This is a genomic window from Veillonella parvula, assembly GCF_042850485.1.
Taxonomy (GTDB): Bacteria; Bacillota; Negativicutes; order Veillonellales; family Veillonellaceae; genus Veillonella; species Veillonella parvula_Q.
In genome coordinates this window covers 1-57,671 of the sequence record NZ_AP031417.1, presented here as the reverse complement: position 1 = coordinate 57,671, position 57,671 = coordinate 1, and the positions used below count along the sequence as shown (strand labels likewise).

39 protein-coding genes (1 of these 39 running past the window's edge) are annotated in these 57,671 nt (G+C 37.2%); 4 read left to right on the top strand and 35 right to left on the bottom strand.

The window, feature by feature from the left end:
- The 4 genes from ACGHIY_RS00195 to ACGHIY_RS00180 form a co-directional block, all read right to left on the bottom strand.
- Positions 1-21: the start of an ESPR-type extended signal peptide-containing protein gene (locus tag ACGHIY_RS00195; RefSeq protein WP_390525536.1), read on the bottom strand. The gene continues 5,301 nt to the left of window position 1, outside the view; the window shows 21 of its 5,322 coding nt (coding positions 1-21); the start codon lies at positions 19-21; its stop codon lies beyond the left edge, outside the window.
- Between the two features lie 262 nt (positions 22-283).
- Positions 284-928: a hypothetical protein gene (locus ACGHIY_RS00190; protein WP_390525535.1), complete on the bottom strand. Its 645-nt coding sequence runs from the start codon at positions 926-928 to the stop codon at positions 284-286.
- 75 nt (positions 929-1,003) lie between these two features.
- Positions 1,004-9,226, bottom strand: a complete 8,223-nt coding sequence (locus ACGHIY_RS00185) for an ESPR-type extended signal peptide-containing protein (RefSeq protein WP_390525534.1) — start codon at positions 9,224-9,226, stop codon at positions 1,004-1,006.
- A 662-nt stretch (positions 9,227-9,888) separates the two neighbouring features.
- A complete protein-coding gene (locus tag ACGHIY_RS00180) occupies positions 9,889-10,932 on the bottom strand; it encodes an inverse autotransporter beta domain-containing protein (RefSeq protein ID WP_390525533.1) in 1,044 nt (347 codons plus the stop codon).
- Between the two features lie 362 nt (positions 10,933-11,294).
- Here ACGHIY_RS00180 and ACGHIY_RS00175 point away from each other — a divergent pair, with 362 nt between their 5' ends.
- Entirely contained in the window at positions 11,295-11,552 is a 258-nt protein-coding gene (locus ACGHIY_RS00175) for a hypothetical protein (RefSeq protein WP_390525532.1), read from the top strand.
- A 676-nt stretch (positions 11,553-12,228) separates the two neighbouring features.
- Here ACGHIY_RS00175 and ACGHIY_RS00170 read toward each other — a convergent pair.
- The 22 genes from ACGHIY_RS00170 to ACGHIY_RS00065 form a co-directional block, all read right to left on the bottom strand.
- Positions 12,229-14,676: an autotransporter domain-containing protein gene (locus tag ACGHIY_RS00170; protein WP_390525531.1), complete on the bottom strand. Its 2,448-nt coding sequence runs from the start codon at positions 14,674-14,676 to the stop codon at positions 12,229-12,231.
- A 432-nt stretch (positions 14,677-15,108) separates the two neighbouring features.
- On the bottom strand, positions 15,109-15,435 hold the full coding sequence (locus ACGHIY_RS00165; RefSeq protein WP_004698031.1) for a hypothetical protein: 327 nt from the start codon (positions 15,433-15,435) through the stop codon (positions 15,109-15,111).
- A 66-nt stretch (positions 15,436-15,501) separates the two neighbouring features.
- The gene (locus tag ACGHIY_RS00160) at positions 15,502-16,578 is read right to left on the bottom strand and encodes an acyltransferase (protein ID WP_278451840.1); all 1,077 of its coding nucleotides are present in this window, start codon (positions 16,576-16,578) and stop codon (positions 15,502-15,504) included.
- A 314-nt stretch (positions 16,579-16,892) separates the two neighbouring features.
- Positions 16,893-18,410, bottom strand: coding sequence for a capsule assembly Wzi family protein (locus ACGHIY_RS00155; RefSeq protein WP_390525530.1), 1,518 nt, complete (start codon positions 18,408-18,410; stop codon positions 16,893-16,895).
- A 600-nt stretch (positions 18,411-19,010) separates the two neighbouring features.
- Complete coding sequence (locus ACGHIY_RS00150; RefSeq protein ID WP_021148821.1) at positions 19,011-20,063, bottom strand: acyltransferase; 1,053 nt, start codon at positions 20,061-20,063, stop codon at positions 19,011-19,013.
- Between the two features lie 144 nt (positions 20,064-20,207).
- The gene (locus tag ACGHIY_RS00145; protein ID WP_038150457.1) at positions 20,208-20,615 is read right to left on the bottom strand and encodes a hypothetical protein; all 408 of its coding nucleotides are present in this window, start codon (positions 20,613-20,615) and stop codon (positions 20,208-20,210) included.
- A 321-nt stretch (positions 20,616-20,936) separates the two neighbouring features.
- Positions 20,937-22,187, bottom strand: coding sequence for an oligosaccharide flippase family protein (locus tag ACGHIY_RS00140; protein WP_004698015.1), 1,251 nt, complete (start codon positions 22,185-22,187; stop codon positions 20,937-20,939).
- Positions 22,188-22,274: 87 nt separating this feature from the next.
- The gene (locus tag ACGHIY_RS00135; RefSeq protein WP_004698053.1) at positions 22,275-24,188 is read right to left on the bottom strand and encodes a hypothetical protein; all 1,914 of its coding nucleotides are present in this window, start codon (positions 24,186-24,188) and stop codon (positions 22,275-22,277) included.
- Positions 24,189-24,214: 26 nt separating this feature from the next.
- The gene (locus ACGHIY_RS00130) at positions 24,215-25,198 is read right to left on the bottom strand and encodes a glycosyltransferase family 2 protein (protein ID WP_278467340.1); all 984 of its coding nucleotides are present in this window, start codon (positions 25,196-25,198) and stop codon (positions 24,215-24,217) included.
- Complete coding sequence (locus ACGHIY_RS00125; protein ID WP_004698039.1) at positions 25,191-26,363, bottom strand: glycosyltransferase; 1,173 nt, start codon at positions 26,361-26,363, stop codon at positions 25,191-25,193. The genes ACGHIY_RS00130 and ACGHIY_RS00125 overlap by 8 nt, the downstream gene beginning before the upstream one ends.
- Positions 26,360-27,268, bottom strand: a complete 909-nt coding sequence (locus tag ACGHIY_RS00120; RefSeq protein WP_004698023.1) for a glycosyltransferase family 2 protein — start codon at positions 27,266-27,268, stop codon at positions 26,360-26,362. The genes ACGHIY_RS00125 and ACGHIY_RS00120 overlap by 4 nt, the downstream gene beginning before the upstream one ends.
- Positions 27,261-28,016, bottom strand: coding sequence for a DUF4422 domain-containing protein (locus tag ACGHIY_RS00115; RefSeq protein ID WP_004698019.1), 756 nt, complete (start codon positions 28,014-28,016; stop codon positions 27,261-27,263). Before ACGHIY_RS00115 ends, ACGHIY_RS00120 begins: the two co-directional genes overlap by 8 nt.
- A 57-nt stretch (positions 28,017-28,073) precedes the next feature.
- Entirely contained in the window at positions 28,074-29,171 is a 1,098-nt protein-coding gene (gene glf, locus ACGHIY_RS00110) for a UDP-galactopyranose mutase (protein ID WP_390525529.1), read from the bottom strand.
- Positions 29,171-30,610 carry an undecaprenyl-phosphate galactose phosphotransferase WbaP gene (gene wbaP, locus ACGHIY_RS00105; RefSeq protein ID WP_119563097.1) on the bottom strand — a complete coding sequence of 480 codons (1,440 nt, stop codon included), beginning with the start codon at positions 30,608-30,610 and terminating at the stop codon, positions 29,171-29,173. Before wbaP ends, glf begins: the two co-directional genes overlap by 1 nt.
- Before the next feature lie 249 nt (positions 30,611-30,859).
- On the bottom strand, positions 30,860-32,053 hold the full coding sequence (locus tag ACGHIY_RS00100; protein WP_008714512.1) for an O-antigen ligase: 1,194 nt from the start codon (positions 32,051-32,053) through the stop codon (positions 30,860-30,862).
- Positions 32,054-32,133: 80 nt separating this feature from the next.
- Entirely contained in the window at positions 32,134-33,072 is a 939-nt protein-coding gene (locus tag ACGHIY_RS00095) for a DUF535 family protein (RefSeq protein WP_101928922.1), read from the bottom strand.
- Positions 33,073-33,113: 41 nt separating this feature from the next.
- Positions 33,114-34,199, bottom strand: a complete 1,086-nt coding sequence (locus tag ACGHIY_RS00090; protein ID WP_101928921.1) for a glycosyltransferase family 4 protein — start codon at positions 34,197-34,199, stop codon at positions 33,114-33,116.
- 105 nt (positions 34,200-34,304) lie between these two features.
- Positions 34,305-36,326 (bottom strand): LTA synthase family protein, encoded by a 2,022-nt coding sequence (locus ACGHIY_RS00085; protein ID WP_101928920.1) that lies wholly within the window; start codon positions 36,324-36,326, stop codon positions 34,305-34,307.
- A gap of 67 nt (positions 36,327-36,393) precedes the next feature.
- Entirely contained in the window at positions 36,394-37,149 is a 756-nt protein-coding gene (locus tag ACGHIY_RS00080) for a glycosyltransferase family 2 protein (RefSeq protein ID WP_101928919.1), read from the bottom strand.
- A 57-nt stretch (positions 37,150-37,206) separates the two neighbouring features.
- Positions 37,207-39,240, bottom strand: a complete 2,034-nt coding sequence (locus ACGHIY_RS00075) for an LTA synthase family protein (RefSeq protein WP_390525528.1) — start codon at positions 39,238-39,240, stop codon at positions 37,207-37,209.
- Between the two features lie 237 nt (positions 39,241-39,477).
- On the bottom strand, positions 39,478-40,692 hold the full coding sequence (locus ACGHIY_RS00070; protein ID WP_390525527.1) for a transcriptional regulator: 1,215 nt from the start codon (positions 40,690-40,692) through the stop codon (positions 39,478-39,480).
- Between the two features lie 304 nt (positions 40,693-40,996).
- The gene (locus ACGHIY_RS00065; protein WP_390525526.1) at positions 40,997-41,596 is read right to left on the bottom strand and encodes a class I SAM-dependent methyltransferase; all 600 of its coding nucleotides are present in this window, start codon (positions 41,594-41,596) and stop codon (positions 40,997-40,999) included.
- A 301-nt stretch (positions 41,597-41,897) separates the two neighbouring features.
- On the opposite strand from ACGHIY_RS00065, the gene ACGHIY_RS00060 reads away from it, so the two are divergent.
- From ACGHIY_RS00060 to ACGHIY_RS00050, 3 genes are all read left to right on the top strand, one after another.
- The gene (locus tag ACGHIY_RS00060) at positions 41,898-43,253 is read left to right on the top strand and encodes a hemolysin family protein (protein WP_123138256.1); all 1,356 of its coding nucleotides are present in this window, start codon (positions 41,898-41,900) and stop codon (positions 43,251-43,253) included.
- Positions 43,254-43,682: 429 nt separating this feature from the next.
- Complete coding sequence (locus ACGHIY_RS00055; protein WP_123138255.1) at positions 43,683-44,747, top strand: efflux RND transporter periplasmic adaptor subunit; 1,065 nt, start codon at positions 43,683-43,685, stop codon at positions 44,745-44,747.
- Entirely contained in the window at positions 44,744-47,806 is a 3,063-nt protein-coding gene (locus ACGHIY_RS00050) for an efflux RND transporter permease subunit (RefSeq protein WP_390525525.1), read from the top strand. The genes ACGHIY_RS00055 and ACGHIY_RS00050 overlap by 4 nt, the downstream gene beginning before the upstream one ends.
- A gap of 171 nt (positions 47,807-47,977) precedes the next feature.
- Here ACGHIY_RS00050 and ACGHIY_RS00045 read toward each other — a convergent pair whose 3' ends face one another.
- The 9 genes from ACGHIY_RS00045 to dnaA all read right to left on the bottom strand — a co-directional run bounded on the left by ACGHIY_RS00045 (position 47,978) and on the right by dnaA (position 57,631).
- A complete protein-coding gene (locus ACGHIY_RS00045) occupies positions 47,978-48,295 on the bottom strand; it encodes a YbjQ family protein (RefSeq protein ID WP_004692937.1) in 318 nt (105 codons plus the stop codon).
- Positions 48,296-48,501: 206 nt separating this feature from the next.
- On the bottom strand, positions 48,502-49,983 hold the full coding sequence (locus ACGHIY_RS00040; protein ID WP_390525524.1) for an amino acid permease: 1,482 nt from the start codon (positions 49,981-49,983) through the stop codon (positions 48,502-48,504).
- A gap of 10 nt (positions 49,984-49,993) precedes the next feature.
- Positions 49,994-51,895 carry a DNA topoisomerase (ATP-hydrolyzing) subunit B gene (gene gyrB, locus ACGHIY_RS00035; protein WP_215676023.1) on the bottom strand — a complete coding sequence of 634 codons (1,902 nt, stop codon included), beginning with the start codon at positions 51,893-51,895 and terminating at the stop codon, positions 49,994-49,996.
- Between the two features lie 77 nt (positions 51,896-51,972).
- Positions 51,973-52,221 (bottom strand): DUF370 domain-containing protein, encoded by a 249-nt coding sequence (locus ACGHIY_RS00030; protein WP_004692940.1) that lies wholly within the window; start codon positions 52,219-52,221, stop codon positions 51,973-51,975.
- 13 nt (positions 52,222-52,234) lie between these two features.
- Positions 52,235-53,137, bottom strand: a complete 903-nt coding sequence (locus tag ACGHIY_RS00025; protein WP_316581164.1) for a DUF721 domain-containing protein — start codon at positions 53,135-53,137, stop codon at positions 52,235-52,237.
- A complete protein-coding gene (recF, locus tag ACGHIY_RS00020; protein WP_390525523.1) occupies positions 53,124-54,224 on the bottom strand; it encodes a DNA replication/repair protein RecF in 1,101 nt (366 codons plus the stop codon). Before recF ends, ACGHIY_RS00025 begins: the two co-directional genes overlap by 14 nt.
- Positions 54,225-54,227: 3 nt before the next feature.
- Entirely contained in the window at positions 54,228-54,461 is a 234-nt protein-coding gene (locus tag ACGHIY_RS00015; protein ID WP_004692943.1) for an RNA-binding S4 domain-containing protein, read from the bottom strand.
- 157 nt (positions 54,462-54,618) lie between these two features.
- A complete protein-coding gene (dnaN, locus tag ACGHIY_RS00010) occupies positions 54,619-55,731 on the bottom strand; it encodes a DNA polymerase III subunit beta (protein ID WP_314931977.1) in 1,113 nt (370 codons plus the stop codon).
- Between the two features lie 325 nt (positions 55,732-56,056).
- A complete protein-coding gene (gene dnaA, locus ACGHIY_RS00005) occupies positions 56,057-57,631 on the bottom strand; it encodes a chromosomal replication initiator protein DnaA (protein WP_316581166.1) in 1,575 nt (524 codons plus the stop codon).
- Positions 57,632-57,671 lie beyond the last annotated feature (40 nt).

Below are 57,671 nucleotides of genomic sequence, written 5' to 3'. Positions count from 1 at the left end.
CACTTTAAATACTCGATTCATTAATCTTTCTCCTTTAAAGCAAACTAACTATATCCACTTACATAAAAATCTTAGAAATAAATCGATAATCAATGAGAATATATCGATATTTTTAAAAATATACTACTAAAATACCACATATTTCTGGAAAAGTAAAATTTTTTTCATTTTATTTTCATGAAATTATACGTTTAGATTATCAATTATTTCGATATATAAAAAAATATCGAGGTACTACCACTAGGACAGTCCTCGATATTCTTATTCATTCTATTAAATTATTTTATTGGATTGTTGGTGCATTAATCGCTTTGCGAAGGTCTACTGTAGGAAGTTCATCCAAAGTAGGAGCCATTTTTTCGTCCACAGGTTTCACGCGATTATTGCCGTCTTTCATGGCTTCGTTCAAGCTGAAGATAACCATTTCGTTCATGTAGAAACGCAATTCATCATCATGTACATTGGCTGTATTGCGATCCAAGATATCGATGATTTGTTGCGCATAGTCCAATTTAGCGTCTTCAGATACAGTCGCATGTTCTGTAAAGAACTGTTTGTAATCGTTGTACAAACGGTCCAACGCTAAACGACCATAGCTATCATTTTTATAACGATGGCTCACGATGTACCAGCTGCGGCGAACGTTCATGTAGTACAACACATTGTTACGGTAACGCTCTTGACCAGTCATAATGCGGGAATCATCCATGATACGTTTGCCCTTTTGGTCCAATTGGAATTGTGTGAAAGCATTAACAACGTCGCGAACTTCTTCGCTAGGTACAGGAACCGCAACTTCCGCTTCAATCACGTTTAATGGTTCAGCCGGTTGTTCTGGCATCATCAATCGATCTTGATCCGCATCTGCTTGACCTACCGCACACACACAAGCCAGTGCCAATACAGGCATAAATGTTTTGAATTTCATACTTCCTCCTTATGATGAGCCGCCCTAGAAGGGGCGGCTTTCATATTCCTTACATAACAAGACAAAGAATTCTTTTTATTTAGAAAGACCTACTTGTTGCATCAACAATGCGATTTGAGCTTTCATTTCTTCATTATCGCGTTGTACTTGATCGTATTTAGCAGTTAACTCTAAGTCATGTTGTTTCATGCGTTCATTCTCAGCTTTTAACGCAGTCACTTCATCTTGCAATACATATGCAGAGCTGATAGGGCCTGCTTTATAGCGTGCTGGAATGGCTTTCTTAGCATCGGATGTACCAAATTTATAGGATACGCCCGCATTAATCATGTTGTCATGACCGCCAAGAGATACGCCCATATGGAACATTGTAGACTCATTAGTATAATGTGCTACGCCTACAGCAGCAGCTGTGCTGCCTTTGTAGTGACCTACAGCAGCCAATACTTGAGTTGGTTCCAATGGATCATATTGTAAAGGTTTGAGGCCGGAAATAGCTGCACTAGTAGCACCTACATCAGCGATCTTACCATCCACACTACGCATAACATTGCTCAATTGATTTACGTTAACCGCATCAGTGCCATCTACACCAGGGCCTACATTAGTAATTCTATTACCACCGTTATTGAGACCGTCTTTAGTAAGGCTTACAGCATTACCTTGAGCAGGTGTAATTGTCACGCCGCCACCGTTCATAACAGTCGTATTACCAGCAGCATCTGTAGTAGTTACGGACTCAAGACCTTTCAAGTCTTTCGCCAACTTGATGTTATAGCCATCACTAGCAGCGTTTTTCACAACACCAATATTGTTATCCGCTAAACGGTTCACATCCGCACCACCAGTAAGGTTCATAGTATCTCCCAATCCACGAACCACTTTACCGCTATCACCAGGTTGGTCACCTTGGAATACACGGCCTGTTCTTGCTTTATTATTGAAGTCATCATTAACAGCTTTCAATTGGTCTTCTGTTGCGGCACGACCAGGAACTGCTACAGGATTTTCAGGATCCCAAGTTTTGTTATCCAAACCTGTTACAAAGTTGCCTTCTTTACCGTCGGAAGTTTGTTTCCCTACGACTACATCGCCGGCTTTCACAGTATTTGCAGTTACGGAACCATCATTGCCGTCAATCTTAACTTGATTACCGCCATTGCCAGCTGTAATTGTACCTGCAGAACCATCGATGTTAACTTGTTTTGCTGGATCTTGGCCAAGAGTGATTTTATCATTCAAGGCCATTTTGATAGCGCCGTTGTCCACGGAAGTTTTGATATTACCGTCACCTTTTAGATCGATTGTTTCACCAAGAGGTTTCTTCACGGATTGACCGTCTTCCGCTTCAAGACCAAAGCCTTTAGTTTTAAGGCTTTCAACAGCATCATGCAATTGACCGCCGTTAACAGCGTCTTTGCTGTCTTTTGCAACATTACCATCTTGAACGTTTGTAACCTTCTTGCCTGCTGCATCGATGCCGTCCTTCGTCATAGATGGACCATCGGTAATCTTCACGCCGTCTTTTGTAACAGCTGTCAACGGATTACCAGCTGCATCTTTAATAGTCATACCTTCGCCGTTTACAACGGTTTTACCATTTGCACCATTAGCTCCATTGTTGAAAGTAATGGAATTCAAGTCTTTAAGGTCTTTTGCCAAACGAACATTGAGGATATTATTTTTGCTGATAACGCCAATATTATTTTCAGTCAAATCGTCTTCGTTTCTTAAGCCGCCCTTAATGTCCAATTGTTCATTAAGTTTTTTCTTAATCACATTACCGGAGTCACCACCGTATGCCATACCGTCATCTTTGGTTGCCACTTGATGTGTCTTACCGTCTTCATCAGTGTATTTAATACGAGTGATCTCCTTACCGTTGAGGTCCGGATCACCTTTTTCAACGGAAATATCAGCGCTGCGGCCATCTTTACCGTTGAGTCCGATATGACCTACACCGTCTTTACCAGAAATAGATACAGCTTCTTTGCCGTCCTTGCCAGTAACAGCTACCTTACCATCTGTACCGTTCGCTGCATCAGGACCTGTAATGGACACGCCATCCTTACCATCTTTGCCAACCTTCACGGATTCAGCTTTAAGATTTTTATTCATCTTCACATTGATAGTTGTATCACCAGATGTTGGATCTTGTGTGATGAAAGTTTTAAGGTTTTCACCGCTGTAATCATCGTCATCTGCAGTGCCTTCACCTTTAATAGTCACTTTGGAGCCAAGCTTGTTAGTTTTTTCGCCGCCTTGGTTAGCATCGAATTTCAAACCTTTATTAGTCAATGCATCCGCACTATCTTTGATTTTGTCATTCAAGTAGTCCACATTAACCGCTTCGCTACCATCGTTTCCTGTAGCATATGCTACATTCGTTACGTGAGTGCCACCTTGTTTGTTGTTATATGTAGGACCTTCGTAAGTTACCTTGGATTTATCAAGATTACCTGTAGGGTCCAAATCATACTTAACAGCACGGTCGTTCAATTTATCAAGTTTGGATTTAGAAGCAACGTCTTTAATTGTAACGGTTTCTGTTTGATCTGGATGATTCTTATCCTGTACAGTCAACGCTACATCGCCGTTCGCATCTACAGTGTAGTCTCCATTGGAGCCTGCCGCCTGATTCTTGATCAAACGATAATCAGTGGAGTTAGCACTTTGAGCATCCAACGCTTTTTTCAATTGATCTTCTGTTGCCGCACGACCAGATACAATCTTATTTGCATCCCAATCTTTATTATCAAGCCCTGTTACATAATTGCCTGTTTCGCTATCACCAGCTGTGTTGTTAACAGTTTGACCACCCATAGTAGCACCGCCTGCTTTCACAGTCTTAGCGGCTGTTACGGAATCAAGATTTTTAAGGTCTTTCGCCAATTGAAGTTCCAATTTGTCAGTGCCATCAGCTTTTACGTTGATGTTGCCGGATGCGCTCTTGAATGCAGCAGAATCAGCTTCAGTTACGCCTTCACCTTGTACTTTCACCAAGGAGTTCAATTTTTGTTTATTCACTGTGCCAATGTTGTTACCAGTGAATTGTAAACCGTCCTCCATAGTCGCAACTTGGTGTTCGCCGTTGCCGTCTTTGTAAACGATACGTGTAAGACCGTTTGTACCATCAACGCCTTTTTCGCCTTTAACGCCTGTCATAGGATCGTCGTAACCAGGTTTCACGGACAAGTCGATACCGTTAGTACCATTCACGCCGTTCGTTCCAGCAGGGCCTGTCAAGCCGATGTGGCCTACGCCGTCCTTACCGGAAATAGAAACTGCTTCTTTACCGTTTTTATCAGTCACAGCTACCTTGCCATCTGTACCGTTCGCTGTGTCAGGACCTGTAATAGATACGCCGTCCTTACCATTTTTGCCAACCTTCACAGATTCAGCTTTAAGGTTTTTGTTCATTTTCACGTCAATAGTCGTATTGCCTGTTGCCGCATCTTGATTGATGAAAGTTTTAAGATTTTCACCGCTATAATCAGCGTCAGCAGCAGTACCTTCACCTTGAATTGTAACAGTGGATCCTAACTTGTTAGTTTTTACGCCGCCTACATTGGCATCGAATTTAAGACCTGTGTTGATAAGATCTGTTTTCGCATTAGTAATATTATTATTTAATTCGTTTTTAGCATCGTGTAATTGACCGCCGTTTACAGCATCTTTGGAACCAGCCGCTACGTTACCGTCTTTCAAGTTAGTAATTTTTGTACCGTTAGGACCTTCCAATGTTACTGTGTCATGGCCTGTGTTACCGTCATATTTTACGGAACGATCTTTTACATTATCTAGTTCAGTTTTAGATGCAATATCCTTAATCGTTACAGTTTTAACGTCACTGGATTTTTCGTCTTTTACCTTCAAGTCTACTTGATTGTTTTCAACCTTATAGGAACCGTCTGCCGCGTTGTTCGGATTAGCAATTAAACGGTAATCTGTAGCACTTGCATTAGACGCTTTCAAAGCATCGCTAACCTTCTTAAGTTGGTCTTCTGTCGCTGCGCGTCCCTCTACATACGTAGGATCTGAAATGTCCCAAGTTCTATTATCTAAACCTGTTACAAAGTTACCAGTTTGGTTACCACCTTTTTTATCCGCTACAGTATGATTACCTACAGTGGCAGTGCCTGCTTTCACAGTGTCGGATGCCGTTACGGATTGCAAGCCAGTCAAGTTTTTCGCCAATTGCAATTGTAATTTTGCATTGCCATCAGCACCAACAGCCGCAGAAGTAACACCGATATTATTGCCTGTAGCAAGATCGGAAGCACTTGTTACACCACCTGTGATGTCCACTTGTTTGTTAAGCTTAACATTAGATGTAGCACCCATGTCGCCTTTGAATTTAAGGCCGTCGTTCAATGTCGCCACTTCTTCGTTAGAGCCATCAGGTTTTTGGTATGTAATACGAGTTGTAGTTGTGCTAGGAGCGCCGTCTACACCAGGTTGACCGTCACGAGTAACGGAAATGTTAGTTGTTACACCATCTTTACCGTTGATACCGATTTTACCGTCCTTACCGTTTGCACCAGTTGCAGTAATCGTTTCCACATTAAGGTTTTTACCAAGTTTCACATCAATTGTGCTATCGCCGTTAGCATCTTGAGAGATTTCCGTAATGATATTAGAGTTATCCCCTTTAACTGCTACTTTGGAGCCCAATTTATTTGTTTTTTCACCACCTGTATTAGCGTCGAATTTCAAACCTTTATCAATAAGATCTTGTTTAGTTGTATCAATCTTATTGTTTAATTCATTCTTAGTATTTGTGATTTGGTCACCAAGATCTTGCTTAACTTGATGTAATTGACCGCCGTTGACAGCATCTTTAGAACCAGCTGCTACGTTACCGTCCTTCAAGTTAGTGATTTTTGTACCGTTAGCCCCTTCTAATGTTACTGTGTCATGACCTGTGTTACCATCGTATTTCACAGAACGATCTTTTACTTTATCAAGTTCTGTTTTAGACGCAATATCCTTAATTGTCACAGTATTAACTGTACCGGATTTATCGTCCTTCACTTGTAAATCAACTTTATTGTTATCAACCTTATAAGAACCATCTGCCGCATTGTTCGGATTAGCGATTAAACGATAATCAGAAGCACTTGCGTTAGCCGCTTTCACAGCATCACTAACAATCTTAAGTTGATCTTCTGTTGCCGCACGGCCAGATACATAGGCAGGATCAGTTAATGTCCAATTTTTATTGTCCAAACCGGATACAAAGTTACCGTTCTGAGCAGCACTTTTGTTATCTGTTACAGATTGGGTACCCATAGTAGCAGTGCCAGCTTTTACAGTCTTAGTAGCTGTCACAGTATTAACATTGATGTCTTTACCTAATGCAACCTTAATTGTTGTATCGTCACCAGTTTGTGTAATCGTAGTGCTGATATTAGTACCATCTCCAGCTACTGTTACCTTGGAACCTAATTTATTTGTTTTTTCGCCGCCATTATCAGCATCGAATTTCAAACCTTTATTAATAAGCTCTGTTTTTGTATTATCGAGTTCTGTTTTAGATGCGATATCCTTAATCGTTACAGTTTTCTTATTCGCAGGATTTTTAGCATCTTGTACAGTTAAGTCAACTTTATTGCCAGATACAGTGTAAGCTTTATCAGCAGCACTGCTATTTTCAACTAATTGATAGTCAGGAGCATCTACGTCAACTTTATATGTTTTATATGTACCGTCAGTACCTTCTGTAATCGTTGTATTTTTACCAGCTACAACTTTTACGGCTTTTTGTGCTTCATCACGAATAACGGATTTACCGCCGTCTGTAATGTTGGACAAGTCAGTTTTTGCCACTTTAGTTGGATCTACATCTACAGTGTAATTACGTACACCGCTTGCGTCAGGTTGACCACCTGAAAGCGTCATTAAACCGCTAGTGCCCAAGGATACCTTTGTATCCATGCCATTTACTGTATATGTTTTTTGACCCGTAGTAGGATCTACTGCAGGAGCTCCAACAGTTACATTATTACCGGCCTGTACAATAGTACCTAATGCAGTAATATTCTTTTTACCAGCGTTGGTAATATTGGATAAATCTTGGTTTGCTGCATTATCGATTTTCTTCTTAGTTGCATCAGTCAACGCTACATCGATTGTTTGGTTGTTAACAGATGTCGTAACATAAGAACCGTCGCCTTTTACAGTCAATGTTTGGTTATCCAATAAAACGTCATTTTTGCCAGTGTTGCCGACTACTTTTAAATTAACATTGCGCAATTGTGCCACGTTAACAGCATCGGAATCAGCTGTACCTGCAGCCACGTTTGTGATCTGACGAGTTTTTGTACCGCTGTCACCTACGGACACCGCACCCATAGTGGAAGTCAACGCAGCGCCTGTCAATCCGCTATATCCGTTTGTACGGCTGTCTGCAGTTTTCACATTATAACCTGCTTTGCCTGCTGCAACGGAAGCAACGGAGTTTGCACCCAATGCAACGCCGTCATCTACGCTGGATTTAGCTTTATAACCGATAGCAGTGCTGTTCGCATTAGCTGCAGTCGCATCAGCACCGACAGCTGTCGCGAAGTTACCTGCTGCAGAAGTACGTACACCGGCTGCTGTCGCATTATTGCCTGTAGCACCTGTGTTATCGTAGTTCGCATCGGCAGATGTGCCTTTAGCACTGAAGAAATTCGTTTGCGCTGCTTCAACAGCCTCTTTTACCGTATGGTACGTGCTATTCTTGATATTGAAATCAGGCGCTTTATATGTAGAACCATTCGCTTCATAGCCCGTATAAGTAGGACCTGCAATGGATTTTGCCAAGTTACTGTTTACAAATTTTAATTGTTTAACATTTGTTGCGTCAGTATCGTTTTCACCACCTGCTACATTGATGATACGACGCTCAGAACCTACGTTACCTACCGCAACTACACCGTTTGCAACATTGTTATTTTGTTGGTTAGTGAAAGCAGAGTAACCATTAACCAAGGCACCTCTTACTTCCGTACCAGCACCTAATGCCAAAGAGTTATTGGACTCAGCCTTAGCATTTGTACCGATAGCCATGGAGTTAGTACCTGTAACAGTAGCACCAAGACCGATAGCTGTCGTATTAGTATTGTTTGCTTTTGCTTCTTTACCAATTGCAATCGCACCATCTTTGGAAGCATTAGATGCACCGCCAAGCGCAAGCGCATCTGCACCTAGAGATTTCGCATTACCCCCTAATGCGATAGAATTGGATTTAGTTGCTTCAGCAGTACTACCCATAGCGATAGCATCAGCACCTGTTGTTTTAGCCTGATTACCCATAGCAAAACTGTTTGCACCACTTGCAGTTGCACTTTTACCCATCGCTACCGCATTTTGTGCGGATGATTGCGCTGTATTACCGATGGCAAAGGCATTCTCTGCACTAGCATTAGCACTATAACCCATAGCTACCGCATTGGCGCCACCAGTGCTGGATGAAGAACCGAATGCCATGGAGTCAGATGCAGCAGTAGATGTTCTCGCCTTTGTACCGAATGCAAGAGAACGAACACCTTCTGTTACGGTATTACCATTGGCATTATATTGTGCACTAGGAGTACCATGTTGTTGACCAGGTAATTTTATAGTTTCTGCTGCACCGATTGCAATAGATTGATCCGCTTTTGCTGTAGCAGAATAACCCATGGCGAAACTACCATTACCCTTTGCCCAAGATGCAGTACCTAATGCTGCAGAGAACTCACCTTCTGCAGCGGATTGACGCATCATAGCCAAGGAGTTAAATCCGCTCGCCTTTGTAGCTGTACCAAGAGCCATAGCAGATGGTGATAAAGCCTGAGCATAATGACCTAAAGCAAAGGAAATACCACCTGTAGCTTGAGCATAGTTACCAATAGCTAAACCGGAATAATAGTTTGTAGTACCTTCTCGTATATTTGTATTACTACCGATAGAAATACCGGAGAACATATTTGTTGTATAATTGCTGCTATCATTACTATTATCAAATGGTTTTAAATTCCCTGGATTTTGATAGTTGTATAAATAACTACCATCACTAGACTGTGGTTTGCCAGTAACATACCCAGCACCATTTACACCATCAATAATCATAGCAGTATGATCGCCAGCCGCATGAACCGCAGTAATATTACCACCCATCAATAATGCAGCTACCGCCATAACTGCACTCATACGAGCCCAGGTTGTACCGTTTTGTACGGATTTCGCCTTACCACCACCTGTTTTTACGATTTCAGATACTACTACATAGCATTTTTTTGTCTTACTCCAAATGACATTATAAATTCGATTCATAATTATCCTTCCTTACCAAAAACTTAGTAAAACACAGCACTTGTGTTTCCTCATATTGCAAACAAAATAAAAAGAAGAAGCATAACGATTAGTTATCATCTACACTTCTTGCACAGAATAATAGTATTCCAAATTACGATTCGAATACTATAAATATTTATGATGTATCATCATATACTTACCCACGGCTATACAATATCAAAAAATTTCTATCTTGTAAACAACTTTTTCATCTTTTCTTCATTTTTATCGTTTATTTATTTCTAATTTAATACTTTTTAGTTTTAAGAAATAGAATCTTCATCTTTCCTATCAATTATTACGATAAATCCACATATCGGGATATAACGATTATTGTAATTACGTAATCAATTTCATATTTTTAAACTTTTCAGTTTAGTACTTTCATAGATAAGATAATTTTATATACAGAAGGATTATCATCTACAGGTACACGAAAAAGCCGAGGCCCTAGAGCCTCGGCTTTCACAATATAAATATAGATTATATATAAATATTTATATAGATATTCTATTTTTTTATTAATCCTTATACGTTCAATAGTTGGTTATCCTTCATGATTCTTGGCAATGGTATCCACACGGAATAACACCATTTCAGGTCCAAATTCAGATATGAGTCGATCATCAACGACAACACTGTTAATCAACATACACCGTATGTTGACGACGCACATTTTCCAACATATTAGCACGAACCGATGTTTTTGTATCCGATCGATGGTTACCACCAAACCAAGCCGTATCGACACCGGCTAGACGGAACATGACTTTACCGTACGGACTACCATGCTCATGCTCCGGCTTGTTGTAGCCCATGTCCACGGAAATCCTCGGCGTGAGCTGCAACTCCGTACCGATGCGCAAGCCATGCTTATCCTCACTACGGCGCAACTGCCAACGATAGGCTTCCATATACACGCGCGCCCAACGGGCATTCTTGAAGCTTGTCCCGTATTCCGCAGTATATCCGTTAGACACACTCTCCAAGCGCATCACACCGTCAAGGGAACGCTCGCCGGACACACCGCGATACCAGTTCATGCGAAACGCACCGATACCCGATACATACTCCAGCCCGACGCTCATACGACCATGATTGCCTCTGAACCGATGGTCATAAAACAGATTGCCGCCATAATAATGGTCATCATTCGCCGCGATTCGCCGATACCCGACGCCTACATTCGCCGTCGTCCCCGTATCCGCTGCATTCGCCAACCGCTCCTGTGTAAACCACACATGGCGAGATGTCTCATCATAATGACCTAATGGTTGCAATGTTTCCACACCGTACAAAGGCTTCCAGTTTTTTTGAAAACGCAATGACACAACAGTTCGCTGCATCCACGGTTTCGCCTTCGATCCGTGCATTGCGGAATGAACACCAGTCATGACCACCGCCTGCAACGCAGAGTTGACCGCATCCGTATCGGAATAATGAGTCGTTTTTTTATCTGTAGAGTCCGGCATCTCCAATCCGCCCTGACCGATGACATGATCTGGAGTATGAGATGAATTAACATGGAAGGTATCTGAGTCGTCAGATAATACGGTCTTACTTTCACTATGAACTTGTTTTACCGTAGTCCCCTGCATAGGTTGCGCTGTTCTGTCCACCTGTTTTCCCGACACAGGCATGACAAACATACATAAGGCACTCATCAACACGATTATATATTTCATTACACACTCTTACGTACAAACACACTTCTCATTACGTAATTATGTACGTACTTAATTACGTACATAATACTTAATTACACACGATTACATATGCCGATGATTCATGATTTTATCATGAACAACACATGAAATTATTTCTATTTTATATAAATATATAGAGGATTGTCAATGCAAATACAATACAATATGCTACATTCATACAAAATATCCATACAATATAATCGTTACAATCCATAATAATATTTCATATACATAAGTAAATTTCATTTTATTTATATATAAGCTCTTCTTAAATATTTATAATAAGTGTATAATCAAAATATATAAACAACGTTTAATAAATTCTTAAAAGGAGAATTACAATGAAGAACAAATTATTACCAATGGGCATTATAGCCTTAATCATCGCCGTAGTCATCTTGCTGATCATTCCAGATCCATCATCGAACAACGTAGAAATCGCAAAACATGCGACCAGTGCACAACAAGCGGCACAGGCCATTTCCAAGAATAACCAGACATCTATTCTCATCCACACCATCGGTATGTTCTGTCTCGGCCTCGGCATTGCATCGACCGTAGGCGGTATTATCGTGAAATTTATCAAGAAAGATAACTAAAACCTCTTACAGAACCTAAAAGGGGCTGTAATTGAAATGCAGTTATATCGCATTCAATTACAGCCTTTTCTGTCTATTCTTCTAATGACAAACACACTAAAACCAAAACACAAAAGCTGTACACACATAGTCGATTTTTGAACTACCCTTGATGTAAAATGATTTTGACATCAAAGCCGTTCAATCTAATCTATGTATGTACAGCTTTTATGATTATTTATATGTAGTTATTATAATAATGTATTTCATCTCAATTTGACGATATATATTTTTATTCCTATAATATAGGTAGATAGCCAAGCGAGTGGTTCCGTTAGGCTCATCTCAGAACTATAAATAATTGATGAAATGGCCTTTCAGTTATCCAGTTACTGGTAACGAAGGGCTATTTGTCTTTTCCAAGACAAATAAGAGCCACAAGTGCTCCAAAGGCAATAACTACAGTTATTACCTATAGAATTAGCATGATTAACTCATAATCACTCATAGACACCCCTCCCTTCATTAACAAAGAGAGGCCCAACCTCGTTGACTATCCTAATCCTATTATAAGTCGAACTAATGCTCGATACAATAAGAAACGTTTTAAAGAAATATATGAATGAATCAATAGGCGACTTTACCTGTCATGCAATTATCGATGTACTAAAATCGCTCCTATCTATTAATAATCCGCTTAAAATTTATGTGTAAATCCTGCATTTACAGACCAACCGGCCTTATAATCACCAGATAGACCCGTACTAATATCAGCAAAGATGCTGTTATTTGCATTAAAACCATAGCGACCACCAAAGGCTAAATCTGTCCAAGTGCCTTTAATGTCCTCGGAAGTGTATTTAGTAGTAGCACCACTAGTATATGTAGTTTTTACTGTACCAGAGAATGCATGATTAACGCCAAGACGAGTATATAGATTACCAGCACCGAAGTATTTACCAACTTCAAGGCCAAGACCGCCTACTGTACTGCTCACACCAGACTGTTCTACTTGCATACTGCCAGCATTGAAGCTATCACCACCAAAGTGAGTATAGCTCAATTGTGCTTGTGGGTCGATATATGTACCATTTGAAAGTTTCACGGTTTTACCATAGCGTGCACCAATTGTATACGCATTAGCTTTAGTCTCACCAGAAAGTTTTTCACCAATCTCATTACGAACAGTGAAATCGTTAGATGCACGACCTACTTGGGACTCAATATGGATATATTGGTTGTTACCAAGATTTTTCAAACCATACGCACCAACAGCAAAGGCTTTTTCCTTACCAGAACCGTTAAAAACGTAATCATCGTTACCACGAAGATAGGAAACTTGTCCTCCTACGGTCCAACCGCTACCAGTTTTAGCATCGTAACCACCTTGGATACGAGTGTATGTTGTATCTGTATCGATTCCGTTTCCATTAAAGCTGTATTTACCTCCACCAACGCGAGCCCAAATACCTGTTGGTTCGCCTTGTTGTAATACACGTGAACGATACATATTATCTGTCAACGTTCTCCAACCATTAATATTACTCATAATGGCGGAACGAGCGCCGCGCATATGTGGCGTATCAAACGCACCCATATTCACATGCATCTGAGGATTCTGCTCGAGAGCTGGTGCTTGTTTTTCCTCAGCTTTTGGAGTTGCTTGCGGTGCTGGTTTCACCTCCGGTTTAGGCGCTGGCGCTGGTTTTACCTCAGGCTTTGGAGTCGGTTGCGGTGTTGGTTTCACTTCCGGCTTAGGTGTTGGAACCGGAGCCGGTTTTACCTCAGGCTTTGGAGTCGGTTGCGGTGCTGGTTTCACTTCCGGCTTAGGTGTTGGAACCGGAGCCGGTTTTACCTCAGGCTTCGGAGTCGGTTGCGGTGCTGGTTTCACTTCCGGTTTAGGCGTTGGCGCCGGAGCCGGTTTTACCTCAGGCTTCGGAGTCGGTTGCGGTGCTGGTTTCACTTCCGGCTTAGGCGTTGGAGCCGGTGCCGGTTTCACCTCAGGCTTCGGAATCGGTTGCGGTGTCGGTTTCACCTTACCATACTCATATTTACCCTGACCATTTTTATCAGCCTGCCACGTAACAGCACCTTCCTTAGCATGGCCTTCGGTTAATACTTTAAAACGCACGGATTCAGCACCTTCAGAAGCAATAGCAACCGTGCCTTGAAGATTTCTTTCACCATTTACATAATTGTGATAGTACACCTTATGTGCCAAGTTATCTAAAACTTTATTTACATTATCTTCACTAGACAAGTCTAATCCCTTACGACTCGTATACATATGAGCACCGGAATTAGGTGCCGCACTTGTAATATGGATATCACCACCCCAGAAGGATTCTGGAGTCAACCCATTTACAAGATTTTTACGCTCTTTGTAATCTGGATCTTCTTTGTCATCATACTCACCATTTGGATCATAAATAAAGTTTACATGACCTTCTAACTTATCAATGTGAATTTCATTATGCTCACTTTGAGTTACTATGGATTCAAAATTACGATTTTTTGAACCTACCAAACGATGTACATGGCTTGGAGTTGTCATTGTGCTATATCTAGTGCCATTTAAACCACCTTGATACATATGGTCCCAATAACCACGATCACCAAGAAATACATTGATATGGTTTGGCTGTTTTGCATTCTTATCTGCTAAGTTGAGAGCAAAGCCAGTCCATAGTACTTCATCACTATCTACACCGATATTAATTTCAGATGGATGTGTATCGCTACCATCGATACGCACATCGCCTTCAATGGACATATCATGGCCAGTAAAATTACCCTTATTACCATCTACGCCGAGATTTACAGTACCGCCTTTAGCAATAACAAGTGGATTACTGCCACGACCAACTTGAAGATCGCCATTTTTAATATTCACAGTACTTCCATTTTGACTAGTAATGATAGTCTTTCGTCCATTCATTAGTCTACCAGATACATAATCTGCATTAATAGTACTCTTATTATCTGCATCAATACCATACAGTGTCCCTTGTACCTTTCCCAAGTTTAAGGTCTCACCCTTAACGGCACTAATAACAGTATCTTCTGCCATTACATTAGGCATTACAGAGCTAGCAATCGTCAGGGCAATCGCTAATGATAAGTTTGCTTTACACACACGTTTCATAAGAACCCTCTCTCATTCATACTATAAATTACCATTAAATCTTTTTAATTATAATTTATAGGGGCTATTATTGTAAACATAAGAAAACTGTTTCATCATCAAAAAAATAATAAATAACAAAAGAAAAAGGCGGCACCTAAGTACTGCCCATAATTATAAAAAATCTATTGAAAGCTATATTATCGCTCATTCGAATTTGACGATATATATATTTTTATCCCTATAATATAAGTAGATAGCCAAGCGAGTAGAACCGTCGGGCTCATCTCAAAAGAATAAAAAATATGATGAAATGGCCTTTCAGTTATCCAGTCACTGGTAACGAAGGGCTATTTGCTTTTTCCAAAGCAAAAGAAAAGGCAGAGATTATATAACATGTCCTCCATTACTATATGTTCAGTAATGAAGGACATATCAATAAATCCTGCCTTTTTATCTACGTGCCACGCGCATAGCTGCCATCATACCTGGAGATTTCCAGACGGATTGGCCATTATCCGATACGAGTTTATTATTATCATAAAACACGTCTGCATTGTAATAGTTATCATCGCTAGATGTCACTTTATAGCTAAGACCTGCTGTTGTGTACACCGTAAAGTTGAGTATATCCCCCACTCGCTTTACAGAGTCTTGATCTACATACCAGTTATTACCGAGATATGTCGTAGCATACACATCTTGACGAGCTTCTACATCGTTTGTGCTAATGCCAATTAATACAAGCAATACCGCTAACATATACAAGAATTTACGCATTATAATTACCTCCCGTTTTATGGTAAGAATACTTATATATTATACCAAAAAACACCGATAATCGCATTATAATGGCATTACTTTCTCAACCCTGAACTGAATCCGGTCGAGGCTTGGCGTAATTGCTTTCATCACAGGTTTTTCTATGAAAGCTAACCGCACATAGTCTACGGTCATACCGACGACAAAAATGAGCGCCACTACAAAGATTGCATACAGAGGTAATACTATTGAATCATAGTACTGATACGTTGCCAATACATTGTCCCACATATGATGAAGGAATAGCCTATTGTCATGCAATAGGTATATGCCAAAGGTAGTAGATGCTACCACATTGATCCAAGGGCGATAAGTGATCTTTGCTTTCAAAAAAATAATAAATAAGCCAATACCTAATAGCAATTGAAAGAAGCCATAATCATTTTGCGTAAAGTAGAAAATCTGTTTCATATACGCTGGATCTATCATGGCTAGTACATCGACAAGGATATCCCCTAGAAAGGCCCCTACAAGGCCTATGGTGGTAAATATAATACCTATTTTCTTTGTTATATGTGAGCCATACAGCTTGATGTACGCCCCCATCGAATAGAATACGACAAAGGAAAAGATATGTTTGAATCCAAAGGTGGTATGCGGTACATTAGGCCACAAATTCAATGCCGTCGGTATTAAGAACCAAATTACCGTGGAAACCACTAGAAGCATAACGTAGTATTTATGCTGTAGCCAACGAAGTACTCGATTAATAATAGGCGTTAATAAATAGAGTACCAAAAAGTTCTGACCAAACCAACTCATGGCACCAATGGGCAATAAGGCGAGTATCATATTCCTTGATGTCACCGTATCGAGTCCTAAACCCATAGCCACGCCCAACATGGCAATGCTGTAAAACCATATTTGCCCTACTAACTTGACAAACTTGTACAGCTTAAAACTACTAGAAACCATGAAATAGCCCGTTATCATAACAAAGGCAACTACACCAGCCTTGCCTCCAAGTCCAAATACTTGGAGAAACACCTTATTAAACGTTAAGTCTGGCGTAAAGGGAAATGTCCCATGCACACTAAAATGATGCATAATAATCAGTATCATCGAAATGATACGCAATAACTCAATATTGCTCGCTCTCATTCTCTATACCTCATATTCTTCCTCTCAAACTATATGAATACTACGCCAACTGGTAACTACCATGATGACTTGTATACATCGTATACATCATAAAATACATGAAATATATGAGAATGTTGTGACAAATTTTACACATAAAAAAGACAGCTGATTATACACCAGCTGCCTTTTTGTTAAGCTATACTTATTTATAATACTAATTAACGTTCACAATATTAATATGATATACCAAATCTAATGTTTAGAAAACTGTTGTTCAAAATCAGCAAATCTTAAACATACGTTTATAATACCGACTTATAATAAATTCCTTCTTAGAATGTACGTTTTACGTCTACACCTACTAAGTATGTAGTTTTATCTTTTTTATCGGTCATATTGTGAAGTTTAGACACGCCTACCTTCGCAGCTAAGGACCAATCATTAGATAATTTACGGCTGTGATCAACCCAAACGTTAAGAGCTTTTGCATTTGTATTGAGTTCGCGGTTTAGACGCAAGTACTCAACATTAAAGCCTGTTAAATTTGCTTTCTTATCCCAGTGCCCAAGGCGAGCATATAAACGATTACTACTGTTGCCCATATAATCACCGATAATATTGCCTTTATGTACATAACCATCGTTATAGGACCAATGTGCATACCACCAATTGCTTGTTTTACCACCTTCTAAGCGAAGGTTCCAGTCTTCGTGATTACCAAGTTTTGGCAAGTACACACCTGCAGTCCAAGCAATTTTAGATGGACTTGGAATAAAGCCAAGACCTGTAGCTTGGTCTTCGCCATATACCATGCCGTAGACTTCCATGGATGGTAATGTCCATTTAACATCGTAACCAGCGATACTATTCCATTTATCTTTTAATGCTGAATCAGCATTTTTTCCAATTAAGAAACGGCCATAGTCCGAAAGACTTAAATGGCGCCCTTTACCACCCATAATGGATGTCATGCTAGCACCTAATACAAGACGTTTTGTAGGAGATACTTCAACACGAGCACCTACAAAGTTAGGATGCTTCACATCGTTGCGATCATCAGATAGTTTTGCATATACGAAAGTTGGCTTAATGGAACGCAAGAAGCGGAACGTACCACCCACTTTTACAGGGTTAATAGTCGTTACTTTCACACCTGTTAAAGCATTCATATTGTTGGAAAGGTTGAGGGAGGATTGGTGCATAGGCCCCCACCAAAGTTCATCTTTACCAGCTTGCACCTCTACGGCACCAATATGTGTTTTCACATAGCCGTTTACAAGGCGCGCACTGCTGTCGCCAGCGAATAAATCAGCACGCGGTGTAATAGCATATGCTACATGGTTACCTGCCGTACCACGAATATGCATTTCACCGCTTACTGTAGTACCACGATTATACTTATAACCATTGTTATTGCTGTTCAATGGTTGGTATGTGCTCGCCGTACGAACCCAACCGCCACGGTTTTGGTTGTACTCAGGGGAATTTGTAGAAGTTACAGATACTGTAGCAGAATCGATTACTACTCTGGACTCTTGTTTACCTATTGCCAAAGTTTGAATATCCTCTGCATATTCAGTTTCAAGATTTTGAATCATAGATCGAACGAATTGTGGCGTATTGGTATTCACTTTACCGTTCGCTTCTTGTATCCATTCAGCCACTTGTAAACGGCTGTAGGGCTTAGATGTTGGCAATGTATCAATATAACCTTGAACATGCAAGGAATCGATCATGTCATAGGTTGTAGAATTTAAATTTACATTGGGTGATACAATTTGTGCGCCATAAACGGGACTGATAGCCATCGCCATAATGGCGCTTGTAACTAATAATTTAATACTTTTCACGTAATAACTCTCCTCGATATAATAAATACAATTTGTACATAATCAAAATATACTATCACTCTCAAAATATAATAGTAAAAACTAGGAAATAACCTATTTTTATTTTACCATATACACATGCAAATCTTGTGCAGCTTTTGAATATCTATATTTGATAGAAATAGTCCAAAAGAACCAACTACAAACATACCTACAATTTTAATAACTTCTTTAAGAAAGACGTTCAAAAGTATTTTATAATTTATAATCTTGCGTGACAAAGTATTACACTATTGAAATATTTATTGAATTCTTTCCTATGAAACTATATTTATTAGCAGTCCTTTCGGAATACATCTACGAGATAAATCATTATGTTTAACATACTCAACAGCAGCATCAAAGGACCAATGATCATTTAGAACCTTACTTTCAATCCAATTTATAAAAGATTCTATAGCACCAACTCTCATGATATTAAAGGAGGCACACATTGTTTTTCATATGATGCCTCTCCAGAATCAGCTAAATATACAAGTTGAGAATTACCTTGATTATATTTTGATTTGACACCTAAATCATAATACAGGGTTCACTATGGATTTTTTTATTTGTTCAATTTCATTCTACAATTAAGTAAAATAACTTTCTTTTTATTATAGGAGTAATTCGATTCACTAAGGATACCAATAAACCTGCAATCAAACAGGACACCATTATAGCTAATAGTAATTTGACTGAATAAGTTGTATGAGGTATTAAAAATTGAATCCAATATAAAACTGGCATATGTAAGCAATAAATAGGTAATGATAATTTACCAATATAAGAAAATATCTTATATAATTGGTAATGTTTGTTCATATTAAATGTTGTGAAAAGAGTTATACTCAATAAGCAAAATGTTCCAATAATTAATGGTATTGCTATTTCTAAATTATCTGTTTTACTTCTACAAATCATTATTATATAAACAACAAATAACAAGTAAAATGTATTATTAATATTCCGCTGTAGTCGTTTGATTATATGATTATAATTTGACTCTACATAAGTCACAAGAAAATATAATGTTGTTCCTAAAACAAGTGCAGATAAACCACGTGCATATAGATAAATATTACTATTCCAATGAATAGCATGGCCCATAGCCTCTATATTAAAAAGATATAATACAAAAGGTAATAACCAAGATAGAAGATATTTATATACATTCGTAAATTTAATCATTACACATATAATTAATGGTAAGAAAACTATAATTTGACCTATAAACCATAGTGGAGGGTTAAAATCCAGTAACCCCTTATTTAAAGGAGAACCCATTAATAAAAGTAGATTAGTCGGTAATGATATGAAGGTATGCCTAACAGGCCCTTCATGACCACTTACAATGTAATAAATAAATAACAGAGTTATGCCACTCCAAGCATAAGGTAAAATACGATAAATTTTATCAAGCATATACTTAAATGCATCTTTATATATATTATCTCCAAGATATGGGGTCTTAAAAAAATGCATAGCAGTAAAATATCCAGTAAGCATGAAATAAAATTCTACGAAAAGCCACCCTGTAACAAAATAGGTTCTATTTTCAAATAAATAAGTATGATGACATAAAATTATTATTGCGCCTATAAAGCGACACAATTCTATATGTGCATTTTTCATTAACTATCCCCTATATAACCTACAATACAAGTTAAAATAATTCCCTAATGCCATTATTTAATTTAGGTCTAATATCATTATAAAAATAACCATATAGAACATAGTCCTATATGGTTATTTCTATGAACTAACATAAACTCTTATTTAGTGTTCTAACCAACCATGAAATTTATGTACAGTATTATTAGACCCTAAGTCTACAAGGTATACATAAGATTTTTCCTCATCTACTTTTATAGATAAGGATTTCTTTTTAGACTTAGCTATATTAATAGTAAGTCCAAGAATTTTTATAGTCCGAAAAAAATGCTCAGTAGAAGTGAATCCTTCTAAATTATCACCCGCATCTGCAATCATATGTAACTTATAAAATTTAGACTCACCATACATTTTAAAAGTAAAAATGGCTTGATTTAATTCAGCATCAAAATCAACTTTATATTTCTCTATAGGACCTTCTAATGAAGTTCTATGTGATGTATCTATAGGCTCTACTACTAAATCCATTACTAAATCTATTGGATTATCCATTAACATAAAACAAGTACTCATAAAGCTCCCCTCAATTTCAACTAACCCCTTTAGTTTCCATAAACAACTTTTATAATGATAGTATACTTCATAAACATAAAAAAATATATATACAATGCATCAAAACTTCATCTTCTTTTCATTTTATAATCAATAAGCTACAGCAAAAACACACAAGTTCTTGCCTCTAAATCAATTACTGAATTTAGAATATTACTATACCACCAAAATAGTAAAAGAATAACTATTACCTTTAATCTCATAAGAAATACAATATGAGCATTCCTTATTAGAAAAATGCTTTTACTCCCTATTAACCTATCTCCTCATATATAATAAACCCTATTTAATACTATAAATTTTATTACGATATATTACGTATCCCATAGAAATAGTAACAAATAATTCAGTAATAACTGTAGTTATTGCCGTACCAATACCACCATAATAATACGTTAACGGCCATATAATAATTAAACTAACAATAGCTGCTGATATTAAAATTTTGCTATATATGGATTCCATATGTAATGAAAGCATTGTTTCATAACCTAAAACATTACTCATGGCAACTATCATAGGAATAAAGGACATAATCTTAAATAATATAATAGAGTCATAATAAGATTCACCTAATAAAGGGAGTAAAATCTTATCTCCCCATAACAATAAAATTAGACCGCCACAGAATCCAAACAATATATATATATATAATTGTTTTTTTAGAAATATAATACCTTGTGTATATGATTTTTTTAACAATATATTCACATGTGGATACACTGCATCGTTAACTGCACTTACCATTCTACGTATACAGCCTAACAGTTTATCAGCTGCACTATAATATCCAACAACTGTATGATTAGTTAATGTACCTAAAATAATAATTGATGTAGTAGTATAGAGGTTAATCGTAATCGTTGATAAAAAAATAAGCCAACCTTCTTTATAGATTTTTAACAAACTACCAAAAGATGGTATCGTCCATAAAGATGTAAAACGTCTTGTCAAAATAATAAGTGATATAATTCCAGCAATACATGGTGTACAAGATTGAAATAATGCGGCCAAAACATAATCATTAGGGCCTTTTACTAAAATAAAAATTCCAAATAGACATATAAATCGACCTATTAAATTAAGTATTGTTATATATCTCATTTCTTGAATACCTTGGAAAAACCATATTGGAAATATTATATTTCCTATAACAGCAGTATATGTTGCTATATATAAAGGTAAATCTAAGTCATGTCCAAAATATTGATACAATATGCCCCCAAGTATCAATACAATCGTAGATACTACTCCTAAAAATATAGATCCATACATATACAATGAAAATATATGTGCATAATCACTACTATCTGAACTAGCTAATGCTCTCGGTGCTGTTAAATTAAATCCATAACTAGAAATGAGTACAAGATAAACCATTACACTCTGAGAAAAAACAATAGCGCCCATTTTTTCTGGACCTAATACGATTAACAAATAAGGTACTAGTATAAAAGACAAAACATATTCTAAGGCACGTAATGATACCATAGAAAAAATATTTTCCACTAATTTTGATTGATTAAAAACCATAGACCCTTACCTAAAATAATTACCAACTATCATTAATAAAAGATAGTTGGTAATTCCCGTCGTTTTAATTAAAATATAGACTAACAATTATAAAATTTCATTTTTTATAGAGAGTAGTAAGCTAATCATTGTACCTAACATAATCCAATATAAATACAATTGCATTGTCGTACCAGCTATAAAGGATACCATTAAACCAAAATATCCGACAACTAAGGAAAATACCTTCCAAAATAACTCTTGATCAATATGTAACCATTTCTTATATAAACCTAAAAGCTGACAAATTATATAACCAGAAGGTATTAAAAACCCTATTAAACCTAGAGTTCCATAAACAGCAAATTGATGCGGATACTCACTAATTACGGGGAAGCTAGATTTAAAAATTCCATTCTCATTTTGAGATTGTATCCATAATTTTACTTCAGCATTATGTTTTAGACTATCTGGAATATTAGAAATAACATACGCCTGTTTTAAATCGTTTCCACCAACACCTAAAATAGGATATTCTTTACCAATATTATAGTCTACACGCATCATTCCAAATCTCTGCTGATTACTACCATTACTTGTGGATGCTATAGCAGACATATCAACTACTTCATTTTGTAAATCTTTCAACGGAATTAAGTGACCATCTTCTATATTTAAAGTTAATTTATTTGCACCTTGACCTGCTAATTCTCCCGTTTCATAAGGTCCAAACTTTTGTAACTCAATAACTACATTAGAATATTTCTCATAGTCACTTAATTTAGGTAGATCAATAGTTAAAACGGCTGTATCACCTTTTCTCATAGTTTGAGGAATTGTGACATTAACGCGCCCAAAACTATTCCATTGTTTATCATACCAAGCTGCTGTTAATTGATAGTTCTCAACATCATTCCAAGTCATCCAACCCGTATTTTCAATTTTTAAAGTGATAATATGATTATCTTGAATATTAGTAACATCATAATCTATACTATATCGATCTCTTAAAACTGAATTACAGCCTAATCCAATTATAACAGCACATAAAATCCAGATACCATTCTTAATTACTTTCTTAAAATATGTTTTAGAAGTTAACTTTCTAAATTGAATAAGCAATAATAAACTGGCAAGGGCACATTCAGCTATTAAAATACCAATCGCCGTTTTTGAGTTAGTTGTTAACATCATAATGATTAATATAACAGGTAATAATTTCCATAACCAATTCGATGTTTTTTTAACCATTGCATAATATATAGAAACTGGTATAGCAATCGATAAATAGGTAGATAAATACGCTGGTTCCGCAAATAGAGAGCGAACTCTATTACCATAAAATAAAGGCGGCCACCAATTGTGGGACGATGCAACATCATAAAACAATGGATTTATTTTAGTCAATATAATTGATGCCCATATCCCACCAAATAGATGTACATATTCGACTATGGAATATATGGTACATAATAAGGCTCCACCAATAATGCCTTTATAAAAATATTTAAAAACATTCTCTTTACATCGTATATATAAAGATATAATCCATAAAGAACACCCATAAGTGGTCAAAAAATTAAACATTAATTTGATAATAATTTTAATTGAAAGCCAAATTATTCCTATAATATTACTATCTTGATTCAAAATACTATCACTATTAGGAATTAATGATACAAGTTTTACTAACTTTTCAAATTGATCAATGTTAATGCTACTCCAATATGGAAATACCAAAAGCCCATTAACAGTAGAGAAAAATTGTACAACAAATAAAGAAATAACAAAATATACATATTTTTTAGGAATCCATGTTGTTCTCTTTTTAAATGCCTGGTAAAAATAACATCCGATTCCCAATATAATCGGATATATAGATAATTTACTACCCATATCCAAAACAGGAACTGTCATAAACTTATGAATAACATGAAATGGAATAAATACAATGGCTAGCATAAAACAAAATAGTTCGAACTTACCTAAACTAATATTATTTATACAATTTATGCCTCTCATTCAATCCTCCGTCTATAATAGTATATCTATAAACGTCTTAATAAACGTCTTAATAAACGTATAAATAATAACCCTAATTTATACCTAATTCTTAATAGGCTATATACACCCAAATTAATTGATGCTAATAATTGTGGGTATAATTTTCTTAAATCTTTATCTATATCTATTAATAAATAATCTTTATCTGTATTAGTAAAATTAGAATACCAATAAAATAATAATTTATAACGACTACTCAACAATCTAAAAAGTAAGTTTTGTCTATAACCATTAGTATAATGAGTATCATTATACAATTTAAAAAGACGCTTTAATATACAAATATAATCCTCTATATGTTTATAAATGCCATTCCAACTAACACTTTGAGTCGGTTGATCTAAACGATATTGATATACTACATCTTCTAAGAATACTACAGAATCAATTATGCTAAATATAAAATACACAAATTCTGTATCAACATAGAAACAATGTTCAGAAATTGATTGATTTACCTTTTTATATTGCTCTAGCTTTACACATATAGAATGCATAGGCATATAATCAAATTCACTTAAATCATTTATAGTATATAAAGTATTAAATTTTAAATTACGCCTTACATTTATAAGACTTATTCGATCATTATAAACCTCATTATATGGATTAATAACTAAATCAACATCAGCATTTTCTAGATACGTAACTAATTGATCTAATGCATTTGGATTTACCCAATCATCACCATCAAGAACTTTATAATACTTACCTTTTGCAACCTTTAACGATGCGTTAATAGTAGATCCATGCCCACCATTTTCTTTAGCAATAAGTGTAATTATATTTGGAAACTTTTGTACATAAGATGTAACTAAATCAACAGTTTGATCAGATGACCCATCGTCAACTACAATGATATCTAATTTATCAAAATATCTACATTCACAAAGCGAATCTAAGCATTTCTTTATAACATTTTCAACATTATATGCTGCTATAGAAATGGATAAAATTTTCTCACTCATATTTACTAATATCCCTTATCACTTGACTATAAACTAATTGAATATTTTCTACAGTTTTATTCGTAGTAAATCTAGAAAATGCAATTTTCTGTCCTTTTTTAGCATATGAAGTATATACTTGATTGTGAGAATTACTTAAAATAGATTCTAATAAATATTCTAGCTTACTCATATGGCCCAAAGGATATAATAAACCAGTTACACCAGATTCAATTATTTCATTAGACGCATTATTCTCACTAACTGAACTAATAACTAAACATCCATGAAGCATTGCTTCAATTAAAGTTCTCCCAAATGCTTCCGATTTAGAACAAGAAACCACAACATCGACCGTATCTAAGATTACATGTAAATCAGATCTTCTACCATAAAAGGATACATATGAACCCATATTATGATATTTAACATATTCCTCTAATTCTGACCTCAATTCACCATCCCCAATTATATGAAGGTGAAAATTGGTAACTCTTTTTCTAAGTAAATTATGTAAAGTTTCTATCAATTCAATCTGATTTTTATTTCGATTTAAATGTCCTACAATAGCAATATTTACTAAATCATTAGTTAATATAGGGCGAACTTTATAAAAACTGGTATCAATACCATCGTATATGACTACACATCTCGTTGTATCAATATATTTTGTATACATTGATTGTATATAATTGGACACAAAAATTATACGGTTACTACTATTAATCAATTTATATCCCAATCTATTATTAAATAGTTTAGATGAAAAAGCATGTTCAATATCTTCCCTTATGTGCCAAACTAGCGACTTTTTCATAATTTTGCTAGCCACCGCACCAACATAAGTAAAGATAGTATTATTATGAACTATATCAATCTTATGTTTATAAATATAAAAGCATAAATACAAAACCGATATAACATTTAATAGTAACCCTATCCCCTTTATACAATATTTAACTATAAATTTAATTGATAAATTATTGTAAACAATCCAGCTCAATGTTGGAATAATCTTATAATTAATTTGATGCTCCTCTAATAAAGATATTCCATCACCATATTTTGGTAAAATTACAAATACGTTATAACCATATATAGTTTCTAAATTCACAGCCAATTCAACTAAACTAAGAAAAGCTCCAGATGTTTTGTTATTATCCGATGATACTAATAATATATTCATCTATTCTCTCCATTAGAGATGTATTCAATAGATGGTCTAAATGAAAAGCCCTGAATAGTTGATTTCCAAATTAATGATAATCTTTTATATTTATTATTCTTTGCATCTTTAATAACCTTTAAAGAATGAAATAATAATCTAACACATTCATAAAGGAACCCTTTTATTCCTTCTCGTTTATACAAGTACACATCATTTCGATATAAATATTTATACCGATCTAGTCTTTCTTCTACCTCTGTTGAAATATGTGCACCTATATTACTATTTGATTTATGAATAACCACGCTATTATTTACTACATAACATGGAATATGTCTTGATATTCTTCGTGTATATTCCCAATCATCTGTCCAAATGAAGAAATCTTTTATAGGTAAACCAAATTTCTTTACTACCTCTACAGGAATAAATAAAGAAACAAATGATGCCATAACACAAGGAACTAGTGGAGTTGAAAAATCTTTAATATTTTCAAACATAGTTTTCCTTTGTACATTCATTGTACAAATCGAATAATCCTTCCAAAGTACCTTGCTACTTAAGAACCCATAATTTTCATGTAAAGTCGTATCAGCATCAAAGAACTCTTTTAACGCTGAGTGTTCGGGCATACAATCATCGTCCATTATCCATAAATATTTATATTGTTTTTTTGCAGCATAGCTTATCCCAAAATTAAAGCCTCCTGCACCACCCAAATTAGAACCAGTATTAATATAAATAATAGATTTATCCAAGATATATGGTTGTAATGCAGATTCAGTTCCATCTGTACTAGCATTATCTATAATAATAATATCTAGTTTATCCGACTCACTCTGTTGCTTTAAACACTCTATATTTTCTAATAATAAGTTTTTTCGATTGTATGTGACAACAATAGCAGCTACTAATTTATCCATTATGGCCCCCAAACTTTCTCTTTATAAAGTTTAATATTTTACCTAACCAATCCTGCCTTTCCATAAATGAAACAGGCACTTCACTATAAGAATAATTATGAGTTTCTAACCAGACATCTAATAAACGTTCACTTAAAAAGCCAAATAATCTTGGCTCTATACAATCTAATTTAGACTCTAAACTAAATAATACAGAGAATAACCACTCACAATATGCATCATATTTGTCTCGTTTCATAACAAACATATTAAACATATGTGCCCATTTTCTTTTTTTCAAATTTTCAAAAGCATCATAATAACTGGGATATTCATTTCGTATAATCATTTCTAATTCAATTAAGTCATGCTCATTATGAGCATGAATATATTGATTCCATATAGTCTCAATATAATAATGCCGTTTTTGAGATACAATAATATCCGTTTTAGACAGAATATCTTTATAATCTTTGTATGAAAAGATATCTTTACGATTACCTTGAATAAAAAAAGGTTTATTTCTAGACATAAAATATCTACGATAATGGCATAACCCTATATAATCCGCATCAAGATTTTTCCAAGCCCAGTATAATGCTGTTAGTTCACAATAATTAGGATTTTTTAAGGATATATTATTCCCCGTATTATCACCAATATACCCTAGATCTTCTTTACCTTCTCGACCTACATGAATAGGTATATATACAGAATCCTCTGGCATCCAATATTTTTTATGGGTGGCTACTAAAATCTTAATGTTCACAGTACTCTCCTACATGAATGTTGATTCTCAAATCTATACCTACGATAGAAACAGCGATTATGCTAATTCTTTTTCAACCAATGCTAAAGCACTAGCAATGACCTTATCCATATCGTAATATTTATATTCCCCTAAACGACCACCAAAGATAACATTGGAAATCGTTTCGGCCTTTTTAACGTATTTAGCGTAAAGATCTAAATTCTTCACGTCATTTACTGGATAATACGCTTCTTCACCGATTTTCCAGTCTTTTGGATATTCTTTTGTTACATATGTAACAGGCTGTGTACCAAATTCAAAATGCTTATGTTCAATGATACGAGTATACGGAATCTCTCCTTCCGTATAATTCACCACCGCAACGCCTTGATGGTTTTCTTCTTCGAGACGTTCTGTTTCAAAGTGAAGACCACGATATTCTAATACCCCTTCAGAATAACCAAAGTATTCATCTATAGGGCCTGTGTAGATAATCTTATCTGCCAAAGATTCGTATTCGTTCCGATGTTTAAGGAAGTCTACACCTAAGCGGACTTCAATGCCTTCTAACATACGTTCAATCATCTTGGTATAACCACCCATAGGAATACCTTGGAAGCGATCATTAAAATAGTTATTATCATATGTATAACGCACAGGTAATCGTTTAATAATGAAAGCTGGTAACTCTGTACATTTACGGCCCCATTGTTTTTCCGTATACCCTTTAATGAGCTTTTCGTAAATATCAGTACCTACGAGGCTGATGGCTTGCTCCTCCAAATTCTTAGGTTCCCCTGAGATGGCAGCTCGTTGTTTAGTAATAATATCTTGTGCCTCTTTTGGAATTCGAATATTCCACATTTTAGAGAATGTATTCATATTGAACGGCAAATTGTACATCTCGCCTTTATAGTTTGCCACAGGACTATTTACATAATGATTAAACTCAGCAAATTGATTGACATAATCCCACACATGTTTCAAGGATGTGTGGAAAATATGAGCACCATAGACGTGAATATTGACATCATCTTTGCTTTCACAATATAGATTACCTGCTATGTGATTGCGACGGTCGATGACAAGTACAGATTTACCACGCTTGTGCGCCTCATGAGCAAATACAGCACCAAATGGGCCTGCCCCAACTACTAAATAATCGTATTTCATTAATAGGCCCCTTTCGATTTAGCAACAGCCAATACAGTTTTCAACAGATATACAATATCAATCCATACAGACCAATTATGCACATACCAAGAATCCATGAGAACTCGTTCTTCATAGGTGGTATCACTGCGACCACTTACCTGCCAAACACCAGTAATCCCTGGTGGTACAAGGTAAAAGTCATTAATATAGTCGCCGTATTTTACAATTTCATCTCGAACAATAGGTCTTGGCCCTACGAGGCTCATGTCCCCAACGAGAACATTCCACAACTGTGGCAATTCATCAAGACTTGTCTTTCGAAGAAATTTTCCGATTCTTGTAACGCGAGGATCATCTTTCAATTTAAAATCTCGCTCCCATTCTTCACGAGCAGCTGGATTATCTTTTAGATATTGCTCCAAAGCCTCTTGTGCATTTGGCACCATGGATCGGAATTTATAACAAGAAAATGATTTCCCACCTTGACCAACGCGTTTATGTCCAAATACGATAGATCCTGGAGAATCTAAGTAAATCAATATAGCAATGATACCGAGAATTGGTAAAATCAAAATGCCACCACATACCGTAGCTACAATATCAAAAATACGTTTGAAAACACGGTTAGATTTGCGTGCTAGGTTATTTTGCACACGCAATACGACGGCTTGTTCTTCCATCATGCCACGTGCTGTAATATTACTGGCTGGTAAACCGAATAATTCAGGAACAAATGCTACTCGTTTTACTAATACTTGTAATCGATTAATCAAGGATACTAATTTTTTAGACTCAAGTCCCGGAGCACAAATCAGTACAGTTTGAACGCCTGTATCTTTAATAACGCTTTCTACATCTTTAAAGGCTCCAAGGCATGGATATTCTTTAGCGATGGATGATGATTTAGGATTATCATCTACATAACCAATAATCTTATAGGTAGTAATCGGCATACGCTCTAATGATCTCTGTACAAGTTCTGCTGTCTTTCCCGCCCCAACGAGAAGAATCGGAATTGTTAAATATCCTGCTTTTGAAAGTAATTTTCCTACAATAAAACGCTCGCTAAAGATAAATACGAGCATACATATATAAGCAAAGGCAACAAATAAACGAGACACATCATTAATAACATGTCCTGTGTACATGAGAACAATCGATACGACAACCCCTATGGTAATGCTGCGAAACAAATTTTTCATCGTATCCCAATAAGGTGTTACCACAGAATAGACATTATTAAGCAACAAGATAGTTAAAAATACGATAGGCACAATACCATATACGTAAATTTCTTCTACCTTAAAATTTGAACTTACTGGTAAAATTGATAAGTTTAAACGCAAATAATAGGCTGCTAATATCCCCAAAACAATAGCAATATAATCTGCTATAAGTACTATGAGCTTACTTATAAATAACTTTTTATTATTGTTATTACAGATAGAACGATTCATACTAATACCCCAATTATAAGAAAAGGTTGTTTTCTCAATCTCAAAATATTAAGAAAACAACCTCTCTATCATACGAATACAATGTACCAATATTTACATATATTGTATCATATTTAAATATATAAAACTATAAAAAACATAGATTTCACCTATCTTTTATGTAGTTATTTATTCTTTAAGTCTATTTAAATCCTACTTAATTGTCTATTAAATAGTAGTTAGATGCCTTCCAATACAGCTATATAATTCTCAATTATCCCGCAATTGAAGCATAATCCCCATAACAACCCAAAAAATGCGAATACCCGATGAATTACCCCAAGTATAATCAATAGATCCAAATAAAAATAAATAACTAATAAAACCTACAATGATTGATAAATCATAAGGATTTGTAGATATAATATAGCTTTTTACTGATTTATAGATTGTGAAAATTGAGAATCCTAAAAACCCAATTAGACCTAGTATGCCAGATTCAGAGGCTATTTGTAACATATTATTATGAGAATGACCTAAGTCTTGGGTTTCTTTTTCTGATTTATACTGCTCTCGATATGTTTTCTGCCACAAACCTGGACCAACACCAATTACAGGATGATCCATAATCATTTTTCTATCCGACTCCCATACATAGATACGGCCTAAATTTGAGCCATCAGTAGTTACATTAAAGGTGCTTTCAAAACGAGCCATATAAGCTTGATTACTAGTAAATATAAAACTGATTCCTATAGTAGCCACAAGAAGTACCAATAAATAACGAATGTTAACAAAGGAATAGCGCAATGTAATAAGTACACCATTAATACCATTAAATAGCCAAGAACCACGGCTTTGATTGCCTAACATTCCCAACACTATACTAAATAAAGAGAATACAGCTGATTTTTTTACATAAGAAGGAAATGTTTTATCATAAACAGTAATTAAAGCTAATGAAAAAGCGAGCGTTAACAACATAGCTAGCCCCATCATAGAGCCATTAATGACACCACCTGCACGACCCTCTGTTCCTACATTATACCCCAGTAAATATTGTACAAAGGCAGATAGAGCATCGATGCCTATATACACAAAAAATATTGATAAAATAGTATATAATTTGCGAGAACTCTTGATAAATAGCAAGATTGGTACGATAATTAAAATCTTCCAAATCCAAATATTAAAGAAGTACTTAGTCGTCACTCGTATATTATCACTAATAAATGCAGACGGTAATATACATAACAGCATACCTAAGTACGCCCATCCATATTGGCGTATCGAATTTGGTATAGAAACTTCATCTCTTTTATACCACCATGTTAAAAGTGTAACGAGTACTATAAGTCCATAAATAAAATTACCAAAAGCCATAGATGACCGCGTCGTACATATCATAATTGAAATGAGTACAGTAAGTATCATTTCATAATTCTTAAGTATCCAAGATTTCATACTAACACCCTTATCCCCTTATTGTTATTATCTAATAATTAAGTATAGTTACGACTTACATATAACGTATAAATGTATACTTATTTTATTAAATTTTTCATATGTTCTTGAATTTCTTGTTCATATTGATCGAGTAATTCATAGCGTTTACGATATTGGCTACGTTTTTGTGACTTTATCTCCTCAATAGGCTTACGATATTCCTCTAAAGGAATTTTGAAAAAACGTTCATCACTACATAGTACACCGCCAGATTCCTCCCACAATGAATCTAGCTCAGCTACCTTTGCACGATGACCGCGAACTAAATGAGTATTCGCATAAAAGCCTTCATCAGATACAGCGTAAATAGATTCTACCTTACAAATGGCTGCAATATGACGTAATAGGAACATGATAAAGTTTTTTGGACGATAGCCAAACATCTTTTTTGTAACTATTTTAGCATTATCAAGACCATCTTTATAACCTTGAATCGTACCAATCCACATAGCAGATTCCCCATTAAAACCTTTACCAAAACGGAAGTTAGCATGGTATACCCCTTGATTACCCAAGGTGAGTAACAAGGTCAAAAAACCTTCTTTACGCTGACCAGGTCCATAATATAAACGAGCTACCATATCAAGGTCTACCGATTCCCATACGATATAGCCACGATTCATCCGACTTACGTCATCATAAATATTATCAGGATCTACAGAGTACATCTCACGAATTGCTTCATCTGTAAATATATCTTTCAAATAATCAAAATGATTAACAATAGCCTCTAATCGTTCCTGAGGTGTAGAGCTTTTAAACAAGAAAAATCTTGTCATCAACTCAAATAAACCAACTTGTCGGTCTAATAGTGTTAAATCAGGCGTGTAACTTGCAAAGTAGTTCTCTAGCGCCTCTATTTCTCGTTTATTTCGTATGGAGCGCATTGTATGTAAGAAGGTACGACGTGTTTCCCTCCAACTACGCTTGCCGTAAATCTTACGACCTCGCTGCCATTGTATTTGTAAATATCCCATCTCATACTCCTATCCACTAATACAACTAACAAACTTTATCATTAATGATTAGTGGAGTGTAAATTATCTATAATCGCAACTAATTCATCAGCTACACGATTAACAATGAATCGTTCCTCAACAACACGTCGTGCATTTGTGATAATACTTGATAAATCTACCGCATCACTCATCACATGCTCCACTGCTTGTTGTAATGTATGTTCATTCAAAGGATCAACAATAAATCCAGATATACCATCTTCTATAATTTCTCTCTGAGCCCCAGATCCACTCGTAATGACTGGTACACCGCAATACATAGCCTCACAAATAACAAGACCAAAGGCTTCACGCGTTACAGTTGGCAATAACAAGCAATCAATTGATCTATATAAACCTTCAATATCAGGTGTAAAACCTATAAATTCAACATAAGAATGCATGTGATGCGCATCTATATAGTCTTTAAGTTTTTTGATTTGATCCTCTGTACCAGCCCCCGATATAATCAACCGAATATCTGGATTGTTTTGATGAATCTGTTCAAGAGCACTTAAAATCAGATATAAACCCTTACGTTCTGTAATACGCGCACTATATCCAAATGTAGTAACTTTAGATTTCATTGGCACATTATCTGCAAATGAAAGAAATCTATTTGGATCAATACCATTATAAACAATATAATATTTACTAGTATTCTTAATAATAGGTGTCATAAGGTCATCATAAACGAGTTTAGATACACATACAAAGGCATCTACTTGTGAATTGATCCATTTATGATACATATCTGTTTTACCAGGTACAAGATTATGTTTAATAAACATCAATTTAGCACCCGTTAACTGCTTAAGAGCAATACAGAATAAGATATATTTACCAGAGTGGCATACAATTGTATTAATTCCTTGTGCTTTCATCTGTTTGGCTACTGCATTAACAGATAGAAAACCCTTCAAAGTATAGAGATTGGCAGTCATCACATGGCCGACTTGAGCATAGCGAGATTGCATCTCTTCATTTGATTGGTCTACTAAGGTATAAGCAGCCCTATGTCGTTGTTGTAATTGTTTACAAATATCATATACATATTGTTCACCACCGCCCCAAATTTTGGCGCCTACAATATTGATTATAGACATAGGTTCCTCCTATCATATACAGATCAATACACATATAGTGGCATCCATTGATGTATTCGAAATAATGTTTACATATACATCAATAGATATCATCGTCTAATTATACTACGACTTATTCATACTGTCCTCATGATTAATGAGCCACATGGTCAACAATGTCCAATCACGAGCATCATCCCCATGATTATCAATAGGCCGAATTGGCTCAACCGGTTTATAGGACGGTATGTTGCTTTCACCATAATCCATGCGAACATCGCCCATCATATGCGGCGTAATCCACTGGTACGGCGTAACTAAAGTTTCTGGCTGCTCATCAAACAAGGACGGCACAATGGAATAATATTCAAAACCCTTTGGTGCAATGGTTTCAATAATGGTAGGCATGAGGCTCATATGCGTGCCAATGGGCACCGTAATCACATCCTTAGTGAAAGCAGGATGTTGTAACAACCCTACGGTACAGAATGTATCGCGCAAGGTATAGTCCCGTTGAATTAAAGATGTATTATTCAATGAGCCAAATAGATTAGAGTGATCACCTGTAACAACAAATAAACTATCTGGAAAGGCCTCTTTCATAGCATTTACAAAGTTAAATATTGCCTTATCACTATAGCGATAGGTAGCCAATTCTTTATTGCGTTTCTTATTAGATTTTAGATCATCCCCAAGATTCGGCATGACCTTTTCAGGATCATAATCTAATAAGGAATCCTCCATTTTATAAGGACCATGATTGGATGTAGTGTAAATAAAATGGAATGTCGGATGATCTAATCCTTTAATTTGTTCCGTTATATTCTCTAAAAATACGTGATCGTATACGCCCACCCAAGTTTTAGGTGCATCAGGACCACAGAAAACAGAAGCGCTTTCCACACGGTCAAAGCCTTGAGCCTTACCGAAGTGATTAAAGTTGCCGTACGACGCATTACCACCATACCAATAAATCGTATCATAGCCTAATCGCTTCATTTGAGCTGCCAAAGAGGTCGGCAACGGTTCATGCCAAAAAGCTTCCCGTTCATTGATTTCCATACCCGCATCATAGACGCCGGATAATAGACTTACAATGGATGGACGAGACACATTACCAGCAGGCAAGAAATTAGGTACTTGCACCGTATGAGGATTATCTTTAAAATCCCATAAACCAGGACATATATTGAGATCCTTATAAGGTTCATCAAGAGACCATTGAGGGATACTTTCACCAACAATAAAGAAAATATGCTGCGGTTTATCAATACGAGGACCTGATGCAACACGTTTAAATGCATGAAGCGGTGTGTGTAGATCCTGCCATGAATCTTTGTATTCGTTAGGAACAATACGATAAATGGCGTCATCAATATCTTCAGGAGATGCGGTATATTCATCACGTAGCGGATGTTTAAACACCGTTTCTAAGGCACATAAATCTGGCACTGTAGCACGAGCAAAGAATATATCTTCTTTTACCACTGTAGGAATCGTATCCCATTCTGGTTTATCATCATGAGATAAGGTACCACCGTAGCGGAACCAATAGAATCCTAGAACAGATGCCGCCACAAGTCCTATATTCCAAGCTACAGTAGGCCAGGTTCCTTCAATGTTTGGATATGGTATAGATGGCAAGGATAAGAAGAAACCTCCCATGAACCAGGATATAACTGCAATAGGAATCAATCCTAGAATGACAAGAATTCCTCGGTCTTGATTAAAGAATACATCAATCAAATTCCGTTTCTCTGCATGATTTCCATAATGAACCATATAGTTGTACGTATCATGGAAATGCTTGTAGAAGATCATTTTTCCTGCAAAGGCTGCGTACAGTACACAGGAATACATCGTTAGACCTACTAATCGTATGGAATCTTCTATTTGATGGTACCCTTCAAACCATAGTGCAGGGAGTGTCACCAAGACTAAAGGTAATAAGAATACATAGGCATCAAAATCCATGCCCCACCAAAAGCCGTAACGCAATGAACCTAGAGCTGATTTCCAACGACCTTTCCATGTTGGATACGGATTATAAATAATCATAAAAATGATTCGAAAGATACTACTCAATATGGGTGCCCAAATCATTAATTTTATATTTTGTTGTAGGGATAGAAAAAATTGTTCACTCATTTATACTTCCATATCTACTTAAAGAACAATACTTCCCCATAGCAACCTACTTATACTACATTACTGATTATAATTGTCCATTAGATTTATTCAAATAATACAATTTTACATACTTTGTCATGGTGTACATCATATGATAGATCGATAATAGAAAACCTATTTTTCCGTCTAATATGCCACCTTGCAAAATATATATCTTGAAAAATGCCCATGTAGGGCGCAATATAATATCCCCTAAAAAATTACAAGACTTCCCTTGTGCCTTGTATTTATTAGCTGCTACCGTCGTATACTTATTGAACTTCTCAAAAAATTGATGCCAATTATCATACGTATAATGATACAATTTTCCCTCTAATGTATCTTGTGGATACGGACTGATAAAAGCTTCGTGAACAGCCCCTTCCACAGTTGCTCCCTCTCGAGGCATCAATCGTAATACCTTATCAGGCCTCACCACACCATGGGTTGCCTGATTATAATGGAATAGATTATATCTGCGTAACCAATACGCCTTCGGTTCACCTTGAATAGCTCGTTGAATAGACTTTGCTAACTCTAGTGATACACGTTCATCAGAATCGACAAATAGAATCCATTCACTCTGGGCTTGTGAAATACCAAACCGTCGTTGTTGTGACCAATCTCCATTTAAGGGATGTGGTATAACCTTTGCACCCAATCCCGTAGCAAGTGATACTGTCTGATCTGTACTGCCATCATCGATGACTAAAATTTCATCAGCAAATTGAATACTCTTAATACAATCTACAATATGTTGTTCTTCATTGCGCGCTAAGATAATAGCCGTCACAGTACTCATAGATAATCCTTTAACTTACAAATCAATTAAATTTAATGGATAAAAATGTATATTTCTTTATTTGATGACATCCCCATGTTTAATGCGCCATGCCGCAAGTTCACGCATGTTTTTAATCATATCCCCATAGGATTGAGGCATGCTCGCACTTTGTTCTAACACTTTGCCACTTTTATCAAGATATAGTCTATGATTAAATACAAATTCCTCTTGTGTAAACAAGCTTGGTACCATCGCTTCATAGGTTTGACCAGGTCGGCCTACCAATTCCGCCAAGGTTGGAATGATTTGAATGCTCATGCCGAACGCATTAGGTGCAAGCCAATCTTTATGAATACCACGACCATAAAAAATAATAGGAATAGTAGATGCCACATTAGGACCTACTTCACGAGCAAAGTTAAAGCGTTCGCTATGGTCACCTGTAATGACGAACAGTGCAGACGGATCTGCTGTTTCTTCGCGAGCGATAAAATCACCCATTACGTGGTCTGCGTACCAAATATGGCCCATTTCGTTCAATTGCTTATCGTTTTCTTCGATAGAATCTGGCAAATGCCCTTTTACCTTATTCACATCGTAGCCTTCCTTAGCCACATTGATGCTATACGGTGGATGATTAGAGGTGGTCATAATCACATTGAGGATTTTTTCCCCTCTATGCTGATCCATGTAGGCAGAAATAGCTTTAAACAAGTCTTTATCGCCTACGCCCCAAGCATTGCCGTCTTCGCTTGGCATTTCAGAGGCATCGTGGAATTCATCGAAACCTTGAGATAAAACAAAGTTTTTAACATTTTGCCATGTGCTAAAGCCACCATACCAGAATACAGTCTTGTAGCCTAGCTTTTTCATAACAGGACCAATGCCTAAACCGTAAGGTTCTTTGAAACTTTCACCTTCATAATTAGGATATAGCCCTGTATCAGGCATCCCCGTCAACAAACCATTGATGGCCGGCATCGTACCGGTGCCTTGGGCAAGGGCTAGCTGCGTGCTCATCGCTTGAGGGCTGGCAGCGTATTTACGACCTTGCTCAACGAGGTACGCACCAGGCCCGTTATATTCAGCGAGGAACGGCCACAAGCCATAGGATTCTCCAAGAACGAAGTTTATAGACTGCGGTTGATCCGCTAATCGTTGTGTCGTAATGGTTCTCGTGAAAGAACCGTCAAAATTTGTACCGTTAAACTTACCACCAACGGCAGTGATTTTTTCATTTAACTCTTGAGGCGTTAAGTTAATAACCTCAAGCTCAGCCGTCCGTTTTGCAATGCTTTTAACACGATATAGAGCCTGCACATCGTCTAGAATATTTTCGTTCAACAAATTGGAACTAAGTCGGGCCGCACTTTCCCAGTTGATAGAATTTGTATAGCTGAAAGCACCGCCAAATCTAAAGAATAGACCTATTACACCGATAGCGACAGTTAATCCAATGCCCGTCATCCATTGCGTTTTCTTAGTTTTAGGATACCAAGTAGTACAAAGTCGTTGATGATCTGCAAAATCACTATTTCTTACATTATCCGCATCATCACCATTCCTTAGGTCAACAGCGTAGTCACTATATTTCTTGGCCCCCCACGCTAAAAAACGAACTAGGAACCAACAAAGAGCTGCACTCAATACAACAGCTCCAACGATGTACATCAATGCATTATATTCATTGATGGCTGTATTGATAATGGCACCGATATCATCGTTTTTACCATTGATGAGCATCGCATTATAGGAAGAATTGAAGATTTTATAGAATGGAATACGTCCCAGGAATAAGAAAGTTAACAACACCGTTGCAATAGAGTAGACAACCTGTTTGATCCGTAAGGACGGCCATTTAGGTACAAAGGTATGCACCAAAGTGCCCCCTAAAAAGCCCAATAAACACAAAGAACCGACGGTCTTGAGACTCAATCTAAAGCCTAGCCATAAGGACGTGAGGATATTCTCCATCGTCACAGAAGCTAGTTGTGATTGAAATACTGCAAGAAACACGATTCTAAATGCAGTCAACAAAGCAGAGAAAAAGATAAATACCTTAATCTCTGTTCGTATGCCTTCAAATAATCGCTGCCATCGGTTCATCATTAACCCCTAACTGTTGAATTTTATAACAAAATTGTTAAATCACTAATCCAACTATATTGTTACAAATATAACAAAACTACATAACTATCAATTATTTCGGATATTTCTTACATTTAGGACCTTTACATCGTTTGCATTTACCGCATCCACGGTCGATAGTCTCAGCACCTGCTGATTTCTTCGCACTAGCACTCTCCTTGGCCATCTTTTCAGAGGCCTTACTATTCCATACGGAAACTATCGATTTTGCTTTTTTGCGGATTCATCCTTTTTGGATTTTTTATCCTTTTTCTTGTCTTTCTTCTTATCTTTTTTCTTGAAAGTATCCGTTAAGAAGACTGTTTTTAACTTATCGTTTAAGAATTTAAGCTTCTTTTCATCCTTATCTTTCTTTTTCTTTAACTTTTCTTCAGCTTCATAAATCTTATCTTCTTTATGCTTTTTGTGTTTTTTATCTTTCTTATCTTCTTTAGACTTCTTATCTTTCTTAGATTTCTTCTCTTCTTTGGACTTTTTGTCTTCTTTAGATTTTTTATCCTCTTTGGATTTCTTGTCCTCTTTGGATTTTTTATCGTCCTTAGATTTCTTGTCCTCTTTGGATTTTTTATCGTCCTTAGATTTCTTGTCCTCAGAGCCGTTGATACGCGCCCATTCATCGTCAACGCGTTTTAATTGCTTTTTAAGAAGCTTTTCCATCTTCTTATTTGTTTTATCAGATTCTAAACCGGCTTTACCAAATAACAAAGCATTCACCGCCGTGTATGGATCGATAGACGACATATCCTCATCATCCACGTTAGCTGCCTCTGATTTCTTATCTTTCGAAAATTCATCAAGACTATCTACATTTAACTCATCATTTTCATCTAAATGATGAATTGCTAAGCTTTCAACGCCTTCTAATGGTTTTACATCAAGGTGCTCAATCGCAGTATCTTCAAAATCTGCCATTTCCTTACCGGAGCTTTCACCAAAACCAGTAAAGAGACCACCTATAGATTTTAATTCATTCAATTTAATATGATTCATACCCACCGTAGAATCATGATGCACAGGAACGTCAGATAATTGTATCTGTTCCATAGCATATGCATCATCACTGTGACTAACACCCTTGCCAACTCCAGATGTATTAGAAATAACGATATCATCCTTATCGTCGCCTAGCACATCGCCAAATAGATCTTCTTCTAAAGATTCGTAAGAATGCAATAAGGCCATACGTTTTTGAACATCTTCAATTTGATTCCACAAATCAACGAGAGAAGATGTATAGTACACCCGTTCTTTTACCTCTAAATACGCTTGGTAAACGATAGATAATTCGGTCTCATTAAGGCCTTCCTCTGCACCAATTTCTTCAATCATTTGTTGAATCTGTTGATCTCGGTCATATCGTTTAATTAACGCTTTACGAATGCGTTCAATCAACATTGTATCGATGAGTTCCATATGCACCTCCTATATTCAATACACTCAGTCCTACCCGCTACATTAGCGTATACGAATCAATGTATAGAATCATAAAAATGAATTGATTTTATAATCTCTAATATATTATTATAGCAGAATTTATCTGCTTTTTCCTTAATAATATGTGTAAAAGTTCCTTAAAAATAGAATAAAACCTCAATTTAAATACGTCCCTAATAATATGCATTTCATACTACTAAAACACTATTCAAACCAAGGTTATTTAATTAACTGTTACATTAAAATATATCTAATTGTTACATAAAAGTCTTAAATTACTGCACTAAAACAAGTTGACTGAATAGACGAGAATTCGTTCCTTTGCATCGCTGGCCTCAAAGAGGTCACTACAATCAATAGTTTCCTCTTGTTCCAAGCGCACATGGTTATTTAAAAAGTTCTCCACCTCGTCATTAACATAGTAAAAAAATAACTTAATCTCCCGAGGATGATGATATAGCGAATCAAAGATATTTCCTAGTACCCGCTTAATCGTATGGAGTGCAAAGGGATTAAAGAAAAAGCATCGATCAGCCTGATCTGGCAATTCATAGAGCGCCGCATCACCTAGTACAAAGCTTACACGATTGCGAGCAGCAGGGCTTTCACCATTGATCAAAGCCTTTTCATAGAGCCGTTCATCGTATTCGATGCCTATAGAATGGCAGCCCGTTTGGTAAGCCATGAAAATACTCACTCGGCCCTTGCCACTGCCATAATCGATGAGCATATTTTTCTTGCGAATATGACCGCTATTTGCCAAGCGCTCCAACACGCAATAATCCGTCGGCTCATACGGATGATGCTCCGTATCGGAACGACTATCATCGCGACCAGAGGTTTTAATTTGTAATACACTTTCCCACTCTTGCTCTGTTGCCATCTATATAATCCTATTATGAGGCCCAAATTATATGACCTAATACTGATACTAATCTTAATTTCTATACATACTATACCCTTATTAGGGTACTATTTACAAATTAAAATCAATCATGATAGATAACGAAGGAAATAAATGTTTTTGTAGTATTTAATGCATGCAAAAGGAAAAAAGGAGGGCGGCAACCCTCCTTTTTCTGTGCTGGAAACACTTATTAATGCCAATATGGTATACTAGGAGTAATATTTCTATTATTCTCATGTGCAGAATTATATGTCATTAAAAAGGAGTATCTACTTACATGGACAGTGATCTGACCTTAGATTTTATCATTATCATCGTATTAATCATTGCAAATGGTTTATTCTCCATGACGGAGTTAGCCATCGTAAATGCAAAAAAACGTAAACTTGAAGAGTTGGCAGAATCAGGCAATGAACGCGCGAAAACAGCCTTTGAATTGTCAGAGAACCCAAATGAAATGTTCTCTACCATTCAAATCGGCATCACCCTTGTAGGCATTTTAACTGGTTTATATTCTGGTGCTACCTTCTCTGGACCTTTAGAAGATATATTAGTAGCAAATATTCCAAGCATCGAACCATACGCAGCCTCTATAAGCTCCTTCATTATCGTTGCCATCATCACCTATTTATCCCTCGTTATCGGCGAACTCGTGCCTAAACGCTTGGCCTTAAATAGCCCTGAAAGCATTGCCGTTGTAGTAGCAAAACCAATTTACTGGCTATCTGTGGCGTTAAAACCAATCGTTAGCTTCCTCGGCATTTCCACAGAATTCCTCTTAAAAATGCTAGGCGTTACCGTAAAAGAAGAAGCACCTGTTACAGAGTCTGAAATTAATAAAATGCTTACCGAAGGCGTTGCCATGGGTGCTTACGAAGAGGAAGAACCTATCCTCGTAGAAAATATCTTCCATCTCGCAGATATGAACGCAGGTGACATCATGACGCCTCGTACACAGCTCAAATGGATTGATCTTAATGGCACGGAAGACGAGATCATGGAGGTTCTCAAGAATGCCAACCATTACCGCATTCCTGTAGGTACCGATTCCTTGGATGAATTAAAGGGTCTCGTTACCGTATCCGATGTATTAGTTCAAATTATGCAACGTCCTAGTGAAAGTTCCATTCACGATATCATCAAAGCTTGTTTGAAAGAACCTGTTCTCGTTCCTGAATCCATTTCACTCATGAAATTATTGAACGTTCTACGTACAGAAGGCGTTCACGAAGCAATTATCCTCGACGAATATGGTGGTTTCACTGGCCTTGTCACCTTGCATGACATCATGGAGGAAATCGTAGGCCTTATGCCTTCCGGTGAGGAAGAAATCAAGGAAGAAGAAAACAAGATCATCGAACGCGATGGAGCATGGCTCGTAGATGGCCTTCTCAACGTAGATGAATTTAAAGAATTCTTTCACATCGATCAAGAATTGCCAGGCGAAGAAGACGATTTGTACAAAACTATGGGCGGTCTTTTAAACGTCCTCTTCGGCCGTATTCCAAAGGAACTCGACAAGGCAAAATGGAACGGCTATACCTTTGAAGTCATCGATATGGATCATACTCGTATCGATAAAATCCTTGTAACCTATGAAGAACCTATTGTAGAACAAGAAGAAGAAAAATAAAGTTCAAAAATAAATAGACAAAACCTAAAAAAGTGAGTTCTCTTACTATGAACTGCACCCCCAAAATTGGACATATTTTGGAATACAGCTCAATCAATAGAGGACTCACTTTTTTTGCTACAATTTTGTATTCATAAAATAAGTAATACATATACTGGCAAAATATAGATTACTTTTAAAAATTATCGTTAAAATATATCATCAATTATATAAATTAATTATATAATTCTTTTATTTTCTGCATAAAGGCTAGAACTTTCAATATAAATATAGTATTATTAAATTGTATAAAATATATAATTAGTTTTTTCTATAAAATATATAATTAGAAATTAGAGTTTTTTAATATACATATAGAGTCCTATGATTACTACCTATGTGTAGTTCTGTGTCATAGGGCTTATATGCGGTAGTCAAAGGAGAGATTCTATGAATCAACGAATCATAGCAACCATAGGAGCCCTATTAATAGGGACCGCCATCATAAGTGGTTGTGGATCAGAAAAGCCCCCTGAAGATACAAGTCTCAAGGTGCGTACCATCACTATAGGTGAAGAGTCTGGAACTACTGATGCTGGCTATGCAGGCACCATTCATAATAAAACAGAAACAAACTTAGCCTTTCAAATTGGAGGGCGTGTCATCAACAAATTTGTAAATGTTGGTGATGTAGTGCAAGCAGGCCAAGTGATTGCTCAAGTCAATGGTTCAGACACATCAGCTCAAGTGCAAAATGCTGAAGGTGCTGTAAAAGCTGCTCAATCGGCCTACGAATTGGCAGAAACCAATGCTAAACGATACCGCGAGCTTTATGCACAACAAGCGATTAGTAAATTACAATTAGACCAAGCTGAAAACCAATTGAATGCCACATCTGCTCAATTACAACAAGCACAAGCAAGCCTTAATTTGAGCAGCAATCAAAATAGCTATACTAATTTGACGGCTCCTGATACAGGTATTATTACAGCTTTCAATATTGAAGCAGGACAAGTCGTAGCAGCGGGTCAAAGCGTTGGTACCTTAGCGGCTGGTCACGATCCAGAAGCAGTCATTGCCCTTCCTGAACAAGAGTTGAGTAAAATTCATGTAGGAAGCCCTGCTACTATTACCTTCTGGGCCTTACCAGATGTAACAGTACAAGGCATAGTACGTGAAATTTCACCAGTTCCTGACCCTGTAGCCAGAACGTATACCGTAAAAATTACCTTACAAAATGCGCCTAAAGAGGTACAACTAGGCATGACGGTCAATGCTAATCTATCTACCACAGATAGTACCAATATTTCTATTCCGTTAACGGCTCTTGTGAAAGACTCTAACGGTAATAATGCGGTCTATATCATCCGCGATAAGAAGGCTCATCTCGTGCCTATCAAGACTGGTGAGTTTGGTAAGAACTCCGTCATCGTCACATCTGGTTTAGCTAAAGGTGACATTGTCATCACCGCAGGTACCCAACAATTACAAGAAGGGACGGCGGTTAGTCAATGAAACAATTTAACTTAGCCGAATGGGCTCTTAAACACAAGTCCATTATCTACTACTTCATGGCTGTGCTCCTCACCTTCGGTATTTTCTCATTTACCCATATGGGACGCATGGAAGATCCTGATTTTACGATGCGCACCATGGTGGTCGGTGTTGCTTGGCCGGGGGCTTCTCCACAAGAAATGTCGAATCAGGTAACGGACAAACTCGAAGAAAAACTACGCGACCTTCCTGGTGTAGATTATACAAAATCTTTCACAGATGGTAGCAAATCCGTTATTTATATCAATCTAAGAGAGGATTTGCCATCCGATAAGATTCGTCCCGCTTGGGAAGAAGCGCGGAATATGATCAACGACGAATGGAAATCATTGCCTGCAGGCGTTCAAGGACCGACCATCAACGACAGGTTCGACGATGTATATGGCATTATCTATGCCATTAGTGGTGATGAATTTTCTTATGAAGAAAAGCGTCAACAAGCAGAAGACTTAAAGCGTCAGCTTTTATCTGTTCCTAATGTTAAAAAAATCAGCCTCATTGGGGTTCAACAACAAACCCTTAATGTAACCATAAACAAGGATAAACTCGCATCCTATAAAGTCAGTACACAACAGCTGTTAACAGCGCTTAAACAGCAAAGTATGATGGTTCCAGCTGGTGTGATTACAACAGATACAAACAATGTATATCTTCGCGTCAACGGTCTATTCGATAGCCCTCAAGCGGTGCGAGATATGCCAATCCGCATCAATAACCAAACGTTGCGCCTCGGTGACATGGCCGATGTAACCATGACCTACCAAGACCCTAGTAGTCCTCAGTTCTACTACGAAGGTAAGCCGGCTATAGGTATTGCTATCTCCATGGATGCAGGTGGAAATAATATAGAATTTGGTGAAGCCATTGATAAAAAGCTAGCAGAATTGAATAAAACGATTCCTGCCGGCCTCGAACTCAATCAAGTATCGAATCAGCCCCATATCGTTAAGGAATCTATTGGCGATTTCTCTCAATCCTTATTTGAAGCCATCGCCATCGTATTGCTCGTAAGCTTTGCATCTCTCGGCTTACGAACCGGTATCGTTGTAGCCCTCACCATTCCAGTCGTTGTGTCTACGACGTTCATCTTGATGTATGAAAGCGGCATCTATCTACATAAGGTTAGCTTAGGTGCCTTAATTCTAGCTTTAGGCCTCCTTGTAGACGATGCCATCATCGTTGTAGAAATGATGAGCGTTAAGCTCGAAGAAGGGTGGGGCCACTTTAAATCGGCTACCTTTGCTTACCAATCTACAGCATTCCCAATGCTATCGGGTACGCTCATTACCTGTGCAGGTTTCTTGCCATTAGCATTGGCACAAGGTATGGTAGCAGAGTTTACAAAATCCCTATCTATCGTTGTATTTATGGCACTTATTCTATCTTGGTTTGCCTCTGTTCTCGTCAGCCCTGTATTGGGTTATAAAATCATTGAAAACAAGGCTCCAAAACCAGAATCGGAATGGACTAAACGAGACCGTATCATGCACAAGCTCAATGTAACCTTCTATGATAAGTTTGAAAAACTATTACATTGGGCTCTAGGACATCACAAGGTAGTCCTACTGGCCACCCTAGGTGCCTTCGTTTTATCCTTGCTTTCACTACCATTGATCAAACAGGAATTTTTCCCATCATCAACGCGTAATGAAATCATTATATCCATGCAATTTCCTCAAAGCTCGTCCATCGAGTATACTGCTAACCAAGCAAAACTCATCGATGAACATTTGAAAGATGACGAACGCATTGCAACCTTCACCTCCTACATTGGGCAAGGTTCTCCACGTTTTGTCCTCACCTTGGAACCGGAATTGCAACGGAACAACTTCTTGCAATATGTAATTGTTACAAAATCCTTAGAGGATCGCGATAAACTTTATGCTGAATTGACTCCTTATTTAAACGAGCAATTCCCATCAGCCCTTGTAAATACGCAATTCTTACAAATCGGTCCACCATCCAAATTTCCAGTCATGCTTCGCGTTGCTGGCCCTGATCAAAAGGTGGTAAAAGAAATTGCAAATCAAGTAAAAGCTAAAATGCAAGACGATAAAGACTTACAAAATATCGCTTTTGACTGGCCAGATACAGAACCTGTAGCCAATATTCACATCGATCCAAACAAGGCACGTTTACTCGGCATCGATAGCTATGCTGTATCCTTGCACTTGCAAAGTCTATTGTCTGGTACTAAATCTGGTGAATACTACGAAGGGAACCAAACCATTCCTGTTACCTTCCGTTTAGGTGACAACGAGCAACATAACTTAAGTGCTCTTTCATCCTTGCCAATTCAAACAGGAAATGGATCCTATGTACCACTAAGCCAAATTGCAACCATTGCCATGACACAAGAGGATGGTATTATTTGGCATCGCAATATGATGCCAACCATTAGTGTGCATGCCAATGTAAAAACAGGTATATTGGGTAATGCGAAAACGAAAGAGATTTACAAATCCTTACAAGACATTCGCAATTCCTTGCCTACAGGCTATTCTATTGACCTAGACGGCGCCGCTGAAAAGAGCGAAACAGCCGTTCAAAAGCTATTAACACCAATGCCAATTATGCTCTTTGTAATCATGACCATCCTCATGTTCCAATTAAAGCGTATCGCCCTCATGGTAATGGCTCTACTCACGGCTCCATTGGGGCTAATCGGTGTTGTATTAGCACTCAATATTACGAGAACGCCGTTAGGCTTTATGGCTATTCTAGGGATCATCGCCCTCTCGGGTATGATCATCCGTAACTCGATTATCTTATTAGACCAAATCGAAATCCACAAGGCAGAAGGACAAGAACCGCGTGAAGCGATTATCAACTCTGCTACACTTCGTTTCCGCCCTATCATGCTCACCGCTATCGCAGCGATTTTAGGCATGATTCCGCTCATGGGATCTGTATTCTGGAGCCCATTAGCTATTGCCTTTAGCGGCGGCTTACTAGTGGCAACAGTTCTAACACTTATCGTATTACCTGTCATGTATGCAAGCTGGTATAAGGTAAAATAACTAATATTTAGCTAATAAAATATATAATATTTTTCTAACGAAATATCTAGTATTTACGTAACATCATAAAATCTAGCATTAGCTAGTAACTTCATTTCCTTAGTAAAAATCCCCTAATCGTTGTGAAAGTTTACACTTAAACATCGATTAGGGGATTTATATTATTTATTATTAAACTACTACAGCTGTACCATTGCATGTAATCATAAGCATGCCATTTTGTGCACCTACTGTGCTATATTGAAAGGATACGCCAATAATAGCATTAGCACCCAATTTAGAAGCTCGTTGAGACATTTCGTCGAGAGCTGCTTTGCGCGCATTCATCAAAGAATCTTCATAGCTGCCACTACGACCACCAACAATGTCTCGAATACCAGACATGAAATCTTTCACAAAGTTACGTCCTTCTACGACTTCACCAAATACAATACCTTTGTACTCTTGTACAGGTTTATTTTCAATATGCATAGTTGTTGTAATAATCATAATTGTATCCTTTCTAATTGACTACAATATATTTTGATTTATTATAACAAGACTTTTAGAGAAAAACAAATATAAATATAGCTTTCACATAAAACAATTACATATTATACATCAAAAAAATACATATTACATATCGTAAAAATACATATCATAAATAAGAAAAAGACCTGCTCACTACTTTCATAATGAACAGGTCTAATTTTATGTTATCTATCGAAGTCACGATCAAGGTTAACTTCTTTCAACGGCACAACTTTAGTTTTGTTGATGTATTTGTAACCAAAGTAAACTGCGAAGAAGATTGGTAAGCCAATGTAGGCAACGGATACGCCGTACCAGTCGATGGTATCACCTGTGAAAGCGGAGTAGTTTTGACCACAGATGATGATGACGCAAAGAATAAACGCCAAGATTGGTCCAACTGGGAATAACCACGCTTTGTATGGCAATTCACTAAGATCTCTGCCTTGTGCAATGAAAGCACGGCGGAAACGATAGTGAGATACTGCGATACCAACCCATGCGATGAAACCGCATAGACCAGAAATATTAACAATCCATGTATAAGCTGTACCTTCGCCAATAAAGCTCGTAAGGAATGCAAATAAACCGATTGCTGTCGTTAAGATTAACGCAGGCACTGGAACGCCACGTTTATTTAACTTAGCAAAAATTTGAGGTGCTTGACCTTCCTTAGCGAGTGCGTACAGCATACGCGTAGAAGAGTATAGACCAGAGTTACCAGCACTCAATACAGCCGTTAAGATGATAGCATTGATAAAGCTAGCAGCAAAGGCAAAACCAAAGCGGTCAAATACGAGTGTAAATGGAGAAATAGATACGTTCTCTACACTAGAGTTCAACAAATTTGGATCTGTGTATGGAATCAAGAAACCGATAACCGTGAAAGCACCGATATAGAATAATAGAATACGCCAGAAGATTGTATTAATCGCTTTTGGCACGTTCTTTTCAGGGTCTTCCGCTTCACCAGCGGCTACACCGATCAGCTCAGTACCTTGGAAGGAGAAACCAGCTACCATAAAGATAGCAAGAATAGATTCCCAGCCACCTACGAATGGAGCCTCTCCTACGGTCCAGTTCGCAAATCCTGGAGATGTGCCACCGATGCCAAAGATGAGCATAAAGCCACAGAATAGAAATACAAATACGGTAATCACCTTGATGCTAGAGAATACATATTCACTTTCACCAAAAGAACGAGTAGATAAATAGTTCAAGCCAAATAAAATGAGCAAGAACAGAGCAGACCATACGATGGCAGGTACATCAGGGAACCAATATTTCATGATAAGCGCCCCTGCTAATACTTCAGCAGCCAAGGTAATAGCCCAGTTAAACCAGTAATTCCAACCTAAGGCAAAACCAAAGGCAGGATCTACATAGCGTTTTGCATAAGTCCCGAAGGAACCTGGAATTGGCAAGTATGTAGCCATTTCCCCAAGAGATGTCATAAGGAAATAAACCATGATACCAATGAGCCCGTAAGCTACAAGAGCACCACCAGGACCAGCTGTACTTACCACTTCACCACCGGCAACGAATAAACCTGTACCGATAGCACCACCTAATGCAATCATATTCATATGACGCGCTTTTAAGGAACGTTTTAGGTGTTGATCTTTGTTAGACGTAAACTCTACGTTACTATTATGATTTTCAGACATGGGTCACCTCTTACAAATCTAGATTACGCACGTATTTTGCGTTATCTTCAATAAATTTACGACGAGGCTCTACCTTATCACCCATGAGAACCGTAAAGATTTTGTCAGCTTCGATAGAATCTTCTAAGCTAACTTGTAGAATCGTACGATTATCAGGGTTCATTGTAGTTTCCCATAATTGTTCAGGATTCATTTCACCTAAACCTTTGTAACGTTGGATTGTAGTACCATCGCGGCCTACTTCATCAAGTTTAGCAGTCAACTCTGCATCAGAGTATACATACCAATGAAATTTACCCTTCTTGATTTGATACAAAGGTGGTTGAGCAATATAGATATGGCCTTCCTCTACCAATGGTTTCATATAGCGGTAGAAGAATGTTAATAACAATGTACGGATGTGGGCGCCGTCAACGTCTGCATCTGTCATGATGATAATCTTGTTATAACGGGATTTTGTAATATCGAATTCATCGCCAATACCTGTACCAAAAGCGGTAATCATGGAGCGAATTTCGTTATTAGCTAAAATCTTATCGAGACGTGCTTTTTCTACGTTAAGAATTTTACCACGTAATGGCAAAATTGCTTGGTAACGACGATCGCGACCTTGTTTTGCAGAACCGCCTGCAGAATCACCTTCCACAAGATAAATTTCAGTCATAGATGTATCTTTTTCGGAGCAGTCCGCCAATTTACCAGGAAGGCTAGATACTTCCAACGCATTTTTACGGCGTGTTAAGTCGCGGGCTTTACGAGCGGCCTCACGAGCACGACTTGCCATCGTTGCTTTTTCAATGATTTTTTTCGCATCTTGAGGATGTTCTTCGAAGAATGTTTTAAGACCTTCTGTAACGATAACATCTGTAATACCTTTAACTTCGCTATTGCCAAGTTTAGTTTTTGTTTGGCCCTCAAATTGAGGTTCCAACACTTTTACAGATACGACAGCTGTCAAACCTTCACGTACGTCTTCACCGGAAAGATTGGACTCACTTTCCTTGATCAAACCAGATTTACGGCCATAATCATTGAGGGTACGAGTCAAGGCAGCACGGAAACCAGATAGATGTGTACCACCGTCAATCGTATTGATGTTATTTACGAAGGACAACAAGTTTTCACTATAGCTATCGTTATATTGCAATGCTACATCTACCACAACATCGTCTTTTGTATTTTCAATGTTGATAACAGTTGGATTAATTGCTTCTTTATTTTCGTTCAAGAAGGTAATGAAAGAAACCAAACCACCTTCATAGTGGAAGCTTTCAACACGAGGTTCCTCTAAGCGCAAATCGCTCAATGTAATGCGAAGGCCTTTGTTAAGGAATGCCAATTCCTGTAAACGCATTTTCAATGTATCAAAGCTAAATACGGTAGTTTCAAAGATTTCTGCATCTGGCTTGAAAATAACTGTAGTACCAGTGCCTTCGGCCTTGCCAATTTCGTGCAACTCGGAAGTTTTATGACCACGAGCAAAAGAAATCTCTTGGACAATTCCATTTTGAGATACTTGAACCTTAGTCCATTCACTCAACGCATTAACTACGGAAATACCTACGCCGTGAAGACCACCAGATACCTTGTAGCCGCCACCGCCGAATTTACCACCGGCATGCAATTTCGTTAATACTAACTCTACTGCAGACATACCGGATTCATGCATCCCTGTTGGAATACCACGACCATCATCGACAACGGTAACACTGTTATCTGGATTGATGGATACTTCTATATGTGTAGCATAACCAGCAAGCGCTTCGTCCACAGAGTTATCTACAACTTCGTATACGAGGTGATGCAAACCACGAGCAGACGTACTACCAATATACATCCCTGGGCGTTTACGTACCGCGTCTAGACCCTCAAGAACCTGAATATTCTGAGCGCCATAATTTTGTTCAGGCATGAAACAAACTCCTCCTAACAATCTATCATACTGCACTTGATTGAAATAAAGTAACAAAACATGTACAGGATTAAACTTTATCTCTTTATTATACTATAAAACTCGTCAATCCGTCTCATTAAAGTCTTAATACTGATACCAGATCCATACACACAATCATCAGTGACCACATATGTCTTGATTTGCTCCTCTGGCACCATGGCTATATATTCTAGCGTTTCATAGTGATGAATAGGACTTTTATGGGACTTTCCGCCCTTGGCATGCACCATCGTAATGATGGATTCTATGGGCACGGAAATGGTATCTCCAATATGAACGTACATAAGAATGCCCCCTCTACTTTTCTAATGTCCCATTAAGAGCATCAATTTTGCGCTGTTTCTCTTCAGCTAGGAACTTTGATCTATATTTATTACACAAATTAATAACATGCTGATCCGTTAGCTCATCAGGCTTCTTATGGGTGATGAGCATGGCCACCATAAACATATGACGGCGATTGATGGATCCTTTATAAATCTTATCCAGATAAAAGTATATGGATTCCCGCATCGCTTCTGCAAAGTCTGGGAAGGTACACTGTATAAATTGCTGACAGTCGCTGTATTTAAAGTATGGATACTTTCTAATAACCGCCTTAATCTCCTTGATATGAGCCCGATGCAATTCATATTCACAAGTAGGACAGATTTCTTTTTTAGATTCCATGTGCATGCCACATCGCTTACAACGATGATACCCATGCTGCTCTAAATATATTTCACGCTTTCGAGCCGTAATTTGTACTTTTCTGAAAGCAGCTCGTAATTCTTCGTTATCCGTTTGTTCTAAAGATTTATCGATGGCGTCTACATCTTCTTTTGAAAGTACGATATTAGCAAAATTAATACGTTTTGTAATAATCTGTTCATCAGGAATCGTGAGAGACGTATTAATTTCTACTTTCACATAGCTCTGACGTTTCATGATGAATCGAATATCGGTGATTACCTCATGGCGGTAATACTTGTTGATAGCCTCGATGATACGTCGTTTTTGCATCTGTAATTCCTGCATCCACATGGAATTATCTGCACTGATAACCATGTCTGGAGGCTTGATAGACACAATTTTCGTATGATCGGCGATGACATCGCCTACTACATCGCGCCACTTGTGAACGAGGGTATTTAATTTATATTGTTCCAGTAAATTCAGTTCTGCTAAGGCCTTTGGTAAACAAAGATCAAGGCTGTCCATACTGAACCTTTCCTCCTTCACAAGAAATAAATTGAACAGATTTCAAATCTTTAAAATCGTGAATATCTGTAGTGGTAATAAATGTTTGAATTCGTTTATGAATAAACTGCAATAAATTCACTCGTCTCGACTCATCAAGTTCGCTCAATACATCATCCAAGAGAAGAACTGGATATTCTCCTACCTCTGACTTGATAAACTCAAGTTCACTCAACTTTAAAGACAATACAGCTGTTCGTTGCTGACCTTGCGATCCAAATTTCTTTAAATCCATAGCATCGGAAAAGAATTTTAAATCATCGCGATGAGGACCTACACTAGTGCTCAAACGATGACGATCTTGCGACAACGCTGCTTTGATGCGTTCGTAAAAGCCTTCCTTTGTATATTCTAATGAACCATTGTCCATATACGGCTGTTCATAACCAATGGTTAAATTCTCAAGGCCACCTGTCAATTTACGATTCATCAAATCGATGAGCAAATTGATTTTTTTTAAGCTTTCTAATCGTTTCTTTACGATAAAGCTCGCCATATCTGCTAGCTGCAAATCCCATTCTTCAAGAGGAATAGTATTCTTTCCTCTATATTCTTTTAGAACTGCATTTCGTTGCTGTAACAGCCGATTGTACTGCATCAATTGATGATAGTAAGTAGCGCTAGTCTGAGATATTTCCATATCTAGAAAACGTCTACGTCCAGACGGAGTTCCCTTAATGAGCTGTAAATCTTCAGGACAGAAGATAACTGTATTTAATGTACCAATCAGTTCTTTTTGAGATATTTTTGTGTCATTTAATCGAATATCCTTAGGGCCTTGACGGAATAATTTAATATTTACCTTTTGAGGTGTATCTTTTTTCTCGAATTTTACAACTATGCCTGCTTCTTCAGCATTGAACATGAGCATATCTGACGTATCGTTCGTACGATGGCTTTTACCAATCGTACCAACATAGATAGATTCGAGGATATTCGTCTTACCAGCCCCATTAGTGCCATATAGAACAATAATCTCAGGATTAAACTGTATCTGTATATCCTTATAATTACGAAACTGAAATAACTGCAGTGAGTCAATTCTCACCGATTATGCCTCCTCTTGTGTAATCACGAGGTCTACATCGAGACCTTCACAAGAAATCACATCACCAACGCGGCATTTCTTGCGTTTTTCCGTTACGACCTGACCATTCAAGGTAAGGATGCCTTCATCGATGAAAGATTTTATTTGACCACCTGTTTCAATAATGCCTTCTAACTTCAACAACTGATCAATTTGAATGTACTCCGTATGAATGGGTACCTGCTGTTGCTCTTTCATAACGTTCTCCTAAAGTAGACAATTAACATAAGCATATATATCATACTGAGTCCAGGTCGCTCGCTGGGCATTTTTCTTCGAAAAATTGCACGCTCCGACCAAAGTGATGTGTGTCTCCCATCGTCGCTACCGCTCCTCTGTTAGCTCACACCCTACTTTAAGCATTTGTGCGAACTGGTGTTACTACGTATGTATAGTTTGGATTATTGTCTTGGCGAATGACAACAGGACCATTTTGTTTTAAGAACAAGTGGATATTGTCGCCTGTGCTGTGACGCAAGATGTCAGAGATGTAGCGACCATTGAAGGAGATTGTGAAAGGTGTGCCTTTAAATTCAACAGCTACGTCTTCTTTTGCCATACCGATTTCAGTATTTTGAGTAGACAATGTGACATTACTTTCAGACCAATCATAACGAATTACATTATAGCTGATGTCTTTAGCCAACAAGGATACGCGATCAACAGCACCAGCAAATTCACGGCGATCGATTACAGCGCTAGAATCGAATTGAGAAGGAATTACCTTTTCATATTCAGGGTATGTACCTTCAATCAAGCGAGAAATAATATAAATAGATTCAAAATTGAATACGATTTGTGTGCGATTCCAAATGATATTGATCATAGCTGGATTATCTGTTGGTAATAAACGAGATACTTCAGCCAACGTTTTTGTAGGAATGATAGCGCGCATTGGAGTAGTTGCTGGTTCATCGATGGTAATTTTTTTAACAGCCATACGGTGTGTATCGGTAGCAACCATAGTCACTTCGTTTTCTTTGATTTCAAGAAGAGCACCGGTAAATACAGGACGATCTTCATCAGTAGCAGCTGCGTAGTTTGTTAAATCGATGAGTTCTTTCATGGCAAAGCTATCGATGTTTACATGATCTTGGTCGTGAATTTGTTCCACCAAGGAAAAATCATCTGGATGTAATGTTACAAGGTTGAATTCGGAAGACCCAGATGTGATGGTTAAAGAATTTCCGTTTTCTGGTTTGTAAAGTTCAATAGTATCGCCAGGCAATTTGCGAATTAATTCTTGGAAATAGCGGGAACCTACCACTAAAGTACCAGGTTCTTTAATGTCTCCATCGATGGTTAAGCGAATGCCGAGTTCAAAGTCGTTACCTTGCAATTCTACTTGACCATTTTTTGTAGTCATGTAAATAGCGCCTGGTAAGTTGGAACTTGTTTTATTTTGAGATACCTTTTGCAATACGTTAATTGCTTTTTGGAGATTTGCTTTAGGGAATGTAATATGCATATGTTACTCCTTTATAATTTTTATATATTTAAAAGCACTAATAATTACTTGCTTTGTTTGTAATATTCAATGTTTACTATCGTAGATGCTCTATAGATATTCTACGGTAGATCTATTTCTACTAGTTTTTTGATTGTTTGTTAGTTTTAGTAGTAGTAATAGTAGAGGCCTGTTTATATGTGTAAAAGTGATTTGGCACCACTAACTGTGTGAATTATGAGTTGTGTATAACTATGTTGATAGTTTGTACCTACTTATCCACATATTAACATCAAAGTACGAGTTTTAGGATATCCACAAAGTTATTCACCATATATCCACAGAGTTATCCACAGGTTGTTAATTTCTGTTTAATTTCTGCAACCATTCGTTTAGTTTCTTCGTTTTTTTCAATTTCCTTCGTTATTTTATCGTACGCATGGAGAATTGTCGTATGATCACGAGAAAAAGCTGCTGCGATTTGAGGATAGCTTTCATTGATCATATCGCGGCATAGATACATGGCGATTTGCCGTGGAAATGCGAATTGGGCTTTTCGTTTCTTGCCGAGTAGGTCTTGCTTTTTAATATTGAAATAAGAACTTACAAAATTCTGGATGCTTTCAATATTAACCATATTCACCTCTTCGGTATGAACGAGGCCCGCCAAGGCGTGTTTTGTGTATTCTAGGTCGATAGATTCGAGACGTTGATCGATGGATGCTGTACCGATGAGCTTGGTAAAAGCACCTTGCAATACGCGGACGTTTTCGCTAAATTGCAATGCTACGTAGTTAATTGAATCATTATCGATGCGAATAATGCGATTCTTTTTATATTCTCGTTCGAGCAGTGATCTGAAGATGGCAATGCGCGTTTCTAAATCTGGATTTTCCATTGTGGCAATGTAGCCAGCTTGGAAACGAGAGCGAAGACGATCTTCGAACTGTTCCATATCGTTTGGCATTGTATCAGAGGTAAGAACGATTTGCTTGTTGTTATTTAATAATTCATTGAACGTATTAAATAGCTCAGTTTTCGTACTTTCACGGCTTTCAAGGAATTGAATATCGTCAATCATGAGAACATCGATATTGCGGAACGTGTTGCGGAATAATTTACCTTGGTTGCGCTGCAATGTTTCGACGAAAATATTCATAAAGTTTTCGCTTGTAATGGACATGACCTTCATATGTGGATGATGTTCCTTGATGGCATTGCCGATGGCGTGCATCAAATGCGTTTTACCGAGGCCTGAAGGTCCGTAGATAAAGAGCGGATTATAGTCTCCACCAGGGAACTCAGCTACATTTTGAGCAGCCCCAAACGGAATGCGGTTCGCGTTGCCCGTTACGTAGTTATCAAAACGATACGCTGGATTGAGATTGGATAACGATAAATCCACAGGTACATTGTCAGACTGCAATGTTGGCAATGTTTCTGCTGTTTTCTTCGGTGCCGCTACCATTGGCTCGTCTGGAATATCCACAGGCGCTGGCGCGCGATCGATATAGATAGGCTCTTGATAGACCGGTGTGTAAAACTCCTCTTGATAAGCCTTTTCCTCTACTATAGGTGGTAAAGGCATTGGAGGTGCTATAACTGGCGTATCGATGAGACTTTCATCAACAAAGGTAGTATCTATACTCTCTTGATTAAAATCGAATAAAACCATATCTCGAGGAGAGCCGATGACTGTGGTAATCGCATCTTGTAAAGCTTTACTAATTTGCGGCTGCTGGTCGATTAAGTTTTTTACAAATGTTTGCATGACCCCAATATGGATCGAATGACTATCGAGAGACATGGGAATCAACGATGACGTGACGCGCAAATACAATGCGTCAGGTAAATGTTGCATATTCTTTTTCGCCTCAAGCAATATATGTTCCCATATATTATTTAAATCAAATGACTGCATGACGTGCCTCTTGTGAATAACTATTGCGATAAATGTGTAT

Coding starts and splice junctions, on each gene's coding strand:
- ACGHIY_RS00180 (WP_390525533.1), bottom strand. CDS start 10,932: ATGAAATATATAATCGTGTTGATGAGTGCCTTATGTATGTTTGTCATG.
- ACGHIY_RS00080 (WP_101928919.1), bottom strand. CDS start 37,149: ATGAGTACTGTGACGGCTATTATCTTAGCGCGCAATGAAGAACAACAT.
- ACGHIY_RS00145 (WP_038150457.1), bottom strand. CDS start 20,615: ATGAGTACTTGTTTTATGTTAATGGATAATCCAATAGATTTAGTAATG.
- ACGHIY_RS00160 (WP_278451840.1), bottom strand. CDS start 16,578: ATGAGAGCGAGCAATATTGAGTTATTGCGTATCATTTCGATGATACTG.
- ACGHIY_RS00085 (WP_101928920.1), bottom strand. CDS start 36,326: ATGAGTGAACAATTTTTTCTATCCCTACAACAAAATATAAAATTAATG.
- glf (WP_390525529.1), bottom strand. CDS start 29,171: ATGAAATACGATTATTTAGTAGTTGGGGCAGGCCCATTTGGTGCTGTA.
- ACGHIY_RS00090 (WP_101928921.1), bottom strand. CDS start 34,199: ATGTCTATAATCAATATTGTAGGCGCCAAAATTTGGGGCGGTGGTGAA.
- ACGHIY_RS00120 (WP_004698023.1), bottom strand. CDS start 27,268: ATGGATAAATTAGTAGCTGCTATTGTTGTCACATACAATCGAAAAAAC.
- ACGHIY_RS00165 (WP_004698031.1), bottom strand. CDS start 15,435: ATGCGTAAATTCTTGTATATGTTAGCGGTATTGCTTGTATTAATTGGC.
- ACGHIY_RS00065 (WP_390525526.1), bottom strand. CDS start 41,596: ATGGCAACAGAGCAAGAGTGGGAAAGTGTATTACAAATTAAAACCTCT.
- ACGHIY_RS00015 (WP_004692943.1), bottom strand. CDS start 54,461: ATGAAAGAGCAACAGCAGGTACCCATTCATACGGAGTACATTCAAATT.
- ACGHIY_RS00075 (WP_390525528.1), bottom strand. CDS start 39,240: ATGATGAACCGATGGCAGCGATTATTTGAAGGCATACGAACAGAGATT.
- dnaA (WP_316581166.1), bottom strand. CDS start 57,631: ATGCAGTCATTTGATTTAAATAATATATGGGAACATATATTGCTTGAG.
- ACGHIY_RS00055 (WP_123138255.1), top strand. CDS start 43,683: ATGAATCAACGAATCATAGCAACCATAGGAGCCCTATTAATAGGGACC.
- ACGHIY_RS00170 (WP_390525531.1), bottom strand. CDS start 14,676: ATGAAACGTGTGTGTAAAGCAAACTTATCATTAGCGATTGCCCTGACG.
- ACGHIY_RS00040 (WP_390525524.1), bottom strand. CDS start 49,983: ATGTCTGAAAATCATAATAGTAACGTAGAGTTTACGTCTAACAAAGAT.
- ACGHIY_RS00025 (WP_316581164.1), bottom strand. CDS start 53,137: ATGGACAGCCTTGATCTTTGTTTACCAAAGGCCTTAGCAGAACTGAAT.
- ACGHIY_RS00185 (WP_390525534.1), bottom strand. CDS start 9,226: ATGAATCGAATTTATAATGTCATTTGGAGTAAGACAAAAAAATGCTAT.
- wbaP (WP_119563097.1), bottom strand. CDS start 30,610: ATGAATCGTTCTATCTGTAATAACAATAATAAAAAGTTATTTATAAGT.
- ACGHIY_RS00125 (WP_004698039.1), bottom strand. CDS start 26,363: ATGAATATATTATTAGTATCATCGGATAATAACAAAACATCTGGAGCT.
- ACGHIY_RS00095 (WP_101928922.1), bottom strand. CDS start 33,072: ATGGGATATTTACAAATACAATGGCAGCGAGGTCGTAAGATTTACGGC.
- ACGHIY_RS00100 (WP_008714512.1), bottom strand. CDS start 32,053: ATGAAATCTTGGATACTTAAGAATTATGAAATGATACTTACTGTACTC.
- ACGHIY_RS00150 (WP_021148821.1), bottom strand. CDS start 20,063: ATGAAAAATGCACATATAGAATTGTGTCGCTTTATAGGCGCAATAATA.
- ACGHIY_RS00190 (WP_390525535.1), bottom strand. CDS start 928: ATGAAATTCAAAACATTTATGCCTGTATTGGCACTGGCTTGTGTGTGT.
- ACGHIY_RS00060 (WP_123138256.1), top strand. CDS start 41,898: ATGGACAGTGATCTGACCTTAGATTTTATCATTATCATCGTATTAATC.
- gyrB (WP_215676023.1), bottom strand. CDS start 51,895: ATGCCTGAACAAAATTATGGCGCTCAGAATATTCAGGTTCTTGAGGGT.
- dnaN (WP_314931977.1), bottom strand. CDS start 55,731: ATGCATATTACATTCCCTAAAGCAAATCTCCAAAAAGCAATTAACGTA.
- ACGHIY_RS00130 (WP_278467340.1), bottom strand. CDS start 25,198: ATGAGTGAGAAAATTTTATCCATTTCTATAGCAGCATATAATGTTGAA.
- ACGHIY_RS00070 (WP_390525527.1), bottom strand. CDS start 40,692: ATGGAACTCATCGATACAATGTTGATTGAACGCATTCGTAAAGCGTTA.
- ACGHIY_RS00175 (WP_390525532.1), top strand. CDS start 11,295: ATGAAGAACAAATTATTACCAATGGGCATTATAGCCTTAATCATCGCC.
- ACGHIY_RS00135 (WP_004698053.1), bottom strand. CDS start 24,188: ATGAGAGGCATAAATTGTATAAATAATATTAGTTTAGGTAAGTTCGAA.
- ACGHIY_RS00045 (WP_004692937.1), bottom strand. CDS start 48,295: ATGATTATTACAACAACTATGCATATTGAAAATAAACCTGTACAAGAG.
- ACGHIY_RS00140 (WP_004698015.1), bottom strand. CDS start 22,187: ATGGTTTTTAATCAATCAAAATTAGTGGAAAATATTTTTTCTATGGTA.
- ACGHIY_RS00030 (WP_004692940.1), bottom strand. CDS start 52,221: ATGTACGTTCATATTGGAGATACCATTTCCGTGCCCATAGAATCCATC.
- ACGHIY_RS00050 (WP_390525525.1), top strand. CDS start 44,744: ATGAAACAATTTAACTTAGCCGAATGGGCTCTTAAACACAAGTCCATT.